Annotated in this window: 51 protein-coding genes and 1 tRNA gene (2 of these 52 only partly in view); 29 read left to right on the plus strand and 23 right to left on the minus strand. The window is 68.3% G+C overall.

From position 1 onward, the window contains the following. Positions 1-1,765, minus strand: the 5' portion of a protein-coding gene (locus tag CSW62_RS19175; RefSeq protein ID WP_199170642.1) for a TonB-dependent receptor. Its footprint begins 1,352 nt before the window's first position; only the first 1,765 of its 3,117 coding nucleotides appear in the window; its start codon is at positions 1,763-1,765; its stop codon lies beyond the left edge, outside the window. Between the two features lie 649 nt (positions 1,766-2,414). Here CSW62_RS19175 and CSW62_RS19180 point away from each other — a divergent pair. Then, complete coding sequence (locus CSW62_RS19180; RefSeq protein ID WP_099580571.1) at positions 2,415-3,458, plus strand: LacI family DNA-binding transcriptional regulator; 1,044 nt, start codon at positions 2,415-2,417, stop codon at positions 3,456-3,458. A gap of 62 nt (positions 3,459-3,520) precedes the next feature. Further along, on the plus strand, positions 3,521-5,806 hold the full coding sequence (locus CSW62_RS19185; protein WP_099580573.1) for a beta-glucosidase: 2,286 nt from the start codon (positions 3,521-3,523) through the stop codon (positions 5,804-5,806). Positions 5,807-5,889: 83 nt separating this feature from the next. Here CSW62_RS19185 and CSW62_RS19190 read toward each other — a convergent pair whose 3' ends face one another. The 3 genes from CSW62_RS19190 to CSW62_RS19200 form a co-directional block, all read right to left on the minus strand. Then, complete coding sequence (locus CSW62_RS19190; protein WP_099580575.1) at positions 5,890-7,482, minus strand: fatty acid--CoA ligase; 1,593 nt, start codon at positions 7,480-7,482, stop codon at positions 5,890-5,892. Positions 7,483-7,577: 95 nt separating this feature from the next. Continuing rightward, the gene (locus CSW62_RS19195; RefSeq protein WP_099580577.1) at positions 7,578-8,354 is read right to left on the minus strand and encodes a copper resistance protein B; all 777 of its coding nucleotides are present in this window, start codon (positions 8,352-8,354) and stop codon (positions 7,578-7,580) included. Next, positions 8,351-10,015 carry a copper resistance system multicopper oxidase gene (locus tag CSW62_RS19200; RefSeq protein WP_099580579.1) on the minus strand — a complete coding sequence of 555 codons (1,665 nt, stop codon included), beginning with the start codon at positions 10,013-10,015 and terminating at the stop codon, positions 8,351-8,353. The genes CSW62_RS19195 and CSW62_RS19200 overlap by 4 nt, the downstream gene beginning before the upstream one ends. 48 nt (positions 10,016-10,063) lie before the next feature. Between CSW62_RS19200 and ybaK the strand changes: the two genes are divergently transcribed. Both ybaK and CSW62_RS19210 read left to right on the plus strand, forming a co-directional pair. After that, positions 10,064-10,540, plus strand: a complete 477-nt coding sequence (gene ybaK / locus CSW62_RS19205) for a Cys-tRNA(Pro) deacylase (RefSeq protein WP_099580581.1) — start codon at positions 10,064-10,066, stop codon at positions 10,538-10,540. 50 nt (positions 10,541-10,590) lie between these two features. After that, a tRNA-Met gene (locus CSW62_RS19210) sits at positions 10,591-10,667 on the plus strand. A gap of 191 nt (positions 10,668-10,858) precedes the next feature. Here CSW62_RS19210 and CSW62_RS19215 read toward each other — a convergent pair. Both CSW62_RS19215 and CSW62_RS19220 read right to left on the minus strand, forming a co-directional pair. Further along, positions 10,859-11,734 carry an alpha/beta fold hydrolase gene (locus tag CSW62_RS19215; protein ID WP_099580583.1) on the minus strand — a complete coding sequence of 292 codons (876 nt, stop codon included), beginning with the start codon at positions 11,732-11,734 and terminating at the stop codon, positions 10,859-10,861. 67 nt (positions 11,735-11,801) lie between these two features. Beyond that, complete coding sequence (locus CSW62_RS19220) at positions 11,802-12,482, minus strand: isochorismatase family protein (protein ID WP_099580585.1); 681 nt, start codon at positions 12,480-12,482, stop codon at positions 11,802-11,804. Positions 12,483-12,792: 310 nt separating this feature from the next. Between CSW62_RS19220 and CSW62_RS19225 the strand changes: the two genes are divergently transcribed. Together CSW62_RS19225 and CSW62_RS19230 are read left to right on the plus strand one after the other, a co-directional pair. Beyond that, positions 12,793-13,551, plus strand: coding sequence for an alpha/beta fold hydrolase (locus CSW62_RS19225; RefSeq protein WP_099580587.1), 759 nt, complete (start codon positions 12,793-12,795; stop codon positions 13,549-13,551). A gap of 77 nt (positions 13,552-13,628) precedes the next feature. Then, positions 13,629-14,603 (plus strand): alpha/beta fold hydrolase, encoded by a 975-nt coding sequence (locus tag CSW62_RS19230; protein ID WP_099580589.1) that lies wholly within the window; start codon positions 13,629-13,631, stop codon positions 14,601-14,603. A gap of 35 nt (positions 14,604-14,638) precedes the next feature. On the opposite strand, the gene CSW62_RS19235 is transcribed toward CSW62_RS19230, so the two are convergent. Continuing rightward, positions 14,639-15,247 carry a transcriptional regulator gene (locus tag CSW62_RS19235; protein WP_099580591.1) on the minus strand — a complete coding sequence of 203 codons (609 nt, stop codon included), beginning with the start codon at positions 15,245-15,247 and terminating at the stop codon, positions 14,639-14,641. Positions 15,248-15,653: 406 nt separating this feature from the next. Here CSW62_RS19235 and CSW62_RS19245 point away from each other — a divergent pair, with 406 nt between their 5' ends. Both CSW62_RS19245 and CSW62_RS19250 read left to right on the plus strand, forming a co-directional pair. Then, a complete protein-coding gene (locus CSW62_RS19245) occupies positions 15,654-18,479 on the plus strand; it encodes a PAS domain S-box protein (RefSeq protein WP_199170643.1) in 2,826 nt (941 codons plus the stop codon). Continuing rightward, positions 18,463-19,113: a response regulator transcription factor gene (locus tag CSW62_RS19250; RefSeq protein ID WP_099580593.1), complete on the plus strand. Its 651-nt coding sequence runs from the start codon at positions 18,463-18,465 to the stop codon at positions 19,111-19,113. The genes CSW62_RS19245 and CSW62_RS19250 overlap by 17 nt, the downstream gene beginning before the upstream one ends. Before the next feature lie 45 nt (positions 19,114-19,158). On the opposite strand, the gene CSW62_RS19255 is transcribed toward CSW62_RS19250, so the two are convergent. After that, a complete protein-coding gene (locus CSW62_RS19255; RefSeq protein ID WP_099580595.1) occupies positions 19,159-20,118 on the minus strand; it encodes a proline iminopeptidase-family hydrolase in 960 nt (319 codons plus the stop codon). A gap of 348 nt (positions 20,119-20,466) precedes the next feature. Between CSW62_RS19255 and CSW62_RS19260 the strand changes: the two genes are divergently transcribed. The 7 genes from CSW62_RS19260 to CSW62_RS19290 all read left to right on the plus strand — a co-directional run bounded on the left by CSW62_RS19260 (position 20,467) and on the right by CSW62_RS19290 (position 26,078). Continuing rightward, entirely contained in the window at positions 20,467-20,904 is a 438-nt protein-coding gene (locus tag CSW62_RS19260; protein WP_099580597.1) for an AraC family transcriptional regulator, read from the plus strand. A 247-nt stretch (positions 20,905-21,151) separates the two neighbouring features. After that, entirely contained in the window at positions 21,152-21,805 is a 654-nt protein-coding gene (locus CSW62_RS19265; RefSeq protein ID WP_099580599.1) for a TerD family protein, read from the plus strand. Between the two features lie 6 nt (positions 21,806-21,811). Continuing rightward, positions 21,812-22,780 carry a hypothetical protein gene (locus CSW62_RS19270; RefSeq protein WP_099580601.1) on the plus strand — a complete coding sequence of 323 codons (969 nt, stop codon included), beginning with the start codon at positions 21,812-21,814 and terminating at the stop codon, positions 22,778-22,780. A gap of 11 nt (positions 22,781-22,791) precedes the next feature. Further along, positions 22,792-23,541 (plus strand): VWA domain-containing protein, encoded by a 750-nt coding sequence (locus CSW62_RS19275; RefSeq protein WP_099580603.1) that lies wholly within the window; start codon positions 22,792-22,794, stop codon positions 23,539-23,541. Between the two features lie 122 nt (positions 23,542-23,663). Next, a complete protein-coding gene (locus tag CSW62_RS19280; RefSeq protein ID WP_099580605.1) occupies positions 23,664-23,972 on the plus strand; it encodes a PadR family transcriptional regulator in 309 nt (102 codons plus the stop codon). Further along, a complete protein-coding gene (locus CSW62_RS19285) occupies positions 23,969-25,135 on the plus strand; it encodes a hypothetical protein (RefSeq protein WP_099580607.1) in 1,167 nt (388 codons plus the stop codon). Before CSW62_RS19280 ends, CSW62_RS19285 begins: the two co-directional genes overlap by 4 nt. Positions 25,136-25,187: 52 nt before the next feature. Then, positions 25,188-26,078 (plus strand): alpha/beta hydrolase-fold protein, encoded by an 891-nt coding sequence (locus CSW62_RS19290; RefSeq protein ID WP_233206731.1) that lies wholly within the window; start codon positions 25,188-25,190, stop codon positions 26,076-26,078. Between the two features lie 29 nt (positions 26,079-26,107). Here CSW62_RS19290 and CSW62_RS19295 read toward each other — a convergent pair whose 3' ends face one another. Continuing rightward, positions 26,108-27,079, minus strand: coding sequence for an alpha/beta hydrolase (locus CSW62_RS19295; protein ID WP_099580611.1), 972 nt, complete (start codon positions 27,077-27,079; stop codon positions 26,108-26,110). Further along, the gene (locus CSW62_RS19300; protein WP_099580613.1) at positions 27,076-27,939 is read right to left on the minus strand and encodes an SGNH/GDSL hydrolase family protein; all 864 of its coding nucleotides are present in this window, start codon (positions 27,937-27,939) and stop codon (positions 27,076-27,078) included. The genes CSW62_RS19295 and CSW62_RS19300 overlap by 4 nt, the downstream gene beginning before the upstream one ends. 213 nt (positions 27,940-28,152) lie before the next feature. Between CSW62_RS19300 and CSW62_RS19305 the strand changes: the two genes are divergently transcribed. The 4 genes from CSW62_RS19305 to CSW62_RS19320 all read left to right on the plus strand — a co-directional run bounded on the left by CSW62_RS19305 (position 28,153) and on the right by CSW62_RS19320 (position 36,307). Beyond that, on the plus strand, positions 28,153-29,346 hold the full coding sequence (locus tag CSW62_RS19305; RefSeq protein WP_099580615.1) for a TetR family transcriptional regulator: 1,194 nt from the start codon (positions 28,153-28,155) through the stop codon (positions 29,344-29,346). 140 nt (positions 29,347-29,486) lie between these two features. Continuing rightward, positions 29,487-31,769, plus strand: coding sequence for a TonB-dependent receptor (locus CSW62_RS19310; RefSeq protein ID WP_099580617.1), 2,283 nt, complete (start codon positions 29,487-29,489; stop codon positions 31,767-31,769). Between the two features lie 89 nt (positions 31,770-31,858). Next, positions 31,859-33,052, plus strand: a complete 1,194-nt coding sequence (locus CSW62_RS19315; RefSeq protein WP_099580619.1) for a Ca2+-dependent phosphoinositide-specific phospholipase C — start codon at positions 31,859-31,861, stop codon at positions 33,050-33,052. A 111-nt stretch (positions 33,053-33,163) separates the two neighbouring features. Next, on the plus strand, positions 33,164-36,307 hold the full coding sequence (locus tag CSW62_RS19320; protein ID WP_099580620.1) for a TonB-dependent receptor: 3,144 nt from the start codon (positions 33,164-33,166) through the stop codon (positions 36,305-36,307). Positions 36,308-36,313: 6 nt separating this feature from the next. Here CSW62_RS19320 and CSW62_RS19325 read toward each other — a convergent pair whose 3' ends face one another. Then, complete coding sequence (locus CSW62_RS19325; protein ID WP_099580622.1) at positions 36,314-37,339, minus strand: FecR domain-containing protein; 1,026 nt, start codon at positions 37,337-37,339, stop codon at positions 36,314-36,316. Further along, positions 37,336-37,863 carry an RNA polymerase sigma factor gene (locus CSW62_RS19330; protein ID WP_158235470.1) on the minus strand — a complete coding sequence of 176 codons (528 nt, stop codon included), beginning with the start codon at positions 37,861-37,863 and terminating at the stop codon, positions 37,336-37,338. The genes CSW62_RS19325 and CSW62_RS19330 overlap by 4 nt, the downstream gene beginning before the upstream one ends. A gap of 299 nt (positions 37,864-38,162) precedes the next feature. Here CSW62_RS19330 and CSW62_RS19335 point away from each other — a divergent pair, with 299 nt between their 5' ends. Further along, complete coding sequence (locus tag CSW62_RS19335; protein ID WP_158235471.1) at positions 38,163-38,702, plus strand: helix-turn-helix domain-containing protein; 540 nt, start codon at positions 38,163-38,165, stop codon at positions 38,700-38,702. A 74-nt stretch (positions 38,703-38,776) separates the two neighbouring features. Then, complete coding sequence (locus tag CSW62_RS19340; protein WP_099580628.1) at positions 38,777-39,190, plus strand: GFA family protein; 414 nt, start codon at positions 38,777-38,779, stop codon at positions 39,188-39,190. A gap of 9 nt (positions 39,191-39,199) precedes the next feature. Here the strand turns inward: CSW62_RS19340 and CSW62_RS19345 are convergent, their stop codons facing one another. From CSW62_RS19345 to CSW62_RS19360, 4 genes are all read right to left on the minus strand, one after another. Then, entirely contained in the window at positions 39,200-40,309 is a 1,110-nt protein-coding gene (locus CSW62_RS19345) for a hypothetical protein (protein ID WP_099580630.1), read from the minus strand. 117 nt (positions 40,310-40,426) lie between these two features. Next, positions 40,427-40,966 (minus strand): DUF1993 family protein, encoded by a 540-nt coding sequence (locus CSW62_RS19350; protein ID WP_099580632.1) that lies wholly within the window; start codon positions 40,964-40,966, stop codon positions 40,427-40,429. Positions 40,967-41,032: 66 nt separating this feature from the next. Continuing rightward, positions 41,033-41,740 (minus strand): histidine utilization repressor, encoded by a 708-nt coding sequence (hutC, locus tag CSW62_RS19355; protein ID WP_099580634.1) that lies wholly within the window; start codon positions 41,738-41,740, stop codon positions 41,033-41,035. Further along, positions 41,737-43,125, minus strand: a complete 1,389-nt coding sequence (locus tag CSW62_RS19360) for a formimidoylglutamate deiminase (protein ID WP_099580636.1) — start codon at positions 43,123-43,125, stop codon at positions 41,737-41,739. The genes hutC and CSW62_RS19360 overlap by 4 nt, the downstream gene beginning before the upstream one ends. 84 nt (positions 43,126-43,209) lie before the next feature. On the opposite strand from CSW62_RS19360, the gene hutI reads away from it, so the two are divergent. From hutI to hutU, 4 genes are read left to right on the plus strand one after another with little or no spacing between them, the layout of a single operon-like run. Continuing rightward, positions 43,210-44,415, plus strand: coding sequence for an imidazolonepropionase (hutI, locus tag CSW62_RS19365; RefSeq protein WP_099580638.1), 1,206 nt, complete (start codon positions 43,210-43,212; stop codon positions 44,413-44,415). Continuing rightward, the gene (hutH, locus tag CSW62_RS19370; protein ID WP_099580640.1) at positions 44,400-45,938 is read left to right on the plus strand and encodes a histidine ammonia-lyase; all 1,539 of its coding nucleotides are present in this window, start codon (positions 44,400-44,402) and stop codon (positions 45,936-45,938) included. The genes hutI and hutH overlap by 16 nt, the downstream gene beginning before the upstream one ends. Then, entirely contained in the window at positions 45,938-46,777 is an 840-nt protein-coding gene (gene hutG, locus CSW62_RS19375; RefSeq protein WP_099580642.1) for an N-formylglutamate deformylase, read from the plus strand. The genes hutH and hutG overlap by 1 nt, the downstream gene beginning before the upstream one ends. Then, positions 46,774-48,438: a urocanate hydratase gene (gene hutU / locus CSW62_RS19380; protein ID WP_099580644.1), complete on the plus strand. Its 1,665-nt coding sequence runs from the start codon at positions 46,774-46,776 to the stop codon at positions 48,436-48,438. The genes hutG and hutU overlap by 4 nt, the downstream gene beginning before the upstream one ends. On the opposite strand, the gene CSW62_RS19385 is transcribed toward hutU, so the two are convergent. Next, complete coding sequence (locus CSW62_RS19385) at positions 48,435-49,982, minus strand: glycine betaine ABC transporter substrate-binding protein (protein WP_099580646.1); 1,548 nt, start codon at positions 49,980-49,982, stop codon at positions 48,435-48,437. The two genes, hutU and CSW62_RS19385, sit on opposite strands and share 4 nt — an antisense overlap. After that, positions 49,975-50,736: an ABC transporter ATP-binding protein gene (locus tag CSW62_RS19390; RefSeq protein ID WP_099580648.1), complete on the minus strand. Its 762-nt coding sequence runs from the start codon at positions 50,734-50,736 to the stop codon at positions 49,975-49,977. Before CSW62_RS19390 ends, CSW62_RS19385 begins: the two co-directional genes overlap by 8 nt. A 151-nt stretch (positions 50,737-50,887) precedes the next feature. On the opposite strand from CSW62_RS19390, the gene CSW62_RS26635 reads away from it, so the two are divergent. Then, positions 50,888-51,046, plus strand: coding sequence for a hypothetical protein (locus tag CSW62_RS26635; protein WP_199170645.1), 159 nt, complete (start codon positions 50,888-50,890; stop codon positions 51,044-51,046). 262 nt (positions 51,047-51,308) lie between these two features. Here CSW62_RS26635 and fliE read toward each other — a convergent pair whose 3' ends face one another. From fliE to flgB, 3 genes are read right to left on the minus strand one after another with little or no spacing between them, the layout of a single operon-like run. Continuing rightward, a complete protein-coding gene (fliE, locus tag CSW62_RS19405; RefSeq protein WP_099580655.1) occupies positions 51,309-51,620 on the minus strand; it encodes a flagellar hook-basal body complex protein FliE in 312 nt (103 codons plus the stop codon). A gap of 11 nt (positions 51,621-51,631) precedes the next feature. Then, entirely contained in the window at positions 51,632-52,051 is a 420-nt protein-coding gene (flgC, locus tag CSW62_RS19410; RefSeq protein WP_099580657.1) for a flagellar basal body rod protein FlgC, read from the minus strand. 11 nt (positions 52,052-52,062) lie between these two features. After that, complete coding sequence (flgB, locus tag CSW62_RS19415; protein WP_099582370.1) at positions 52,063-52,506, minus strand: flagellar basal body rod protein FlgB; 444 nt, start codon at positions 52,504-52,506, stop codon at positions 52,063-52,065. 111 nt (positions 52,507-52,617) lie between these two features. Between flgB and CSW62_RS19420 the strand changes: the two genes are divergently transcribed. From CSW62_RS19420 to CSW62_RS19430, 3 genes are read left to right on the plus strand one after another with little or no spacing between them, the layout of a single operon-like run. Beyond that, positions 52,618-52,926 carry a flagellar biosynthetic protein FliO gene (locus CSW62_RS19420; RefSeq protein WP_099582371.1) on the plus strand — a complete coding sequence of 103 codons (309 nt, stop codon included), beginning with the start codon at positions 52,618-52,620 and terminating at the stop codon, positions 52,924-52,926. Beyond that, positions 52,926-53,726 (plus strand): flagellar type III secretion system pore protein FliP, encoded by an 801-nt coding sequence (gene fliP / locus CSW62_RS19425; RefSeq protein WP_099580659.1) that lies wholly within the window; start codon positions 52,926-52,928, stop codon positions 53,724-53,726. Before CSW62_RS19420 ends, fliP begins: the two co-directional genes overlap by 1 nt. Positions 53,727-53,752: 26 nt before the next feature. Then, positions 53,753-54,664: a ribokinase gene (locus tag CSW62_RS19430; protein WP_099580661.1), complete on the plus strand. Its 912-nt coding sequence runs from the start codon at positions 53,753-53,755 to the stop codon at positions 54,662-54,664. A 197-nt stretch (positions 54,665-54,861) separates the two neighbouring features. On the opposite strand, the gene CSW62_RS19440 is transcribed toward CSW62_RS19430, so the two are convergent. Both CSW62_RS19440 and CSW62_RS19445 read right to left on the minus strand, forming a co-directional pair. Then, positions 54,862-55,356 (minus strand): PAS domain-containing protein, encoded by a 495-nt coding sequence (locus CSW62_RS19440; RefSeq protein WP_099582372.1) that lies wholly within the window; start codon positions 55,354-55,356, stop codon positions 54,862-54,864. Between the two features lie 197 nt (positions 55,357-55,553). After that, positions 55,554-55,965: the 3' portion of a MucR family transcriptional regulator gene (locus CSW62_RS19445; RefSeq protein ID WP_099582373.1), read on the minus strand. The gene runs 8 nt beyond the window's last position; 412 of the gene's 420 nt are visible here — the last part of the coding sequence; the start codon falls outside the window, past its right edge — the gene reads right to left on this strand; the stop codon is at positions 55,554-55,556.

The raw sequence follows: 55,965 nt of genomic DNA on the forward strand, positions 1-55,965 counted from the left end.
TCCACTGGGCTTCGCAGCCGCCCGCCGGCACGGGCGTGCCGTTGGCCTGCACCGCGCCCGGCGTGCCGCCGTAGAAGCTGGAGAACAGGTGGAACTGCTCGACGCTGACCGACCGGTCGCTGAAGCGGACGCCGGCGTCGACCTTGGTGATGAAGCCCAGCAGCTTGTCGTCGAACTTATAGTGCCCATCGGCCCGGAACACGTTCATGTCCGAGTCGACTTCGTTGTTGCCCTCGGACGAGAACGCGCCGATCGCGTAGCTGTCCTTGTTGGCCATGTAGTCCTTGAGGGACTTGCCCGCGCCCAGACCGCCCGAGATCGGGGTGTCGAAGCCGCTCCACACCGGGTGGTCGCCACTGATGTTGTAGTGCAACTGCGGGTTCTGGCCGTAGCCCTGCGGGTTCGGGTTCAGGTAGCAGCCGCCGGCGCTGCCAGAGATGGCGTTGCTGCGCTGGGTGGCCGGATACTGGTCGCAGATCGCCTTCGGATAGAACGGGCCGCGGGTGCGGTCATTGGCGTCGCGGAACAGGTTGAAGCGGCCGTCGGCATAGCGCCAGTTCGACAGATCGCCCTGAGCCTGACCGTTCATGCTGAGACGGTTGCCGTCAGCGCGGATGGCGCGGGTCTCGAAGGTGAACGGACCGCCGTTGTCGTAGTTCAGTTCGAGATTGTAGTTCTTGGTCTTGGACTTGGTGACCCGGTTGACGGTGAACGAGTTCACCCACCAGGCGTCGATGTCGTACTCGTCGACGGCCACCCAAGGACGGCCGTTGCCGCCCGTCGGGCTGTTGACGCCGGTCGTCTCGAACGCGGTCGGCTTGGTCCAGACGCCGAAGGCGCCGCCGTCCCAGCGGTTCGAGATGTTGATGCCGGCGCCGCGGTTGTATTCGTCGAGCTTGGCGTAGAAGCCCTCGGCGATCAGGGTGAAGCCCTCGCCCAGATGCGCTTCGAACGAGGCGTTGACGCCCAGGCGCTTGCGCTCGACGACGCGGTTGAAGCTCTCAAAGCCGTGCGGCGAGACGAAGTTGTTGGCGGCGCCGCCACCCCAGTCGTTGTTGCCCGACAGGCCCACGACGCCCGAGGAGTTGTTGCCCAGGTTCGACTTGCTGTTGGCGGCCGAGATCATCAGGCCGACATTGTCGTTGCGCCAGTTGACGACGCCGTTGACCAGATAGTCGTCCTTCTTGGTGCGGTCGCCGCGCTGGGCTTCGGCCGCGCCGGTCATGGTCAGGCCGTTGCTGAACTGGAACGGACGGCGGGTGCGCAGGTCGATGGTGCCCGACACGCCCGACAGGGCGTTCTTCGGGTTGGTCGACTTGTAGACCAGCACCTGGTTCATCAGCTGCGAGGGCACGTCCAGCAGGTTCGGCTGGGCCGAGCCCATGTTGCCGGCGCTGAGATACTGTTCGCCGTTCAGCAGGGTGATGACCTGGGCCAGGCCGCGGATGTTGACGGTGGCGCCTTCACCGGCGTTGCGCTGGATCTGCACGCCCGAGATGCGCTGCAGGGAGTCGGCGATGGTGACGTCAGGCAACTTGCCGATGTCTTCCGCCGAGATGGCGTCGACGATCGAGGTTTCCTTGCGCTTGAGGTCGACCGATTTCAGTTGCGAGCCGCGGACGCCGGTGACGACGATTTCCTCGACCTGGGTCTGAGCCGCATCCTGGGCGAAGGCCCCGGTGGCCAGAGCCAATTGCGACGCGCCGGCGACGAGCGCCAGCGTCAGGCCGCGCTTGAGCACGGCTTTCCTTGCTTCCTGTGACAATTCCTCGCTCCCCAAAATAGTTCGTTCTTGTTGGACGCCCGCCCGCCGCTCGCGCCGCCGCTCTTGTCGGCGGCTTTCGAGAAACGTTTGAGGCTTTTGCGGACCCGGCCGTCGCATGTCTCGCGATCGGACAAGGTCTTCGGCGGCCCCGGCGCCCGGACTTTCGAGTCCGGCCCCGCGCCTTCCTCGAACGCCGTCACATTCTCCAAATGTCCCGAGCAAGTCAACAAGAATGTCAACGTTGTCATTCCTGCGAGACAAGGGTTTTAGCTAGGCGCGGTCACGGCCTGGAGCCCATGCGGCCAGGCCGGTGGGCGCGCGATGACTAGCGATACACCTCGATTTAACATTGTTTTAAATGAGCTTTTCCAAAACAAGACACCGGTGTCGCAAGAGGGGTTTGTACCGCTACCATAACCCCGTCCTCGAACCGGAAGCGGCGCGCGCAAACGGCCTGCACCGCGACACGACCTCCTGAAAATGTCCTGTAAATGTCCTCTATCTTCGATTTTCTGACCCATTTTTGTCCTGACGTCATGACATCCAGGACAGCATGGACTATGGCTTTGGACGTTAGCCGCCTTGTGGACGCCGCCTTTCGCTGGTGGGGTAGCGCCGACAAGCTTGGCGGTTGGGGATACGGGAACCCATGACGACGATCACCGACGTGGCCGAACGGGCGGGCGTTTCACCCAAGACCGTCTCCCGCGTTCTCAACGATCACAACAGTGTCAGCGCCAAGACGCGCGACCGTGTCCGTGCGGCCATGACCGAGCTGGACTATCAGCCCAGCGCCGTGGCCCGCAGCCTGCGCTCGCAGGGGTCCGGTTCTGTGGGCGTGCTGATGGGCGACCCGTCCGGCGGCTACCACACCCGCGTCCACCACGCCCTGCTGGTGGCCTGCGTCGAGACCGGCCGCCACCTGTCGGTCGACCTGTCCGAGGGCCCGATTCCCGGCTGGGCCGACCGCGTCCGCGCCTTCGTCCGCGACGGCGGCATCCGCGAGATGATCCTGCTGCCGCCGGAATGCGACTTCGGCCCGATGAAGGAGCTGATGCGCGAGCTGGACGTGCGCTGCGTGCTGATCACGCCAACCACGCCCGACCCGCAGTTCCCCGCCATCGGCATGGACGACCGCGCCGCCGCGCGCGAGGTCGTCGAGCACCTGTTCTCGCTGGGCCACACCCGCATCGGCCACATCGCCGGCCACCCGGACCACGCCGCCAGCACGCACCGCCGCAATGGCTTCTTCGAGGCCTATGCCGCCCGGGGCCTGCCGCGCCCGGCGCCCGAGCTGATCGTCGGCGGCGAGTTCACCTTCAAGACCGGTCTCGACGCGGCCCGCCAGCTGCTGGACATCGACAATCCGCCGACCGCGATCTTCGCCGCCAATGACGACATGGCCGCCGCCACCTGCATGGAAGTGCAGCGCCGGGGCCTGCGGATTCCGGACGACGTCTCGGTGGTCGGCTTCGACGACGCCCCGATCGCGGGCGTCATCTGGCCGACCCTGACCACGATCCGCCAGCCCTTCGACCAGATGGCCCTGCGCGCGATGCACACGTTCGCCGCCTGGAGCGCCAACGAAGGCGCCGGCAAGACCAACACCCCTTTCCTCGCGCAGCACAGCCTGGTGGTGCGTGAGTCCACCGGTCCAGCCCGGAGCGGCCCGCCGCCCCGGCGAAAGACTTGACCCCCTCCCCGACCCGGTCCGAGAGCCGTGCGGGGCGCCAAGAAGAACACGACGGAGGAAACATGACTCGGACGACCTGGCGGGGCCTGCGGCTCGCTCTGCTGATCGGCGCTTCTGCCTCAGTGCTGACCGCTGCTCCGGCCTTGGCCGACGCCGCCAAGAAGCCCGTCGCCGCCAAGCCGGCCCATGCGTGGCTGAACGCCAAGCTCTCCGCCGACGCCCGCGCCGACCTGGCGCTGAAGGCGATGACCAACGACGAGAAGTTCACGGTTATCTTTGGCTACTTCGGCTCGGACATGAAGCCGAAGTACACGCGCCACAAGGACTCGCATGACGCCTCGGCCGGCTATGTCGCGGGCGTGCCGCGCCTGGGTATCCCCGGCCAGTGGCAGACCGACGCCGGCGTCGGCGTCGCCACCCAGGGCAGCCACCAGGACCTGCGTCCGCGCACCGCCCTGCCCTCGGGCCTGGCCACCGCGGCCACCTGGAACCCCGAGCTCGCCTTCAAGGGCGGCGCGATGATCGGCAAGGAAGCCCGCGACTCCGGCTTCAACGTCCAGCTGGCCGGCGGCGTGAACTTGATGCGCGAGCCGCGCAACGGTCGGAACTTCGAATATGGCGGCGAGGATCCCTGGCTGGCCGGCGCGATGGTCGCCGCCCAGATCAAGGGCATCCAGTCCAACCACATCATCTCGACGATCAAGCACTACGCCCTGAACGGCCAGGAGACCGGCCGCTTCGTGGTCAGCAGCAACATCGACGACGCCGCCGCCCGCACCTCGGACCTGCTGGCCTTCCAGTTCGCCATCGAGCAGTCGGACCCGCACTCGGTGATGTGCGCCTACAACCGCGTCAACGGCGACTATGCCTGCGAGAACGACTGGCTGCTGAACACCGTCCTGAAGAAGGACTGGGGTTACAAGGGCTATGTCATGTCGGACTGGGGCGCCGACCACTCGTCGGCCAAGGCGGCCAATGCCGGCCTCGACCAGGAATCGGCCGGCGACGCCTTCGACAAGCAGCCCTTCTTCGCCGCGCCGCTGAAGGCCGACCTGGCCGCCGGCAAGGTGAGCCAGGCCCGCATCGACGACATGGCCCGCCGCGTGCTGCGCGCCATGTTCGCCAGCGGCCTCGTCGACCATCCGGTGGTCAACCCGGCGCCGGTCGACCTGCCGGCCGCCACCCTGGCCGCCCACGCCAAGATCACCCAGGCCGACGCCGAGGAAGGCATCGTCCTGCTGAAGAACGACGGCGATCTCCTGCCCCTGGCCAAGACCGCCAAGACCATCGCCGTGATCGGCGCCCACGCGGACGTCGGCGTGCTGTCGGGCGGCGGCTCCTCGCAGGTCTATCCGGTCGGCGGCCGCGCGGTGAAAGGCCTTGAGCCGGCGACCTGGCCGGGCCCGGTGATCTACTATCCGTCCTCGCCGCTGAAGGCCCTGCAGGCCCGCTATCCCGGCGCCAAGGTCGTCTACGACGACGGTACGGACGCCGCCCGCGCCGCCAAGCTGGCCGCCGCCAGCGATCTGGCCGTGGTCTTCGCCGACCAGTGGACCACCGAGTCGCAGGACGTGCTCGACCTGAACCTGCCGCGCAACCAGGAGGCCACGATCGACGCCGTGGCCTCAGCCAACAAGAAGACGGTGGTCGTGCTGATCACCGGCGGTCCGGTGGTCATGCCCTGGCTCGACAAGGTCGGCGCCGTGGTCGAGGCCTGGTTCCCGGGCACGTCAGGCGGCGAGGCCATCGCCCGCGTCCTGACCGGCGAGGTCGACGCCACCGGCCGCCTGCCCATCAGCTTCCCCAGGAGCGTGGCCGACCTGCCGCGTCCGAAGCTGGACGGCGTCGGCAAGCCCGAAGGCGAGATGTTCGATGTCGACTACAACCTCGAAGGCGCCGCCGTCGGCTACAAGTGGTACGACCTCAAGAAGATCGAGCCGCTGTTCCCGTTCGGCCACGGCCTGTCCTACACCAAGTTCGCCTACGCCAACCTCACGGCCAGCGCCGCCGGCGACAAGGTCACGGTCAGCTTCGACGTCAAGAACGTCGGGGCCCGCGCCGGCAAGGACGTGCCGCAGGTCTACGTCTCCCCGAAGGCTGGTGGCTGGGAAGCGCCCAAGCGGCTGGCCGGCTTCAAGAAGGTCTCCCTCGCCCCCGGCGCCACGCAGCGCGTGACCCTGAGCGTCGACCCGCGCCTGCTGGCGGTCTGGGACAGCAAGGCCCACGGCTGGTCGATCGCGGCCGGCCAGTACGACATCGCCCTGGGCTCTTCGTCCCGGGCTCTCTCCTCCACCGCCCAGGTCACCCTGGCGGCCCGGAGCCTGCCGGTTTCCCCGACAGGTAAGTGAGGGGGGCGGGGCTTTTCCACCCCTTGCCCCGCACCCGTCAGTCTCTTCCCCTCTCGGGGCGTCGTTCGCGACGCCCCTCTTTTTTAGTTCACCTGCCGCTCGCGCCCTTCCCAGTACGGCGCCCGCAGTTCCCGGCGCAGGATCTTGCCCGAGGCGTTGCGCGGCAGGGCCGCCACGAAGTCCACGCTCTTGGGCGCCTTGAAGCCTGCTATCCGCGTACGGGCGAAGGCGATGATGTCGTCGGCGTCCGGGGTCACGCCGGGCTTGGCCGCGACCACCGCCTTGACCGCCTCGCCCCACTTGTCGTCGGGCACGCCGATCACCGCCACCTCGGCCACGTGCGGATGACCATAGACGGCGCTCTCCACCTCGGCCGGATAGATGTTCTCCCCGCCCGAGATGATCATGTCCTTCACCCGGTCGTGGATGAACAGATAGCCGTCCTCGTCGAGGTAGCCCGCGTCTCCGGTGCGCAGCCAGCCGTCGGTGTCGATGGTCTTGGCGGTCGCGTCGGCCAGCTTCCAGTAGCCGGCCATGTTGGCCGGTGAGCGCACGGCGACCTCGCCCACCACGCCGGTCAGAACGCTGTTTCCCGCCTCGTCGATCACCTTGATCTCGACGCCCGGCATCGGCAGGCCCGCCGCGCGCATGCGCTGGTTGCCGGCCGGGTCATGGTCCTCGGGCGGCAGATAGACGACCGTGCCGGTCGTCTCGGTCATGCCGTACTGCTGGACGAAGCCGCAGCCGAACACCTCCATGCACTCGCGCAGCAGGTCCAGCGGGATGGGCGCGGCGCCGTATAGGATGTGGGTCAGGCGCGAATAGTCGACCTCGCGCGCCCGGGGCTGGCGCACGACGATCTGCAGCGCCGCCGGCACCATGAACATCTTCGAGACGTGGTCCTTCTCGAGATAGTCCAGCACCTTGAACGGATCGAACTCGCGCGCCACCACGCCCTTGGCGCCGTTCAGCAGGCCGACGAGCCCCCAGCCGGTGCCGCCGATATGGGCGACCGGCATGGCGACGAGGCTGACGTCGTCCGGTCCCCAGCGGTTCCAGTCCAGCGGATCCTTGGCCGCCGCGCGGCGCATGGCCAGCAGGTTGTCGTGGGTCAGCATCGCGCCCTTGGGCCGCCCCGTGGTGCCCGAGGTGTAGAGCTGGATGGCGATGTCAGAGGTCGCGATCGGCTTGTGGGCGTCGGCGTCGGACTGGGCGACGCGCCAGGCTTGGAAGCTCGGATGCTGGCCCGCGCCGTCCGCCTCCATGGCCACGACCACAGGCCGGTCGGTCAGCTCGGCGGCGACCGCCTCGATGTGGCCGATCAGCTCGGGACCCACGAAGACCATCCTGGCCTCGCTGTCGCCGACGATGTAGGCAATCTCGGCCGCCGCCAGGCGCCAGCCGATCGGCGTAGTCACCACCCCGGCCTTGGCGGCCCCGATCAGCAGCTCGAAATAGTGGTCGCTGTTCTTGCCGACATAGGCGATGCGGTCGCCGGTCGACAGCCCTGCGGCCATCAGGGCGGCGGCCACCTGGCTGGTATGCCGGTCGAAGTCGGCGAAGGTCGTGTCGCGCCCCTCGAAGCTGAAGGCGACCTCTTCCGGCCGCGCCTCCGCGTGATAGCGGGCGACGTCGCCCAGGGTCCGCATGCGGTCGAAATCGATCGCTTCCGCCATCGCGCCTGACTCCCTCGTTGTCCGGATCTATGTCCAGTCAAACGGATGTTGGGCCAGGCTTACGTTCGCGACAAGCTCTTCATCTCGGCGACGGGTCAGCGCCAGGCGCGAACGCCGATCACCACCGCCGTGCTGCCGGCCCGTTCGCCGGCGACCACGGCCGGACCGAACGCCCGCTCGCGCACAATCCCGACATAGGGCGCGAACTCACGCGTGATCTCGTAACGCAGGCGAAGCCCACCCTCGAGCTTGCCGGCGCCGGCTTCGGCGAGGTCCGCCTCCACGCGCGGCTGGAGGATCAGCTTCTGGGTCAGGCGCAGGTCGTAGGACGCCTCGCCCCGCGCCGACACCTTGCCCTGGTCGGACAGGTAGACGGTCCCCTGCAGTTCGAACCAGTACGGGGCCAGGCCCTCGAAGCCGACGGCCGCGTAGCTCCGGCCCTTGGGCGCCAGGTCGTAGCGAAGCCCGGCCTGGAGATCGAAATAGGGTCCGACCGGCCAGGCCTTCAGCACCTCGGTCTCGCCCTTTTCCCAGCCTTCGCCGTCGGTGCGCTCACCGCGCGCCTTCACGACCCACTTGGAGGCGTCGTTTCCCCACCAGGCCTCGCCCTCGAAGGCCTGGGCGTCGGCGCCGTCGCGCGCGCGGTATTCCAGGGTGTCGGCGCGGACGGTCCACACCGCCATGCCGCCGTGCTCCTTCATCAGTTGGGCGCGGGCGGCAGCCATCGACTCGGGACTGTAGAAGCGCTCGGCGGCGTGGTCGGTCTGGATCGCCGGCGGCTTGGCCTCGGCGGCTGGCTTCATCGCCGACATATCGTGGCCGGCGTGCGGGTCCGGCGCCTGCTGATGATGTTCGTGCTGGAGGACGATCATGCGAGCGGCCGCACGGTGACGACGTTGAACATCCCCGCATGCATGTGCAGCAGCAGGTGGCAGTGGAAAGCCCAATCGCCGGGCTCGCTAGCCGTCAGGTCGAAGGCGACCTTGCCGCCCGGCACCACATTGACCGTGTGCTTCAGCGGCTGGCGGTCCTGGCCGTTGACCAGTTCGAAGAAGTGGCCGTGCAGGTGGATCGGGTGGGCCATCATGGTGTCGTTGATCAGCACCACGCGGACCCGCTCGTCGCGCTGGAAGGCGATCGGCTTCTTGATGGGCCCGAACGCCTCGCCGTCGAACGCCCACATGAACCGCTCCATGTTGCCGGTCAGATGGATCTCCATCGTGCGGCCCGGTGGTCGCGGATCGGTCGGCGGATGCAGGTTGGCGAGGTCGGCGTAGCGCAGCACCGTGTGGCCGACATCCTCCAGCCCTTGCGGCGGTTGGTCCATGCGGTCCATCGGCATTGGCGAGATCGTCTGGACGCCCGGCGTCAGCGGCACGTTGGGCGCGTTGGCCTGGGACCGGATCGACATGTCCATGCCCGGCATGTCCATCCCGTGGTGCATGTTCCCCATGCCCATGTCTGTCATCGTCGCCAGGGGACGCTTGCGCAGTGGCGGCACGGCGGCGGACATCCCCAGGCGCGGCGCCAGGGTGGCGCGGGCCATCCCTGAACGATCCGAGGCCTCCGCGACCAGGGTGAAGGCCTTGTCCTCGATGGGACGGACAATGACGTCGAAGGTCTCGGCCGGGGCGATCTGGAACTCGTCGACGGCGACCGGAACGACCGGCTGGCCGTCGGTCGCCACGACCTCCAGGGAGAGGCCCGGGATCCGGACATTGAAGATCGTCATGGCTGCGGAATTGATGAACCGCAGCCGCACCCGCTCGCCCGGCGAGAACAGGCCCGTCCAGTTGTCGCCCGGACCGTGGCCGTTGACGAGGTAGGTGTAGACCGAGCCGGTGACGTCGGCGATGTCGGTCGGGTCCATCCGCATCCGGCCCCAGTCGACGCGATCCTTTAGCGCCTGATCCTGGCCCGCGAGGAGACCGGCCACGGTCTGCTTCTGCATGTTGAAGTGGCCGGCATTGACCTTGAGCTTACGGTACAGCTCGTGCGGATGCAGGAAGCTCCAGTCCGACAGCACCACCACGTGCTCGCGGTCATAGGGAATAGGGTCCTCGCCCGCCGGGTCGATGATCATCGGGCCGTAGTGGCCGATCTGCTCCTGCAGGCCTGAATGGCTGTGCCACCAGTAGGTCCCGGCCTGGCGGACGGGGAAGTCGTAGGTGAAGGTCTCGCCCGGCTTGATGCCCGGGAAGCTGACGCCCGGCACGCCGTCCATCTGGAACGGGACGAGCAGGCCATGCCAGTGGATCGAGGTGTCTTCGTCCAGCGTGTTGGTCACCGCGATGCGGACGCGCTGGCCTTCCTTCAGCCGGATCAGCGGGCCGGGGATGGTGCCGTTGACGAGCGCGGCGTGGCCGCTGCGGCCGTCGATCTTCGCCATGGCGTGGCCGACGGTGAGCTTGATCGCCTCGCCCGACAGAGCCACCGGAGACCGCGCGCCCTCGCTGGCCAGCGCCCAATCGGGCAGCAGGCCGACCGCACCGAGGCCCAGGGCGCCGCGCATCAAGGTCCTTCGATCGATCATCCGCTATCCGTATTCCAACCTTGAGCGCACTTGGGTATCACCCGAACCATGTCCAAGAGCACCCCCGCCACGATCGCACTGAGCAAGGCCGGCGTCGCGTTCGACCTGCATACGTACGACTACGACCCCGGCTCGGAGCGGGTGGGCCTGCAGGCCGCCGAAGCCCTGGGCGAAGACCCCCGCCGGGTGCTCAAGACCCTGATCGTCATGCTGGACGGCAAGCCCGCCTGCGCCATCCTGCCCTCGGACAAGGAGGTCAGCATGAAGAAGCTGGCCGCCGCCCTCAAGGGCAAGTCGGCGGCCATGGCCCCGGTCCCCGAGGCCGAGCGGATCACCGGCTACAAGGTCGGCGGCGTCAGCCCCTTCGGCCAGAAGAAGCGCCTGCCGACCGTGATGGAAGAGGCCGCCCTGAGCGAGCCCTACGTCTTCATCAACGGCGGCCAGCGCGGCCTGCAGGTGAAGCTGGCGCCGGCCGACGCGGTGAAGGCCCTGGGCGCTGTTACGGCGGCGATCGTTTCGGAGTAGGCGCCGCTTGAAATGGCGCGCGGTTCTCGCCTATAAGCCCCGCCTCCTGGGGCTGGGTAGCTCAGATGGTTAGAGCGGTGGATTCATAACCCACAGGTCGGCGGTTCGATCCCGCCCCCAGCCACCAAGCGGAACCCATAGGGCGGGGGTTTTGTAGCGGGGTCCAGGAATTGCGCCCCCTCGCACGCGGCCTTCGAGCAGCGGATCGCCGTGCTGAAGGCCCAGTACGGCGCCTGCGAGGTCGAGCCGACGGACCGGCTCTACCTGGCGCGTCCGGATCTGGTGAGGGCGACCCCGGTACGTCACACACCTTCTCGCCTATCGCACCCGCCGGTCCAAGAAGTCGCGAATGGAGGCGGCGATTTCAGCGCCGTGGGTCTCGAGGGCGAAATGGCCCGTGTCGAGGAACTGGACCTCGGCCTGCGGCAGATCCCGCTGGAAGGCTTCCGCGCCGGCCGGCAGGAAGAACGGATCCTTCGCGCCCCAGACAGCCAGGAGCGGCGGCTGCCGCTCGCGGAAGTACTGATGGAAGCGCGGATAGAGCGCGACGTTGCTCTGGTAGTCGGCGATCAGGTCGAGCTGGATGTTGGCGTTTCCGGGCCGCGACATCAGCGCGTAGTCGAGCCAGTAGCCTTCCGGCTCCACCTGGGTCTCGTCCGGCGCCCCGTGCGTGTATTGCCAGCGCGTCGTCTCCAGGGTGAACATGCCGCGCATGCCCTCGCGATTGACTGGCGAGGGATCGGCCCAGAAGGCCCGGGTCGGCGCCCAACCGTCGCTCAGCCCCTCCGCGTAGGCGTTGCCGTTCTGCGAGATGATCGCCGCGATGGCGTCCGGCCGGGCCAGCGCCAGACGCAGCCCCACCGGCGCGCCATAGTCGAAGATGTAGATCGCGTAGCGGTCGATCCCGATCGCGTCGGTGAAGGCCTCCATGGCCTTGGCCAGGCTCGCGAAGCTGTAGTCGAAGTCCTCCGGCGCGGTCGTGAAGCCAAACCCTGGCAGGTCAGGCGCGACCACGTGATAGCGATCGGCCAGGCGCGGGATCAGATGGCGAAACTGGTGCGAAGAGGTTGGAAAGCCGTGCAGCAGCAGGATCGTCGGGCGATCGGGATCGCCGGCTTCACGGTAGAAGATCGAGACGTCGCCGATTTCGGCGCGCCTCAGGCTGGCCTGGGACGGGATGGATTGTTGGGACATGGGAGATCCTCGGCGGAGCGCCCCCGACGACGGCGGATCGACGTCGCCGGGGACGATCCTTCGGCGGCTAGGCGTTGGCCCGGGCGACGGCCTGGGCCTTCTGGAAGCTCTCCATGACCGCGGCGTAGTTCGGCGCGGCCAGGCCATAGAGCTTGGCGAGCTCGGCCGCTTCCGGGCGCGCCCAGGTGCGGTGCAGCTCGCTCAGCAGCGCGTTGGCGGAGATCGGCTTGACCCCGCCCTGAACGAAGCGGGCGAGACTGGTGCGCGAAGCCATTTCGCTGGGGTCGCCCGAGGCGTCGACCACGGCATAGACGTCGTAGCCGGCGACCACCGCGTCCAAGGCCGGGAACATGACGCAGACACTGGTCCAGACGCCGGCCATGATCAGGGTCTTGCGGCCGGTGGCCTGGACCTGACCGACGAAGTCGCCGTTGTCCCAGGCGTTCACCTCGCCCTTTCGCGGCACGTAGACGGCGTGCGGCGCCAATTCGTGGATCTCGGGCATCAGCGGACCGTTGGAGCCGGCGGGCTCGGACGCCGTCGTGATCACCGGGATGTTCAGCAGCGTGGCGAGGCGCGCGACCATCTCGACGTTGCGTCGAAGGTCCGCCACGGAGATATCCTTGACCGTCTGGAAGAGACCCGACTGGTGATCCAGCAACAGGATCACCGCATCGGCGGGATCCAGGAGCGCCGCGCCACCGCCGGTGGGCAGGACGCTGGCTTTTTGTTTCGGCGACGTCGTCATGGGATTTCCCTGAAGGATTCACGCCCGGGTCGACATCCTCAGGGACGTCCCGCGCCAATCGACAATTCCCCGACGCGACCGGCCTCGCCAGTAAATCCCTGTAAAGCGCCGTATTAAATCAATAAACTCAGGACACCCCCATATATTCACAGACCAAGACGTCGCGATCGGCGGCGAAACTTCATCGTATCAATCCAAGCGATCCAACCTTGACCACGCTTTACAACACATAACCCCACAATTTTCTCCACGGGACTAGTCCTGTCGACCAACGCCCAGCCTGGGCCTGGTTGCCCCACGGAGAGACACGATGAAGCGCGCCCTCGTTGGAATGATCGCGGCCCTCGCCGCCGCCGCGCCCGCCGGCGCGGCCCTCGCCGCCGAAAAGCCGGTGTCCATCGTGCTGGTTCACGGCGCCTTCGTGGACGCCTCGGGCTGGCGTCCCGTCTACGAGCTACTGCGGAACAAGGGCTTTGAGGTCCTCGTCGTCCAGAACCCCACCATCACCCTGGAGGGAGACGCCGAGGCGACCCGCCAAGTCATCGCCCAGGCCAGACACCCCGTTATCCTCGTGGGCCACTCCTACGGCGGCGCGGTGATCACCGAGGCCGGGGCTGACCCCAAGGTGAGGAGCCTGGTCTACCTGGCCGCCTTCGCCCCCGACGCTGGCGAGTCGGTCCTGCAGCTGGCCAGCACGCCGACGCCGGGCGCGCCGCCCGCCCCGCTGCTGCCGCCCAAGGACGGCTTCATCCAGGTCGATCCGGCCAAGTTCGCCTCAGCCTTCGCCGCCGACGTCGACCCCGCCGTCACGCGCTTCATGGCCGTCTCCCAGGTTCCGTGGGGCCTGGGCGCGGTCGGCGCCAAGATCGCCGCCCCGGCCTGGAAGGCCAAGCCCAGCTACTACCTCCTGACGACGCAGGACCTGATGATCCCGCCCGCGGCTCAGCGCGCGATGGCGGTGCGGGCCAAGGCCACGCTGGTCGAAACGCCCAGCAGCCACGCCGTGATGCTCTCCAAGCCCGCCTACGTCGCCGACTTCGTCGCGATGGCGGCCGACGCGACCAAGTAGCCGCGCCTCCCGACGATCTCGCCGCGCCCCTAGGCCGCAGCGCCGCCTTTCAACCCTGAAAACCCGAGGAGACTTCGATGACCCGACTGCTCACAACCCTGGCGCTCGCCGCCGCGACCCTGGCCGCCGCGCCCCACGCCCTCGCCGCCCCGGCCGCGAAGGCCGCCGTCACGCGCCCCGCGCCGCCGGTGATCCACTATCGGACCGCCACCGTCGACGGCGTGAAGGTGTTCTATCGCGAGGCTGGTCCGGCCGACGGTCCGGTGGTGCTGCTGCTGCACGGCTTCCCGACATCGTCGCACATGTTCCGCAACCTGATCCCGCTGCTGGCCGACAAGTACCGCGTGATCGCGCCGGACTATCCGGGCTACGGCCAGAGCGATGCGCCGGACCACGCCAAGTTCGCCTACACCTTCGCCAACCAGGCCGACATCGTCGACAAGCTGGTGACCCAGATCGGCGCCAAGCGCTACACGATGTACGTCATGGATTACGGCGCCCCGATCGGCTACCGCCTGGCCCTGAAGCACCCCGAGCGCGTGAGCGGCCTGATCGTCCAGAACGGCAACGCCTACAATGAAGGCCTGCAGTCGCCCTTCTGGGATCCGATCAAGGTCTACTGGAAGGACCGCACACAGAAGAACCGCGACGCGCTGAACAGCCTGGTCACGCTGGACATCACCAAGTTCCAGTACACCGACGGCATGGGCGACGTTGCGCGCATCAGCCCCGACAACTGGGTCCACGACCAGGCGCTGCTGGACCGTCCGGGCAACCGCGACGTCCAGCTGGACATGCTCGGCGACTACGGCTCCAACGTACCGTTCTATCCGGACTTCCAGAAGTTCTTCCGCGACAACCATCCGCCTACGCTGATCGTCTGGGGCAAGAACGACAAGATCTTCCCCGAGGAGGGCGCCCACCCCTATCTGCGCGACCTGCCCAAGGCCCAGATCCACATCCTCGACTCCGGCCACTTCGCCCTGGAAGACCGGCTCGACGTCATGGCGCCGCTGATCCGCGACTTCCTGGATCGTAACCTGAAGGAGTAGCGCCGCGCCTCTGGGACCCGTGGAATCCGCGACGCTTAGCGCGTCGCGGATAGGGCGCGCAGGCGCTGGACGAAGACGTCCTCGATCCAGCTCTCGTCACAGGCCTCGTCGCGGCGTGTCAGCTCGATGAACAGAAACCGGCGCGACGGTCCGGCGACCGCCGCCCTGCCAGGGTCGCCGGCGGTCTCGATGACCTGGGAGCGCATGGCGCGCGCCAGCAGCGCCAACGCCTCCTCGAAACTCCCATGCTCGGGATAGACGCCCGCACGTTCAAGCGCTCCGCCGAGCGGACGCGGCGCGATGGCTCCCGCCATCGGCGCCTGACCGGTCTCGACCGGCGCGACGAAGCGATAGCCTCGACCGTTGACGGTGGCGATAAACCGGGCCTCGAACACGTCGTCGTCGAGCGCCCGCCGCAGGGCCGCGATATGGACCTTCAGATTGCCCTCGACCACGGTCGTACTGGGCCAGGCCTCTTCCAGAAGCTCTCGCTTCGTCAGGAGCTCGCCGGGCCGTTGGACGAAGGCCTTCAACAGATCCAGAGCCCGGCATCCGACGCGAACGACCACGCCGTCCCTTAGGAGCAGCTGGCGTCCCGGAATGAAGAGATAAGCGCCGAAGGCGAAGGTCAGGGCGAGCGTCATGAGCGCATCGCCCGGACCAAGGGCCGCGTGCCGAGGGTCTCGTTGTCTCGGTGGGCGGAATTCGATCGGTTCGACACACCACCCTCCTTTGAGTTTCGTGGTCGAGGATACCGCTCCCGATGATCGAGCTTCAATTGGTCCATGGTCGCGCCCAGCTCGCCATAAGGGGAGCCGGACTCGACTTTGGTCTAGTCGGCCTTGGATCCGTCCGATGAGCGTGCGCCGCCCCCCGGCCGAGGCGACAGACGGCCGAGGCGCACCCCCAACATGGCCGGCGAATTTTCGACCAGACCTCGGTCGCCCCTAGCCTTTCGTCGAGCGCGGCTAGACCTTGGTCGAGGTGGAAGCGGCGCCGCGCTCAGGTTAGGCTCGGGGCAACGTCGGAGCGACAGACGAAGGATTCCGGGTGCCCCCTCCGCTCGTCATGCCTCAGGCCGCGGAATGGCCGATTCCGGACAAGCCCCAGAACGGCTATGAGCGCCTTAGCCGCCTCCCGGAAACCTGGAAGGGCCTTGATCCCACCGCCATCGCTGAAAGCGTCGTCGAGACCTTGCTCGATATGCTTGAACTGGATTTCGCGGGGCTGCGCTTCAACGACACCACCCACGTCTTCCTGCGCGTGGCGCCGGACTTCGCCGACATCTGTTCGCCCGCGGAAATCCGCGCGGCCCTGACCAGGCGGTCCGACCAGGACGCTTCGCCTCAGCAGCTGGTTTTGGGCGGCCAGCCCCTGTCGCTGGTGCAATGCGGTCTGGGAGAAAGTGTCAGCCTTGGCGAAATCCTCGCGGGCTCGCGATCCGCGACCTTCCCGAGCGCGGAGGCGCTGGCGAAGCTCAGGATCGCCGCGTCGCTGGCGAGCCTCGCCTGCCGGGAGATGCGCGAGCTCAGCGATCGGCCGCCCCCGCCCGACCCGCGCGATAGCGCCGCCACCGCCCAGGCGCTGGCCGAAAGCGAGCGGCGCCTGAACCTGACCATCAACACCATACCGGCAATGGCCTGGTCGACGACCCCGGATGGCCTGATCGACTTCTGCAATCAGAACTTCGTCGACTATGTCGGGTGGACCGCCGAGGCGATCAGCGGCCAGGGGTTCTGGCCGATCTTCCACCCCGACGACACGGACTATCTGGTGGCGGCCTGGCAGGAGATCATGGCCACCAAGCGTCCGCGCCCGGTCGAGTGCCGCATGCGCCGCGCCGATGGCCAATACCGCTGGTTCGTCCTGCGCCAGAACCCGCTGTTCGACGCCGACGGCAACGTCGTCAAGTGGTACGGCGTCGGCACGGACATCGAGGATCGCAAACGCGCCGAGACCGCTCTGGAAGAAGCCCAGGCCGCGCTGCTGGCGAGCGAGCGGACGCTGAGCCTGATGCTCGACACCATCCCCTGCATGGTCTGGTCGACCACGGCCGAAGGTCATGTCGACACGGTCAACAAGCAGTTCTGCGACTTTGTCGGCCTGTCCGCCGAGGACTTGATAGAGGCGGGTTTCCACACCCAGTTTCACCCCGACGACGTCGAGAGAATGTTCGCCGAGTGGCAAGCCATGATGGCCTCCAGGACCGGCGGGGATATCGAGGGCCGAGCGCGTCGGGCCGATGGCGAGTATCGCTGGGTGATCTGCCGCTGCGGTCCGTTGCTGACCGCCGACGGGGAGGTCGTCCGCTGGTATGGCGTCAACCTCGACATCGAGGACCGCAAGCGCGCCGAGGCTGCGGTGACCGCCAGCGAGCGAAACCTCAGCCTGATCCTGGATTCCCTTCCCGTCCTTGTCTGGTCGGCTCGCCCCGATGGCAGCGCTGATTTCGTCAACCAGCGCTTCCTGGACTACACGGGGTCTCTCGAGGAGACCCTCCTCGAGTTCGGGTTCACGGACCGCTTCCATCCCGATGACGTCGAGCGGATGCTGGCCGACTGGAGCCGGAATCTGGACGGCGAAGCGTCTCTCATGCAGGGCAGGATTCGCCGCTTCGACGGCGCCTATCGGTGGTTCCTGTTTTCGGGCCAGAAACTGACGGATGCGAGCGGCGCCGTCCGTTGGTTTGGCGTCAATGTCGACATCGAGGATCTCAAGCGCACGGAGGCCGCCCTCACCGCCAGTGAAGCCGCATTGCGCGACAGCGAGCGGCGCCTGCAGCAGATCGTCTCGTCCATTCCGGGCCTGACCTGGTCGTCCGACGCCAACGGCGCCACGACCTTCTGGAGCCCGCAATATCTGGACTACGCGGGTGTGGCGCTTGAAGACGTGCTGGGCTTCGGTTTCACCAACTTCATCCACCCCGATGACCGGGACACGACACTGGAGCAGTGGGGCGAGATGATCGCGACGGGAACGTCCGGAGAGTCCGAACTTCGCCTGCGCAGGGCCGACGGCCAGTATCGCTGGTTCCTCATCCGGGCCAGCCCGTTCTTCGACGAGGACGGCAATCTCACCCAGTGGTTCGGCGTCAATGTCGACATCGAAAACCGCAAGCGCGCGGTGGAGGATCTGCGCCAGAGCCAGAGCCATCTGGCCCACATGACGCGCATGACCACCATGGGGGAACTGGCGGTGTCGATCGCTCATGAGGTCAATCAGCCGCTCATGGCGATCGTCACCAACGCCGGGGCCTGCCTGCGTTGGCTGGACGGCGCCCAGACAGACATCGCCATGGCGCGCCAGGCGGCCGAGCGCATCGTTCGGGACGGCCACCGAGCAGGTGACATCATCACCAGCCTGCGCAATCTGGCGCGCAAGACCGCTCCGCGGCTCGAGCGAGTGGGTGTCGAACAGGTCATCCAGGTCGTTCTGGACTTGCTGCAAGGAGAGCTTCAGCGCCAGGGCGTCACCGCCAAAGCGCAGCTGGAGCACAGCCCGATCATCATCCTGGGCGACGTCACCCAACTGCAGCAGGTGGTGCTCAACCTGATCATGAACGCGATCGAAGCGATGGCGGGCGGCCACGAGGGTCCAAAGCGCCTGACGGTCCAGGCTCGGATCCGCGAGGGCGAGGCGATCGTGAGTGTGAGCGACACCGGACCGGGTCTCGGATCGGATGACCCCGATCGCCTATTCGAAGCCTTTTTCAGCACCAAGGCCGAAGGGATTGGCATGGGCCTCTCCATCTGCCGCTCGATCATCGAAGCCCACGGCGGCAAGATCTGGGCGCGCACCAATCGGACGCAAGGCAGCGTCTTCAGTTTCACCTTGCCCCTGGCAGAAGGACACGGCGTTGATGTTTCCTACGGCTAAGGAGGGTGAAGGCGAGCGTTTCGTCGCCGTCATCGACGACGATGAAAGCGTCCGCGAAGCGCTTCGGGGTCTTTTTCAATCCGTGGGCTTGGCGACGGAGATCTTTGGCTCGGTCCAGGATTTCATCCAGGCCGGCGGCTTGAAGCGCGCGGCCTGCATTGTTCTGGACATTCGCCTGCCCGGCCGTAGCGGCCTTGAGTTCCAGGAGGCGCTGGCCAGGAGCGGCGCGGCCCTGTCGGTCGTGCTGATCAGCGGCCATGTCGACGTCCAGATGGCCGTTCGCGCGATGAAGGCCGGCGCCGTCGATGTGCTGACCAAGCCCGTGCGCGAGCAGGATCTTCTGGAAGCGGTGAACAGAGCGTTGGCCGCGGACAGGCTGCGCCGCGAGGAGGCCAAGGGCGACGAGGCGCTCCGCGCGCGGCACCAGACCCTGTCGGACCGCGAGCGGCAGGTCTTCGCCATGGTGGCGGCCGGCTTGCTGAACAAGCAGATCGCCGAACGCGCCGCCATCACCGAAGCGACTGTGAAGCTCCACCGCAGCCAGGTCATGAAGAAGATGGAAGCGGTGTCGCTGCCGGATCTGGTGCGCATGGCCGACCGGCTGGCAAAGGCCGAGGCGCGAGAAGCGCTGTGAGACGCCGTCGGCGACGGGTTGTCCGCCGCCGACGGGTGACCTCCCCTAGGCCTCGTTCATGAAGCCGCGCAGCAGGGCGTTATACTGGGCGGGCTTTTCGTTCATCGTCAGGTGCGAACAGCCGGTCATCACGGCGAGCCGCGCCTTGCCGGCGATGCCGTCGCGCAGCGTCTCGTGGCAGTCGAGCGTGACCTCGTCGAACTCGCCGGTGGTGATCAGGGTCTTCTGGGTGATGGCCTTGAGGTCCTTGCGGCGATCCCAGTCCTTTATCTTCCCCACGATGGTGAACTCGTTGGGGCCGTTGAGCACGCGGTAGGCGGGCGACTTGCCCAGCGACTCCAGGGTCGCCAGCACCTCGGGGCTCGGCGGGACGCGCAGCACGAACGTGTCGTAGAACTTCTGCACCAGCGCCGCGTATTCAGGCGTGCCCGTCTTGCCGGCGTTCTCGAGCGCGTGGATCTTGTCGCACCAACCGTCCGGCATGGTGGCGAACAGGCGCTCGAACCCGGCGATGGCCTGCGGGATGCTGGCCATGGCGCCGCTCAGGATCAGGCGATCCACGCCCCTGCCCCGGCCTTGGCACAGATACTCCACGGCCAGCAGCGCGCCCCACGAATGGCCGAGCAAGACAACACGGTCCAGGCCCAGGGCGGCGCGGACGGCGTCCAGTTCATCGACCGACCGTTGGATCATATAGACACTGTCGTCTTCCGGCGCGTCCGCCCGGCCACAGCCGAGCTGGTCGTAGAAGATGACCGGCCGCTCGTCGGCCAGGGCCTGCAGCGGCAGCAGGTAATTGTGCGATGAGCCGGGCCCGCCGTGCAGCGTGAGCAGAGGCGTCTTGCCGCCCGAGCCGAACTTTCGCCAGTAGACCTTGCCGCCCGGGACGGCGACATAGCCTTCCGACCGGGGCGCGGCGGCGAAGGCCGCGCCGGCCGGGACCGCGACAACCGCGCCGATGGCTGACTGCAAGGCGCGGCGGCGGGTCCAGCTGCTGATGGTCATTGTCGATACTCCTGAGGATGACTGAAAGGCTGCCCGCGCCAGGGCGGGGGTCTATCGCGCGCCGACGGCGGCCACGAGCAAGCGCCCGGAAACTCAAGGTTTCCAGACACGCGCCCTCAACTTGGGCCACCGAGACCAGGGTTGCTTGAATGGATCGGCCGATCGCGGGCGCGATCGACGAACATCGCCCCAAGGGGAGAGCCACCTCGCCGGACGTCCCGGCCGTCGAGACAGACGCGACGGCGCGGAAAACACCTCGGTTGACGAGCCTTTACTGAGCTTTACGCGCCCCGGCGTCCGCCCGCGTCTAGTCTCATGAACGAACACCTTAGCCCGTGGAGACAGCGCATGACGCGGATTGAAATCACCCCAAGCCTCGGCGCGGGCGTCACCGGCCTTCCGTCGACCGCCCCTTCGGAATGGGCAGGTCTGCTGCCCTGGCAGGCCCGACGGGTTCGCGACTATGTCGACGGGGACTTCGCCGGCCGTCCTTCGGTCCGGGCCGCCGCCGAGCGCGCGAGGCTCAGCCCCAGCTACTTTTCTCGGCGGTTCCGCCAGACCTTCGGCCTGACCTTCTCGCGGTTCGTGGCGCACCGCCGCATCGAGCATGCCCAGGCGATGATGATGCGGACCTCCTCGAGCCTTTGCCAGATCGCCCTGTCCTGCGGCTTTACCGACCAGGCGCACTTCACGCGCACCTTCGCGGACCTCACGGGCTCGACACCCTCGCGGTGGCGGCGAACGGCGGGACTCCATCCTCGAACCGAGGCGATGGGCTGCTGTTAGCGGCCGCCATCGGCGTGGCTCCGGGAGCAGAACGACGGCGGCGCCTGGATCCGCCGCGCCCTTCCAGAGCTGTTCCATGTCGTTAGTCCGGGCGGCTATGGCGCGGGAACCTGTTCTTTTCGCGCTCGCCGCGCTGACGACCGGCTTTCGCGGCCTCGCCCCGTTGGCATTCAACCGAAGCTTGTCTAGGGTCGTGCTCGCCTCCTGAAAATCCGGGGCAGCCGCGACGCCAGGGACCCGCCCAAGCATGCTCACCTTGCCGCTCGAGAAGCCCGGCGCAGCACGACCCAAACTCCAACTCTCGCTGAACAAGGGCGCGCGCTTCACCGTCCAGGTGAGGTGGGAATGCGACGCCGACCATGCCGACGATGTCGACGTGCATGCGCTCGAGGCGGTGAACGACGGCGCCGGGGCGAAGGTGACCGAGCTCAGCGCCGTGCTGTCCACCTACAACACGACGCGGATGAACCCGCGCGGCGGCGTGTTGCAGACCCAGGCCGACGGGTCGTTTCAGACCCCCAGCGGAGGTCTGGCCCATAGCGGCGACATGCGCGTGCAGAACAATTCAGAGTCCATCGTGATCGACGGCGCGAAGATCCCTCTGGGCGTCAACGAGATCCCGATCCTGGTCACCGTTCACGAGGCCGACCATGGCGACGGCCACGATGGCGGCGAGGAGGATGAGGACGAACCGGCGTTCGGCGACATCGATCTGTGCGTCATCACGCTGACCGACGACGCGGGGCGCGAATTGGGCGCCTATCAGCTCTCGTCCGAATTCAAGGACTTCAACGTGGTCCAGCTGGGCAGCATCCTGCTGGGTCCCGATGGCTGGGAATATGCGGCGGTGGGCCGTGGCTTCAACGGCGACTTCAACGACGTGCTCGCGCATTTCTCCTGACCAGACGTGCCTGACGATCCCAAAGCCAACGCGAACGCCAAGCCGGGCGCGGCGCCGGACCGGCTACGCCCGACGATCATCGAGCCGCCCGCCAAGCGCGAGAAACGCCAGAACGACGCCACGCCCATTCGCCACGCCGGGACGCCGACTGTAACCACGCCGACCGCGATTCCGGGCGTCGCGCGCAAACGGATCGCGGTCAGCCCGGCGGATATGACCCGGCTATCGCCGGGCGTCTCGTCGCGAACCGCGGCCCGCGCGGTGTGGCTCGTCGAGAGCTTCGTCGCCGAGGGCGCCGGCGACCGACATGTCACGCCGTGGGGACGCGGCGCCCAACAGCGCCACGCCGCGCTCATCTCGGAGGGGCTCGCTCCATCCGACGACGGCGTCCTGATCCGCACGCGCGGCCATGTCGGGCGGATCGTCGAGATCCTGGAAACGATCGATGTCGAGGCGACCTGCGACGGCCGCCGCGCGCCTCTCCTGGCCCTCTTCGAAGCGCCGAGCGGACGCATCGACTCGCCGCGCAAGCTGACGGTCGCGCGCGCCGAATTGGCGGGACTGATCGATCTGACCCGGGCGGCGCTCGATCCCCTACGAACGCTTGAGGCCGCGCTGTGCGATCATTCGCGGCGCATCGACGAGACCCGCGTCGAGATCGAGGCGGCCGCCCTTGGCGCGTTGTTCCTCTCCGAACATCTCGCGACGTCGCGACCCGAGCTGTCCCGTCGCTTCCTGCAGAGGGAAATGAGCCTGACCCAGAGCGCTGTGGAGATCCGCGGCGGCCAGTTCGAGCGGGACAGCCAGGTCGAGGACGCCCGCGCCCTCATCGCCACCATCCAGGACGTGGTGCTCGCGACCCTGGTCAGCTGGCTGGGGGACATGGCCATCCGCGCCTCGCGCCGCCCAGCCACAACGGAGGTCGCGGAGCTCCGCAGCCGCCTCCGCGCCATTCTTCGAAAACTCGCCCCATAGGATCGCCCACGATGACCTTGCAACTCAGTCTGCAGAAATCGGCGCGCGCGCTGCGCGTGTCCCTCGACAAGGCGGGCGTCGCGCCTGACGTGAAGGCCGAGCTGATCTTCGACATCGACGTGTCGGGCTCCTTTGAGCACGAGCACAAGGAGGGCACGACGAGCAAGCTGATCGCGCGCCTCGTGCCCTACGGCATGGAACTGGATCCCGACGGCAAGATGGACGTGTTCACCTTCGCCGACGGACGGCACACCGTCACTCACGTCGGGACGGTCACGCCTGACGATTGCGAGGACTACATCGTTCGCAAGGTCGTCAATCGCGTGATCGGATGGAACGGCGGCACCGAGTACAGCTATGTGCTGGAGCGCAACCTGCAGCATTTCGGCTGGTTACCGACGCCCGAGGGCGCTGGCGGCTTTCTGAGCCGGTTCTTCGGACGCCCCAAGACGCCGGAGGTCCTGTCAAAGAAGCGTTCGATCGTCATCTTCGTCACGGACGGCGAGAACCACACCAATGATCACGTCCGTACGACCAGGATCCTGGAGGAGTCCGAAGAGCGCGGCGACCAAGTCTATTTCCTGTTCGTGGGCGCGTGCGAGCACGACGTCGACTTCCAGTTTCTGCGGACGATCGCCGAGCGGTTCAAGAACACCGGCGTGGTGATCATTCGCGACCTCGACGCCTTCGTCGATCTTTCGGACGAGCAGTTGAACGCTCAGCTGCTCGGACCCGAATTGCTCGCATGGCTGAAGGCCTGAAGGCGCCGGCGACGGAACAGGGGCGGCTCGGCGAGCGGGCCGTCCAGAGGCAAAGGCCTTGTCGGCGGGACAGGCGGCGTTCAGGTCTTGACTATAAGTCTACATAGGTAGATTTATTTCTCATGGCTCGCGCACGCTCTCTCTCCGCTCACGCCCGAACGGTTCTGGCCGTCCTTCTTGGGGCGGGCGGCGCGTGGTCTCACGGCTACGAAATCGCCCAGCGCGCCGGGATCAAGTCCGGCACGCTCTACCCGCTGCTGATCCGCCTTGAGGCTCAGGGCTATCTCGAAGCCCAGTGGCAACAGCCGGCAGAGGGCGGAAGGCCGCCTCGACATGCCTACCGCCTGACGGAGACGGGCGTGCAGCTGGCGCGAGACAATCCTCCGCAGGCGGCGACGCTCCCAACAGTCGGCCAGGCGGCCAATCCATGAGGGCGCAGCGCCGCCTGGCGGGCCTGGTTTGCGGCATGCTGAACGCCAGCCTGCCCGCCGCCAATCGCGACTGGGCGCTTGCGACGCGCGCGGAGGTCGCCGCGATCGACAATGACGCCGAAGCGTTGGCGTTCGCCCTGGAGACCTTCTGGGGCCTTGGCGTCCCCGGCCTCGGCTGTCGGCTCTTGCGGATCGCCGTTAAGCTCGGGGGCGATGACGGACTCGGCCAGGGCCTTCCGCGCCTGGGCTGGCGTGATCGTCTAAGATACTGGCCTCGCGCCCTTGGCGTGGCCAGCGCGTTCGGCGCTTGCCTGATGGGATTTGCGTACCTGGCCGCCGCGGGCGCGCCGGGCCTCTACATCGTCGGCAATATCGCCGCGCTGGGCCTGGGCCTGGTGATGCTCGCCCTCGTCGGACGCAGCCTGTCGTCGACGGCCGCCGGACTGGGCTCGGTCTTGCTGGGCCTGAGCCTGGTGCTGCTGGGCACGGCGGCGTTTGGCGAAGGGGCCAGCGGGGCGACGCGTTGGCTGCGTCTGGGCGGCCTGGCCGTGCAGCCCAGCCTCATCATCTTGCCGGCGATGGTCGTCGGTTTCGCCCGTTCGCGGACAGTCCCGAGCGTCCTGGCGATGATCCTCGCGGCCGGCGCGCTGGCGCTGCAGCCCGACCGCGCCACGGCGGGCGCACTCTGCGCTGGACTGGCGGCGCAATGGCTGTTGCGCCCCGACCGCCGCGGCCTGATCGCCTTCGCGGCCAGCGCCGTCGGGTGGAGCATCGCGCTGATGCGGGCGGACGCCCTGCCCCCGACGCCCTTCGTCGACGGCGTCCTGGCTTCCGCCCTGGACGTTCATGCGCTGCTGGGATTGGCGGTGCTCGGCGCGATGGGTCTGCTGCTGGCGCCCGGCCTGTTGGGCAGCCTTCACGGCGCCGACGCGCAGGAGGCGTATTTCGCGTTCGCGGCCGTCTGGGCCGCCTTGTTTCTCGCAGGCGCGGCGGGCCCCTACCCCACGCCGATCGTCGGCTACGGCGGCAGCGCCATCGTCGGTTACCTCTTGAGCCTGGCCCTGTTGCCGTCGCGCGTTCCAGAGGTCTCAGACGGGCGCTCTGCCGTTCATGGCGACAGCCGGGCGCCGCCCGATCCAAGCCTGCGTCTCGCTCAGCCCTGAGCTTCAGCCCCCCGCGCGGGCCGCTTCATCAAGAAGGAAATCAGCCGTGAAAATGCCTCGCCTTGCAAAGCGGGATCGCTACCTGCTGTCTGCTTTGTTGCTCTTGGGCTTGCTGTGGTTCGGCTGGACCGAACTGACCAAGACGCGGGGAGACCAGAAGGTCGACTTCCAACCGGCCACGCGAGACTGCGGCGCGGAAGGCGCGCTGCGCTACTGCGTCTATCGCGCGGTCGGCGGCGTCAATGGCGACATCGTCTATCATCTGCACGGTCGCGGCCTGGACGAGCGCATCTGGAACGACGACACCTATCTGACGGCGATGCTGCAGGCGCGCTGGCAGGTCGCCGGAGCGCCGCCGCCCACTGTCGTGACCCTGTCCTATGGGCCGAGCTGGCTGCTGACGCCCAAGGGGCGGATGGCCGATAGCGGCCTGCTCGACGACATGATGCGGCGCTTGCCGGCCATCGAGGCCAAGGTCGGCAGCCCCCGGCGGCGCATGTTGCTGGGGGAATCGATGGGCGGCCTGAACGTGTTGATCGCCGGCCTGTCCTATCCCGACAAGTTCGCCAAGGTCGCCGCGTTGTGCCCGGGCGTCTATGTCGACTCGCCGTTCGCCAAGCTCTCCACGCTCGTCGCCGCGGCGCAACGGACGGGGGCCAACCCGAAGATCGCGTTCGGCATCCGCGCCATGGCCCAGACCTATGCGGCGGATGACGCGGAGTGGCGCCGCGTTTCGCCGATCGCGCTGATCAAGCGCGCCACGCCGGCCTATCCGGCGCTCTATCTCTCGTGCGGGCTGTACGACAACTACGGCAATTTCGAAGGCTCGGAGCGGCTCGTCAGCATGGCGCGCGAGCGCGGCGTCCAGACCGAGTGGCGTCCGCTCTATGGCGGCCATTGCGTCACGGATGCGAACTCGGTCGGGGACTTCCTGCTGAAATGACCGCGCACACGCCGCTACGGGTGGACGGCTTAGGCGGTCTTTCCGTCCATCCAGCGGCGGAACAGCTGTGGCCAGAGGGCGCTGGGCGCGCCGGGGCGGCCGACGCCGAAGGCGTGCTCGCCTGTCTCGAACAGGTGAGCCTCGCAGCGGATCCCGGCGGCGCGCAGGGCGGCGAGCATCCCCAGGCTATTGTCGATGGAGACGTTGGTGTCGTCCGCCGCGTGCGCGACGAAGCACGGCGGCGTGGCGGCGGAAACCCGCAGATCCGGCGAGCGGCGGGCGGCCGCCGCCGGCGACGGCTGGGCGCCGAGAAGCTGGTCGCGTGACCGCGCATGGGCCTGGGGCCCGATCATCGTGATCACCGGGTACAGCAGGCCGGCGAACGCCGGGCGGGCGCTTAGTCGGTCTATGGCGTCGATAGGCGCATAGACCGACTGGGCGTGGTCGGTCGCCAGGGTCGCCGCCAGATGACCGCCGGCCGAGAAGCCCAGCACGCCGACGGTCTCTGGCCGGACGCCGAGCGTTGCGGCATTGGCCCGGATAAGCCGCATGGCGCGCTGGGCGTCCTGCAACGGCGCGTCGGCGCGATTGTCCCAGCCCTCGCCGGGCAGCCGGTAGGCCAGCACGAAGACGGTCACGTCCAGGGCGTTGAACGTCCGGGCGACCTCGCCCCCCTCATTGGCCGCCGAAATGGCCAGATAGGCGCCGCCCGGACAGACCAGCAGGGCCTGGCCGTTCGGTCGCGCGGGCCGGAACACGTTCAGGGTGGGCCGGGCCACCTCGCGCAGGAAGTTCGGCGGCCAGTCGGCCGGCAGTCCGGGCGTCACGCCGCCGCGCCAGCCGGGCGGGTCGCCAGGCCATAGCGGAAGAACCTCCTTCGGCGGCCATGCCTGCGCCCAGCCGGCCACGGCGGGCGGCGCGGTCTGCGCCAGCGTCGCGCCGGACAGCAGCGACAGGGCCACGCCCGCGCCGAAAGCGCGACGGCTGGGGCCAGCGCTCATCGACGACGCTCCGCCTGGGCCCAGGCGGACAGGAACAGCGGGTCCATCAGCGCGTAGCCGGCCGCCGACGGGTGCACGCCATCGGCGCCGAGGTCCGGCTTCAGCCCGCCGTCGGCGTCGGCCAGGGCCGCGTGATAGTCGACGAAGACCGCGCCCCTTTCGCCGGCATAGGCGCGCAGCCAGGCGTTCCAGGCCTTGATCCGACCGGCGGGTCGCGCCTCTGGCTGCCAGTAAAAGGCCTTGGCCGGCGGGATGCTGGCCAGCACGACCTTGATCCCATGGGCTTGGGCCAGCTCGACCATCGCCCGGATATTGTTCTGGAACCGCGCGTCGGTCATCGGGCCGGTGTTGCCGGCGATGTCGTTGGTTCCGGCCATGATGTGGACCACGCGCGGCCGCAGGGCGATCACGTCCTGGTAGAAGCGCAGCAGGATCTGCGGGGTGGTCTGGCCGCTGACGCCGCGATCGACGACCCCGTCGGCGAACACGGCAGGGTCGCGCGACTTCCAGTACTCGGTGATCGAGTCGCCGATCAGCACGATGCGTGGCCGGGCTCCGCCCGCCAGGCTCTGGTTGTCGGCCGCATAGCGGCAAAGACCGGGCCAGTCATTGGCCCGCTGGACCTCGACATAGCGGCGATAGGCCTGGAGATCCTCGGCGCTGGGCGGCGGCGGCTCGCCGACCAGACTCCGGCGCTTGACCAGGGCTTCGGGCGGGGCTGGACAGGGCGCTTCGGCCGTCAACGGGGTGGTGCCGGCGGGCTTGTACTGGGCCTTGACCGCGCCGAGCGGCGCGACGGCCATCGCGAGCGTCATCAGGAGGGCGCCGGCCCGATGGCGGCTTTTCGGCTTGGTGCGCATGGCCGTCCCATCTCCGTGGCGATGACGGCGCGCTTAACAGCCCCTCATGACCAATCCGTGACATACGTACGATTGAAATCGTCAGAAAGTTATGCCGATTTTTCGCGTCAGCGTACAATCATACGATGCTTGAAGACACTTTCCGCGATCGACTTGCGCACTAATGCGGCGACATCCTAAAGGCCATACGATCAATCTGTCGACGGACACCCGATGACCGCCCGCCCCGACGCCGACATCCAGCCCGTTCTGCGCGCGGCCCTGACCCTGGTCGCCGCCGACGGCCTGAAGGGCCTCAGCCTGCGCCCCCTGGCCGACCAGTTGGGAAGCACCGTTTCGGCCCTGTCGCACCGGTACGGCCTCAAGGACGAGTTGGTCGCCGCGGTGATCGACGCCGCGCGCGAGGCGGACACGGCTTTTCTGAATGGATGGCTGTCACGCGTCCGGGCGCTGCAACCCCTGACTGGCTCGTTGTTGGCGGATCTCGCCGACGCGATCCTGGACGACATGACGTCCCCTCGTCACGCCGCCCGCACCCTGTTCTTCTTCGAACTGGTGCAGGGCGCGCCGACCCGGCCGGAGATCGTCGCCTCCCTTTCCGCCTGGCGCGACCGGCGGCTGGCCTTCTGGCGCGCGGCGGCCGAGACGATAGGCCCGCCGGAACTGGGCGACGCCCTGAACGGCTACAGCGCCGACGAGGCCGCGCACGGACTGGCGATCGGGGACGTGGCGGCCTATCGCTGGCTGCGTCGGCTGACCTTGCGCCGCCTGTGCGACGGTCTGGTCGCCGCGCCTGGCGCCACCGACCTGCGCGCGTTCGTCATGCTGCACGCCGCGCTCGGCGAGATGATGACCGGCCCCGACGGCTACGAGCCCCAGCCTCTGACGGACTGGCAGGCCAGGATCGCCCGCGACATCTCGGCCCTGATCATCACTCAGAGCGCCGACGCGGTGACCCATCGCGCCATCGCCGCCCGCGCTGGCGTAGCCAGCTCCACCCTCGCCTATCACTTCCCCCGGCAGGAGGATCTGCTGATGGCGGGGCTGGAGGACATCATCGCCCGCCTGCATGGGCGTGTGTACCGCGATCCGGACAAGATCGACCTGATCGAAGAAGATCTCAGCAGCGTCGAGATCGCCCGCGCCACCTTCGCCGTCGCCCTGGCGGCGACCCGAACGCCGCGCCTGAGGGCCTGCGCGGCCGACATGCGCCGCCGGCGCGGCGAGAACTACCTGTTCATCCTGAACCGCCAGATCCCGGGCGAGTCGCCGCTCGACCTGCTGTCGTCCCAGGCCCTGTCGATCGCCGGCATCGGCCAGATCGTCCTTGATGGCGTGACGGCTGGCGGCGACATCGACCGGTCGGCGATCGAGGCCCTACTGGCCGCCGCCCTGGCGGCTCGCTGAGACCCACAATTCGCACAAGCGTACGTAACACGCACAGGATCCAACAAAACGGCAGGGGCCATATCGCACATCTGTCACGCTAACGTCATGGCGCGCTGGTAGTCGCCCTTCAGCCAGCTCGTGGCAGGGGGTTTTCGCCAATGATTTCGACACGCCAACTTCACTCCGGGCTCGCCCTGGTCGCCAGCGCCAGCGCCTTGCCATTCGCACAAGCGTACGCTCAAGCAGCCTCTCCGACGCCCGCCGCGGCCGAGAGCGCCGAGCTCGAGCCGATCGTCGTCACCGCTCAGCGCCGTAGCGAGAACCTGCAGGACGTGCCGGTCGCGATCACCTCGATCACCGGCAAGGCGCTTGAGAACTCCAACTTCCAGTCGGTGACCGATCTGCAGTACGTCGTTCCCGGCGTGCAGTTCGACATGACCAATGGCGCGGCTTTCCAGATCCGCGGCGTAGGCAGCACCTCGTTCGACTATTCCAACGAGAAGTCGGTGAGCCTGGTGGTCGACGACGTGGTCATGGACGCCCAGCGCGACAACGGCCTGACCGGCCTGACCGACATCCAGCAGGTCGATGTGCTGATGGGCCCGCAGGGCACGCTGTTCGGCAAGAACGCCACGTCGGGCGTCATTTCGATCGCCACCGTCAAGCCGGTGCTGGGCGAAGTCTCTGCCAAGGTCGCCGGCAGCTACGGCCAGCGCGAGGACCACAACGCGACCCTGACCGTCAACGCGCCGCTCGGCGACAAGGCCGCCCTGCGGGTCTCGGCCTTCACGCAAGGCCAGGAAGGCTACGGCGACTACACGACGCTGCACCAGCCGTTGAATTCGTTCAAGGAATACGGCTATCGCGCCAAGCTGCTGTTGCAGCCGATCGACGGCCTGGAGGTGCTTTACACCAACGACTACGAGCACCACTGGGACAACTTCATCCGCACCTCGGTGTCGGGCGGCTCGGCCGCGCTCACCGCCCTGCAGATCGCCCACGGCGTGACGCCCGGCCTGCGGAACGACGACAACGCCGACTCCAGCATGGGCGTGACGCGCTCCAAGACCCAGGGCCATGCGCTGCGGGTCCAGTACCAGGTCGGCAAGGACACCCTGACCTCGATCACCGCCTATCGCGAGACCGACTATCACGGCGAGGCCAACGCCAACCTGGTTCCCGCCACCGAGTTCGCCTTCCTGCCCTACAACACCGGCCAGCTGCACACCGAGAAGGTCAGCCAGGAACTGCGCTGGGCCTCGCCGACGGGCGGCTTCGTGGAGTATCTGGGCGGGCTGTTCTATGACCGGCTGATCGCGCGTTCGACCCAGTTGCAGTGGGCCACCCTGGGTGCGCCTCTGGTGTCGTCGACCGGCGTCAAGCTGACCAACTTCTACACCCTGACCAGCCCGATCGGCGTCAGCAACGCCAACGCGACCCTGTTCAAGACCCAGAACACCACCACCGCCGCCTTCGGCCAGCTGAAGTTCAACCTCACGCCCAAGGCCAGCCTGGCGATCAGCGGGCGCTACACCCACGATAATAACGCCCAGTCGATCAACTACATCTGGATCGACCCGCGGCCGATCACCGGCGTCAACGCCACCTTCACCCCCACCTCGGCCAAGCCGTACAAGCAGGGCGGCCGCGTCAAGGGTGACAATTTCTCGTACCGCGTGGCCGCCCAGTACAAGCTGACCGACGACGTCATGGCCTATGCGACCTATTCCACCGGCTACAAGCCCGGCGGGGTGGCCGTGGTCGGCAACCAGTACGCGCCCTATGCCGACGAGACCGTCAAAAGCCTGGAAGCCGGCGTCAAGTCCGAGCTGTTCGGCCGCCGCGTGCGCCTGAACGCCGACGTCTTCAGCTCGACGTTCAGCGACTTCCAGGCCTCGGTCCTGACCGTCATCCCGGGCAATCCCATCACCCAGGTCGCCATCGGCAACGCCGGCGAGCTGAAGAGCCAGGGCGCCGAAGCCAACTTCGCCTGGCGGATCGACGACGCCTTCACCCTGACCGGCGCGGCCACCTACGCCGACGCCCATTTCGTCGACTACCAGTACAACGCCACCACCAACTATGGCGGCGCCAGCCTGACCCAGGCGCCGAAATGGCAGACCTCGCTCAGCCTGGTCTATGACCACGACGTCGGTGGAAACCTGCGGCTGCGGGCCAATCTCGACTATGCCTGGCGCAGCAAGAGCTGGGCTCAGTTGGGCGAGCCGGTCAACATGGAGCTGCCGGCGTTCGGCCTGCTCAATGGCCGCGTCAGCCTCTCGCCGCAGAACAGCGCCCTGGAGCTTGGCCTCTACGGCCGCAACCTGTTCGACAAGTACTACTCGGCCAGCCTGCAGCAGTATTCGACGCTGAGCCTCATCCACTACACGGTCCGCGACGCGCACCGGACCGTGGGCGTCTTCGCCCGCTACGCCTTCTGATCCGTCCCCGAAGCGCCGGCGTCCTAGCCGGCGCGAACTCTCCCGCCCGCGCGTCAAGCCGGGCGGGACCTTTCTCCCAGGACCCCTCCATGCCGCGCGCCTGCCTGATCACCCTGGCGGCCCTGATGACCGCACCCGCCGTCGTCGCCCAGGAAGCCCCGAACCTGAGCCCCGACCTGAAGCTCAACCAGCTACAGGTTCTGGGCACCCACAACAGCTACGCTCTGCCCGCCGATCCGCGCCTCCTGGCCTTGGCCGAGCCCCTCGTCGGCCGCGTCACCAGCCAGCTGTCGACCAAGCTGCCGCCGAGCGAGATGGCGCTGTTCAAGGAAGAGCACCCCAACGACGTCACCCTGAGCGAGGGGCTGAGCTATCGGCATCCCGACCTGACCGCTCAGCTGAACGCGGGCGTGCGCAGCCTCGAAATCGACGTCAATCCAGATCCCAAGGGCGGCAACTTCGCCGATCCGGCCGGCTATCGCCTGCTGCGCGCCCAGGGCGTGACCGACCTGGCGCCGTTCGACGCCGAGGGCCTGAAGGCGTCGGGCTACAAGGTGCTGCACATCGCCGATATCGACTTCCGCAGCCGTTGCCCGGCGCTGACGTCATGCCTTCGCGAGATCCGCGCCTGGTCCGAGGCCCACCCCGGCCACGTGCCGCTGTTTCTCGTCGTCGAGGCCAAGGTCCAGGACCTGCCCCTGCTGCCCGCCCCCACCCATACCGTGCCGTTCACGCCCGCCCTGTTCGATGACCTCGACCAGGAGCTCGTGGAGGGACTGGGCCGCGAGCGCCTGATCACGCCTGACGACGTGCGCGGGGCCTATCCGGCGCTGAACGCGGCGATCCGCGCCGGCGCCTGGCCGACCCTGAAGGCCGCGCGCGGCAAGATCATCCTCCTGATGATCACCGCCACCGGCGAGGCGGGCACGCGGGGCTACCTGGAAGGCCACCCGTCGCTGAAGGGCCGCGCGGCCTTTCTGCGCGCCGAGCCCGGCCAGGACCACGCCGCCTTCCTGATGTTCGACAACGCCTTGGCGCGCCAGGACCAGATCCGGGACTATGTGCGCCAGGGCTATATCGTCCGCACACGAACGGACATCGAGACCTATGAGGCCAAGACCAACGACATGACGCGCGCCAACGCCGCGCTCGCCAGCGGCGCCCAGGTGGTCACGACCGACTTCGAGCAGCCGGGCAACGCCTATGGCACGCCCTATGTCGTGCGCCTCCCCGGCGGCGGCGTGGCCCGCGCGAACCCGGTGACCGGACCTCGACCACGCTGACGACCACGGATGGAGCGCGCCCTGCTGGCCTCCGATCGGCGGGTCCGCGCCTCAAACGATTGATCGCCGTTATGCGAACTGCTAACGCCCGTCTCGAGCGAGGGGGTCCCGATGCGCGGCGAGGCGGCTTGCGTGATGCTGATGGCCCTCGGGCTTGCGGTCGCCCACGCCACGCCGACGCGCGCGCAAGCTCCCCGGTCGGTGACGGTCGACACGACAGGGAAATCCCTGGCCAGCGCCCTGACTGAACTGGCTCGACGCTCCGGGCGGGAACTGCTGGTGGCCGCGCCGGCCCTCGGCGCCCGCCCCGCGCCCCGGCTCAAGGGCCGCTACGCCATCGACCAGGCCCTGCCGCTGCTGCTCGAAGGCTCCGGCCTCGCCTACCGGCGCACCGCCGATGGGACCTACATCGTCCATGTCGCGCCGTCGCTTCCCGCGCCGGAGCCCGACGTCCCCGTGGCCCTGCCCGAACTGCTGGTGACCGCGCGCTCTCAGAACAGCGACATCCGGCGCACCGAGAACGACATCCAAGCCTACAAGGTCTGGAGCAGCCGGGATATCGAGCAGGCCCACTCGGCTGACGTCAACGCGTTCCTACGCCTGATGGCCACCGGCGACGCCCAGATCGCCTCGGCGCTGCAGGACCCGTCCAACACCAACGCCAGCACGCGCTCGGAGGTCAATCTACGGGGCCTGGGCTCGAACCAGACCCTGGTGCTGGTGGATGGTCGCCGGATGCCCGGACTGCCGCCGGCCGGCGGCTCCGGCGTCCTGGTCAGCCAGACCGACGTCAATGCCCTGCCCCTGGCCGCGATCGATCGGATCGAGCTCCTCAACGCCACGGCCGGTGGCGTTTATGGGGCCGGCGCCAGCGGCGGCGCGGTCAATATCGTGCTCAAGCGCGACTATCGCGGCGCCGATCTGGGCGTGACCTACGGGATCACCGGGCGCGGCGACGCCCCGGCGCGGCGCCTGGACGGCCGGATCGGCTTCTCCCCGGACAGCGGCCGAACGAACATCATGGTCGCGTTCGGTCTGTTGCGCGGCGATGGCCTGGATGTCGGCGATCGCGACTATGAGACCAGGGCGCGGGCGCGGCGCTATCGCAACGATCCCGCTCAGCTGGCGCTCGAGCGACCAGTCAGCGGCGCGATCAACATATTCAGTACGAGCGGCGGCGATCTGACGCTCGACCCCGCCTATGGCGGCGCCAGCCTGGGCGCGGCCACGACCTTCGCGCCGGCCGCTTATGGCGGCGTGGCCACCGACCGCGGCGCGGCGCTGCTGGCCAATGCCGGACGCACGGACACGAGCCTCTCGCCCGATTCCGCCGGGGCGCGCCGCGCCCTTCTCAGCCGACGGGAAACGGCGTCGGTGATCGGCAGCGTCCGTCATCGTTTCGGCTCCGCGATCGAGGCCTATGCCGACGTGTTGGCGATGCGAAACAAGGGCCAGTCGGTCGTTCCGCAAGACAACCTGCACGCCATCGGCCTGCCCGCCGACGCACCCAGCAACCCGTTCCAACAGGCCATCATACTCACCGTCCCCTTGCCGGGCCTGGATCCGACCGGGACCAACCTCATCAAGACGACGCGCGCCTCGGCCGGCGTGATCGCTGACCTGCCCCACGGCTGGAAATTCAACGCCGACTATGTCCTGGGCGGCGCGCGCATCGATGTTGTCCTGGCGGCGAAGAGCGCGACGCCGGGCTACTTCGGCAAGCTGGCGACCGGTCAGATCAATCCGTTGGGCGGGAAGCAGGCGTTCCTCGCCGCCGTCGCCGAGTCCATGGTCGACACGCGCACGAGCCTGGCCCAGTCCAATCACTTCAGGAACCGGTCGCTGCGACTGGCGGGTCCCCTTCTCGACCTTGGCGGCGGCCCCTTGAGCCTCGCGATGACCCTAGAGGACCGCCGCGAACGCGTGCCGCCCACCGTGATCCATCTGCCCGACACCGGCTTTGGCGCTTTCGACGCGCCCCTGCAGGGCCTGGTCCAGTCGGCGCGCCAGTACTACGGCGAGCTGCGCGCGCCGCTCACCGACCGCTACACCGGCCCAGCGGGCCTGAAAGGCCTGGAATTCCAACTCGCTCTGCGACGCGAGGAGACGCGCCAGGGGCCGCCGACCGACGCGCCGGTCGGCGGCACGGTCACCGAGGTCACGGAACGCTCGCGCCAGACCTCAACGCTCTACACCGCCGGCTTCAAGGTCTTTCCGGTCGACGGGCTGATGGTGCGGGCTAGCGTCTCATCGGGCTTCGTGCCGCCGGTCGCCGAGCAGCTCAGCGCCGCCACGATTCACTATACATCCGACCCCGCCGCCTATGCGGCGGCGACCGGCCGCAAGGTCCTGCTGCCGGCCACCAGCCAACCGGCCGACCCGCGACGCGGCGGCGAGGCGCTGGGCCTGACCGGCGTCTACGACCTGCTGTCGGGCGGCTCTCTGACCCTGCGACCGGAGCACGCGCGCAGTCTGTCGGCCGGGGTGGTGTTGACCCCGACGAGCCCACTGCGCGTGTCCGTCGATTACACGCGGATCGAAAAGCGCCAGGAGATCTTCGCCTTCCATACCGGCGACATGCTGTACTTCCTGCAGCACGAAGACCTTTTCCCCGACCGCGTGAAGCGCGCCCCGCTGACCGAAGCCGATCGCGCCAAGGGCTATTCGGGCGGCGTCGTGACGGCCGTCGACACCACCAGCTTCAACATCGGCCGGACCTCCGTCGAGGCGCTCGACATCCAGGGCGACTACCTGATCCGCGCGGGGCGGCTGGGTGATTTCCGCCTGCGCGCGGCGACGACCTGGCAGCCTCACCTGCGGCGGCGGACCGACCCGACCAGCCCGTCGATCGACTATGTCGGCTATGCCGACGGCCCGTTGGCCTGGCGCGCCAACGGCGGGGCGGACTGGTCGAAAGGCGCGACCACCGTGGGCTTCAACGTCTCGTTCCATGGTGGCTATCATGTCTATGGTCGCTCGGACTCCGCCGCGCAGGTCGCGCAGTTGACGCGTTGGCAAGGCGCCGACCGCGTCCCGTCCCAGGCCTATGTCGACATCTTCGCGACCCATCGCGTCAGCTTCGGAAATGGCGGGCCGCGGAAGGCCGAAATCCGCTTCGGCGTGCAGAACGTGCTGGACCACAGTCCGCCGGTGATCGCCCAACGCGTCGGCTTCGGCCTGAGCACGTTCAACTATAGCACCTATGCCGACCCGCGCCGCAGACGGTTCGAACTCGGCCTGGTCGGTCATTTCTAAGGCGGGTCAGCGCTTCGAGACCAGCTCGTAGGTGTCGGCGTCGCGGGCGACCAGCTTGACCGGCAGGACCTGCGACACCGAGCGGCCGAACCGCTCGATGTCGCCTGTCTTGAAGACGCCGGTGATGCGCAGGGCGGCGACCTTGGGGTCCTTGATGACGATCTGGGCGCGCGTGTAGCGGTTCAACAGGCCGATCGCCTCGGACAGGGTCTGGTCCTGAAACTCCACGACACCCTGCTTCCAGGCCAGGTCCTCGTTAAGGTCGGCGGACGAGACCTTGCCGGCCTTGCCGTCCTGGGCCGCGAAGGCCTGGCCAGGCGTCAGCTTGACCAGCGGCGCGCTCGGGCCCGAGGCGACCGAGACGCTGCCCCGGGCTAGCACCACCCGCACCGCGCCCGGCGTCAGCCGCACGTCGAACTGGGTGCCCAGCGCGGTGACCACCCGTCCCGCCGCCTCGACGGCGAAGGGATGGGCCTTGTCGTGGGCGACGTCGAAGAACGCGCGCCCGTTCAGCAGGCGCACGTCGCGGCGGCCGCCGGTGAAGGCGACATCCACCGCGCTGTCGGCGTCCAGCGTGACGCGCGTGCCGTCGGGCAGGTCGACGATCGACTTCTGGCCCTTGCCGGTGACGTAGTCGGCCCGACCCGCGGCGGTCAGCGAGGCGGTCTGGTTGGCGGCCACCTGGGTCGCCTTGCCCGATCGCTCGAACCAGCCCTGCTGGGCGCCCAGCAGCAATGTCGCCGAGACGGCCGCCACGGCGATCGACGCCGCGATCAGTCGCGGCCAGAACGGCCTGGCGACAGGCTCCGGCCCGGCTTGCCGGGCGGCGCGCGCCATGGCGGCGATCAGGTCGCTGTCGTCGGCGTCGTCGAAGACGTCCCACATGGCGTGAACCTGGGTCCAGGCCTGTCGGTTCTCCTCGCTCTCGTCCAGCCAGTCTGCGAACTGCTCGCGCTGAGGCGACTGGTCGAGGTCGTCGCGGGCCAGCCAGCGCGCGGCCGCCTGGGCGGAGGTCAGGATCTCGCGGGTCATCGGGCGTCTCCCGCGTGGGCCATCAGATGTTCGATGGCGCGAACCATGTGCTTTTCCACCGCGCTGACCGACAGACCCAGCTGCGTGGCGATGGCCTGATGCCGCAAACCGTCGATCCGGCGAAGCAGGAAGATCGCCCGCGTCCGTTCCGGCATGGTCATGAGGGCGGCGGCGGCGGCGTTGAGGGCCTGCTTGCCGGCATAGATGCGGGCCGGGTCGAAGTCCTGGTCGCCGCGCAGATCCGGATCCAGAGCGACATGCTCGTCGGCGTGCCGGACGGTGCGGCGGCGATAGCGGTCAGCCAGCACGCTGGCGGCGGTCTGGAAGATATAGGCGCTAGCGCGATCGGTATCGTCCGGCGTGCCGCGCACGGTCAGGCGCAGGAACACCTCCTGCACCAGATCCTCGACCTCGCCGGCGTTGCGGACCCGGCGTCGGAAATAGGCCGTCAGCGGTCCGCGCATCGCCGCCGCCTGCTTGGCGAAGGCGTCCGCGCGCGCGGCGGCGTCGGAGGCATTGGTCATCAGCTCCCCTCTCGCCATTCCCATCAGAGACTCCGCTGGCTGTCCAACGACATGTGGATGTCGTCTTCGAGAGGGCAGAACGCAGCCTTGGAAAAAGTCCTCACCGCGAAATTTTATTTCAGGCGTTTGAGACAGGCGCGGACGGGCGGTTTCTCGATATCACGCTGAAAGACAACGACTTTTCCTAGAGAATTATTTTCTGCCGCCGGCCTTCACGAAACAAAGGTCGGTGAGGACTTTTCCTCGGCCTGCGTGATCCCCAACAGGCGGCGAATGACCGTCCGATGGAGATCACGATCATGAGCACTCTTGGCCTTTCTCTGAACAGCGCGGGCGCCGCCCCCTTCTCGGCCGGCCCGATGGCGCAGGCGCTTCTGGACATGCTGGGCCGCGCCGAGCGCGCGCTCGAGATCGACCCGCGCCAGGCCAGGGTGTTCCTCGGCCAGGCGTCACGCCTTCTGGAGCCGGCGGCAGACAGCGCTCAGGCGCGGGATGCCGGCCTGGCGCCCTGGCAGGAGCGTAAGGTGCTGCGCCACATCGGCGATCATCTGGACCGCTCGATCAGCAATCACGAACTGGCGGAGGTGGTCGGTCTGAGCATCAGCCACTTCTCCCGACGCTTCAAAGCCAGCTTCGGCATTCCCCCGCGCGACTACCTGATCCGCAGCCGGGTTGAACGCGCCAAGACGCTGATGCTGGATCCCGACGCCTCGCTCTGCCAGATCGCCCTGGACTGCGGCTTCTGCGACCAGGCCCACCTGTCGCGGCTGTTCCAGGCCGTCGCCGGCGTCACGCCGAGCCGTTGGCGGCGGCAACACATCAACGCGGCGGCGGCCTAGAATTGCTCAAAGCGCCCAAGCCGCCCAACGAACCGGTATTTGACCGGCTTGCACGTCGGCGTTCTACTTCCGACATGACCGAAACGACCTACAAGGGCGGCTGCCTGTGCGGCGCGCTGCGCTGGGAAGCCGACCGGGCGCCGGACTATATGGGCCTGTGCTGCTGCGCCGACTGCCGCAAGGCGTCGGGCGGGGGCTTCATTCCGTTCATGGGCTTCGCCGCCGAGGCCCTGACCATCAGCGGCCCAGCGCGGCCGTTCCGCAGCCGGGCGTTCCGAGGGGGCGAGGCCACCCGCAATTCCTGCCCTACCTGCGGGGGCCTCGTCTTCGGCGGCGAGCATGGGCTCAGCGACAGCCACACGATCTACGCCGGAAGCCTGGACGACCCGACCCTGTTCAAGCCGTCCATGGCTCTGTTCGACCGCGACCGTCCTGACTGGGTGATCCTGCCGGACGGCCTGACGGTGTTCGAGACGATGCCGGACTAGAGGAAGCCCCTAGACGAAGGCGCCGGTGTCGTGGTGGTCGGCCGGCTGGGCGACCAGGGCCACCCCGTCGACAGAGGCCGGGATGCTGGCCTTGGCCGCCACGAGGGCGCCGCCATAGCTGGCCTTGCCGTCATAGGCGTCGGTCAGGAAGGTTTTGGTCGCCTCGGCATAGGACCCGACGCCCGCGTTCATGCCGGCGTACATCACGAACCCGGCCATGGCCGCCTTGGCCCCCAAGGCGTCGTGGCCATAGGCGGTGAGGTAGTTCTGCTGCGAGACGATGTAGTCGATGGCCGCGTTGACATTGATCCCAGCCGCCGTCGCCTTGGCGTTGCCGATGATGGTGTCATAGGCCTTCACCACGGCGTCGCGGAACGACAGGCTGTCATAGGCGGTCTTGAACGACGCCCCGCCCGCGCCGCTCATGGCCTGGTTGACCGCGAACTCGATGTATTTGTTGCCGGTGTTGTAGATTGCATAGGCGTAGTCGGTCAGGTCGGTGGTGTTGGCGGCGCTGTCGATCAGGTCGTTCAGGGCCGTTTGGCTGGGCGTCTTGCCGGTAAAGAAGTTCATCGCCTGCAGCGCCAGGGCCGAGGTGTCGACGGAGTAGCCGACCAGCTTGTCGATGAAGACCGCCTTGGTGATCTTGTTGGCGATGACGTCGGCCTGAAGCTGCGCCAGCTCCTTCATCTCGGCATAGAAGGCGTTGACCACCTTCTCGCCGTTCGGCCCGCTCAGATATTCCGACAGCGCCTTGGACGAGCTGGCCGAGATGCCCGCCAGGGCCTTGTAGGCGTCCTTGATCTGGGCGTCGGTGAGTACGATCGGATTGGCGACCGCGCCCGTGTCACCTGTCCCGCCCGTCCCAGAGCCGAAGGCCACGCTGAGCGGCGTATCCAGCGGGAACTTGGTCAGGGCGTCCTTCAGCGTCTGGACGCCGATATTGATCAGGGCCGGATTGGCCTCGACCAGGGCCAGGGCGGCGTCGACCTCGGGCGTCAGCACGCCAACGCTTTTCAGAAGCGGCCGCAGGTCGACGAACTTGAAGGTCGCCTGGATGAAGCCGGCGTCGACCAGCTGGATCAGGAATTGGAAGTCGCGAAGCGTCGGTTCGGCCATGACGGGATCCCTCCAGGACCCTCGCCGCACCACGCGTCACACTCGGTCCTCGAACGCCGTTCTACGGTTACGACGCCCGGGACTGACATCCCCTGGACTGGGGGTAGCCAGGCGGACTCAACCTCCAGGCAAGGTCCCGGGGCGGATATAGGCGAACATGTGCGGGACCCAGTCGGGCTTGCCCAGCGGGACGCCCTGGTTGCGCAGGATCGCGTAGGCGGTGGTGAGATGGAAATAGACCTGGGCCAGGGCCCAGTCGCGCAGGAACTGCTCGCCGGTCAGGTCGAAGACAATGCCGTTGGGCATCTTCAGCTCGATCGGCTTTTCGGCCGCGCCGTCGAAGGCTGAGGCTGGCGTGGCCTCGATCCGCGCCAGGGCGTCCGCCAGCTGGGCCTTCAGGCCGGCGAAGTCGGTCGCGTCCTCGGTCGGGGCGAAGCCTTCGGCGCCGGTCAGGTAGCGCAGCAGGTCGCTGGTCTGGACGCAGACGAACCGCACCTGCGTCGACAGCGGGAACATGTCCGCCGCCAGCCGAGCCTCGATCAGGCTCTCCGGCGCCAGCCCGTGCTCGGCGGCATGGGCCTCGCCCTTGGACAGCTGGGCAGACAGGCCTTTCAGCATGTGGGCGTAGGTCGGGATGGCGATCGCGTGCAGGTCCATGGGCGTCCTCCGGTTTGGCGAGGAGGTAAGCCGACACAGCGGCGGAACGCCAGAGGCGAAGCGCCCTTAAGCCCCAGGCCCGAACCGCGCCACCAGGTCGTAGGCTTCGCCGGGGAACACCTGGCGGACCCTCGTGACGTGCTGGCCCTCGCGCCAGGTGCGGCGGTCGACGACGAGGCAGGCCGCGCCCTCGTCCAGGGCCAGCAGGCGGGCGACGTGGGCGTCGGCGTTGACGGCGCTGATCCGGCTCTCGGCCTCGGTCCAGGCGACATGTTCCAGCAGCCAGGCGCCGGGCGGGACCTGCGTGAAGTCGGCGGCTTCCATCTCCGGCGCGGCCTTCAGCGAGACCAGGCGCCGCTCCAGGGCGAACGGCCGCCCGCCGGCGTCGTGGACCCCGTCCAGCGCCAGCAGCTTGCCGCCGGCCGCCAGTTCGACTTCCTCGGGACTGTCGCGATCGGCGGCGCGGACCGTCCGGATCAGCAGGCGGAAGGCGTAGGTCTCGCCGCGCGCGACGATCTCGGACTGGATGTCGGGGATGTTCAGCACCGGTGCGTGGACCCTCGGCCGCGCCACGAACGAGCCGGCGCGCTTGCGGCGCACGATCAGTCCGGCCTCGACCAGCGCGGCCATCGCCTTGCTGACGGTCATGCGCGCACAGCCGTACCGGTCCATCAGCTCGGTCTCGAACGGCACGCGATGGCCGGGCGCCCATTCGCCGGAGCGGATGCGGGCCTCGATCTCCGAGCGGATGCGCTGGTGCAGCGGCCCGGTCACGCCAGCAGGGCCTTCAGGGTCTGGACGTAGCGCGCGGTGATCGCCTCGCGGGCATGGTGGCGGCCGCCGGAGACCAGCTGCCGGCCGTGCCGCCAGACGGTGTCGATCCCGCCGCCGGCGAAGACCAGGCTGTCGATCAGCGTGTCGCCCGACCTCCCGACGACGTTCGGATGGTTTGTGTCGAGGGTGATGAAGTCAGCCGCCGCGCCGCGCCGCAGGCCGCCCCTTGTCGTCCCATTGGCGACGCCAAGGGCTTGAGCCCCGCCGAGTGTCGCCGCCCGCCAGAGGTCGCCGCCGGTAGAACGGCGCGGACCGCCCGCGAGCACGTTGCGGGCCCGGCGGGTCAGGCGCTGGGCGTATTCCAGGGTCCGCAACTCCTGGGCGGCGTCGATCACGATGTTGGAGTCGGTCCCGATTCCGAAACTTCCGCCAGCCGCCAGGTAGTCCGGTGTCGGAAAGATCCCGTCGCCCAGATTGGCCTCGGTCATCGGGCACAGGCCGGCGGTCGCGCCGCTCTTGGCCAGGCGCTCGGTCTCGGTGGCGTTGATGTGGGTGGCGTGGATCAGGCACCACCGCTTGTCGACCTCGGTGTGGTTCATCAGCCAGCGGACCGGGCGCGCGCCGGTGGCGGCCAGGCAGTCGTCGACCTCTTTCGTCTGCTCGGCGACGTGCATGTGGATCGGCCCGCCAGCGGCCAGAGGGACGATGGCGTCCAACTCCTCGGGCGTGACCGCGCGCAGGCTGTGCGGCGCGATCCCGACCACCGCCTCGGGCAGCGGCGAGACGATCTCGCGACAGGCCTCGACCAGCCGGGCGAAGCCGTCGACATCGTGGATGAAGCGCTTCTGGCCATCGGTGGGCGGCAGGCCGCCAAAGTTGCTGTGGGCATAGAACACCGGCAGCAGGGTCAGCCCGATCCCGGTCTCTTCCGCCGCCGCCGCCATTCGCGCGGCCATTTCGGCCGGGTTGTCGTACCCACCGCCGTCGGGGGCGTGGTGCAGGTAGTGGAACTCGCCCACCCGCGTGAAGCCGCCCTCCAGCATCTCGACCTGGCCCATGGCGGCGATGGCCTGGGCCATGTCGGGGTCCAGCCGCTCCAGGAAGCGGTACATGACCTCGCGCCAGGTCCAGAAGTTGTCTCCGGTCTCGCCGCGCGTCTCCGCCAAGCCAGCCATGGCGCGCTGGAAGGCGTGGCTGTGGACGTTGCCCAGACCCGGCAGGGCGGGACCCAGACGTTGGGCGTCGCCCGCGCTGGTGTCGGTGTCGATGCGGGTGATGCGGCCATCGGTGATGGTGAACTTCACGCCCGGCGCCCAACCGTCCGCCAGCAAAGCGCTCTCGCACCAAACCACCGTGGAAGACTCGGAAATGTGCGCGTCGGTCACTGGACAAGCCTCATCGTTCGCAAATATGTCTATACATATTGAAGCGGCCCGCAAGAGACGGTCCGCGTTGGCGGAGGCAGGCTCATGCGCTGTGATCGGGTGTGGATCAACGCCCGTCTCGCGACCCTCGCCCCGGATCGCGAAGGCCTGGGGATCGTCGAGGACGGGGTCATCGCCAGCCGGGACGGCCGCATCGCCTATGCCGGTCCGGCGGAGGCCGCGCCGACCTTCGAGACGACCGAAACCGTCGATGTCGAGGAGCGCTGGATCACCCCCGGCCTGATCGATCCGCACACCCACCTGGTCTTCGCAGGCGACCGCGCCCACGAGTTCGAGCTGCGCCTGGCAGGGGCCTCCTACGAGGAAATCGCCCGAGCCAGCGGCGGCATCATCTCGACCATGCGCGCCACCCGCGCGGCCTCGGAAGCCGAACTGGTTGCCACCGCCCTGCCCCGGCTCGACGCTCTGATCGCCGAGGGCGTCACCACGGTCGAGATCAAGTCCGGCTACGGCCTGTCCCTCGACGACGAGATCAAGAGCCTGCGCGCCGCACGCACCCTGGCCGACATCCGCCGCGTCGGGGTCAGCACGACCTTCCTGGGCGCCCACGCCCTGCCGCCGGAATATCGCGACGACCCCGACGGCTACATCGCACTGGTCTGCGAGAAGATGATCCCCGCCATCGCCGCGCGGGGCCTGGCCGACGCGGTCGACGGCTTCTGCGAGGGCATCGGCTTTTCGCCCGACCAGATCCGCCGCGTGTTCGAGACCGCGCGGGACCACGGCCTGCCGGTCAAGCTGCACGCCGAGCAGCTGTCGGACCTCAACGGCGCGGCGCTGGCCGCCGAATTCGGGGCGCTGTCGGCCGACCATCTGGAGCACCTGGACGCGGCGGGCATCGCCGCCATGGCCACCTCGGGCACGGTCGCCACCCTGCTCCCCGGCGCCTACTACTTCACCCGTGAGCACAAGCCCCCGCCGATCGCGGCCCTGCGCCAAGCCGGCGTGCCGATGGCCCTGGCCACCGACTGCAACCCCGGCACCTCGCCCCTGACCTCGCCGCTGCTGGTCATGAACATGGCCGCCACCATCTTCCGGATGACCGTGGAGGAATGCCTGGCCGGCGTGACGCGAGAGGCCGCGCGGGCGCTGGGGCTGCTGCACGATCGCGGGACGCTGGAGGCCGGCAAGGCCTGCGACCTCGCCATCTGGGACATCGAGCGTCCCGCCGAACTTGTCTATCGCATGGGCTTCAACCCGCTCCATGCGCGCGTGTGGAGAGGCCAGTGACCGAGCTTGTTCTGAACCCCGGCGACGTGCCGCTGGCCGAGTGGAAGGCGATCTACCGTGGCGCGACGGCGCGCCTGGCCGATACGGCGTGGCCCGCGATCGCCGAGAGCGCCGCCGCCGTGCAGCGCATCCTGGCCAAGGGCGAGCCGGTCTATGGGATCAACACCGGCTTCGGGAAACTGGCCAGCGTCCGCATCGGCGACGCCGACCTGGAGACCCTGCAGCGCAACATCGTCCTGTCCCACGCCGCCGGTGTCGGCGAGCCTTCGCCGGTCCCGGTCATCCGCCTGATGATGGCCCTGAAGCTGGCCAGCCTGGCGCAGGGCGCCTCGGGCGTACGGGTCGAGACCGTGAGGATGCTGGAGGAAATGCTGGCCCAGGGCCTGACGCCGGTGATCCCATGCCAGGGCTCGGTCGGCGCCTCGGGCGACCTGGCCCCGCTGTCGCACATGGCCGCGACCATGATCGGGGTCGGCGAGATCTTCGTCGACGGCGAGCGCAAGCCGGCCGCCAAGGCGCTGAAGAAGGCGGGCCTCAAGCCCCTGACGCTCGGCCCCAAGGAAGGCCTGGCCCTGCTGAACGGCACCCAGTTCTCGACCGCCAACGCCCTGGCGGGCCTGTTCGAGGCCGAGCTGTTGTTCCAGTCGGCCCTGGTCACCGGCGCCCTGTCGACCGAAGCCGCCAAGGGCTCCGACACTCCCTTCGACCCGCGCATCCACACGCTGCGCCGCCACGCCGGCCAGATCGAGACCGCCGCCGCCCTGCGCGACCTGATGGCGACCTCGGAAATCCGCGCCTCGCACCTGAAGGAAGACGAGCGCGTCCAGGACCCCTACTGCCTGCGCTGCCAGCCGCAGGTGATGGGCGCGGCGCTGGACATCCTGCGCCAGGCCGCCGTGACGCTGGAGACCGAGGCCAATGGCGTCTCGGACAATCCCCTGATCTTCCCGGAAGCGGATGAGGCGCTGTCGGGCGGCAACTTCCACGCCGAGCCGGTCGCCTTCGCCGCCGACATCATCGCCCTGGCGGTCTGCGAGATCGGCTCGATCGCCGAGCGCCGCATCGCCATGCTGGTCGACCCGGCGCTGTCGGGCCTGCCGGCGTTCCTGACGCCCAAGCCGGGCCTGAACTCCGGCTTCATGATCCCCCAGGTCACGGCCGCCGCTCTGGTCTCGGAGAACAAGCAGAAGGCCTATCCGGCCAGCGTCGACTCGATCCCGACCTCGGCCAACCAGGAGGACCACGTCTCGATGGCCGCCCACGGCGCGCGCCGCCTGATGGGCATGGTCGAGAACGCCACGGCCGTGCTGGGCATCGAACTGCTGGCGGCGGCGCAGGGCTGCGACTTCCACGCCCCGCTGCGGTCGAGCAAGGCCCTGGAGGCGGTGCGGACGCTGACGCGGAGCAAGGTGCCGCACCTGGAGGATGATCGGCACTTCCACCCGGACATGGAGGCGGCGAACGTCTTGGTGTGGTCGGGCGCGGTGATCGCGGCAGCGGGCAAGCTGCCGGGGGTTAGCTGATGACGGACAGGGTGGGATTCGCCCCCCCTTGGCTTCAGATGACGCCCGGCGACGCGCCCCTGATCGTCAGCCTCCCCCACACCGGGACCGATATCCCGGCCGACATCGAAGCCGGCCTCGTCTCTCCCTGGCTGGCCCGCAAGGACGCCGATTGGTGGGTGGATCGGCTCTACGCCTTCGCCGAGGGGATGGGCGCGACCATCGTGCGGACGGCGATCTCGCGGACGGTCATCGACGTCAATCGGGACCCGTCGGGCGCCTCGCTCTATCCGGGCCAGGCGACGACGGAGCTCTGCCCGACCACCACCTTCGACGGCGAGCCGCTGTATAGCGACGGCGGGCCGGACGCGGCCGAGATCGACCGTCGCCGCACGATCTACCTCGAGCCCTACCACACCACCCTGCGCGAAGAGATCGATCGCCTGCGTACGCTCCATCCGACCGTGGTGCTGTACGAGGCTCATTCGATCCGCTCGCACGTGCCGCGCCTGTTCGACGGCGAGCTGCCGCAGTTCAATCTCGGGACCAACAGCGGCGCCAGTTGCGCCCCCGCCCTGACCGCCGCCGTCGAGGCCGCCTGCGATGCGTCGGGCCTCAGCCGCGTCACCAACGGCCGCTTCAAGGGCGGCTGGACCACGCGCCACTACGGACAGCCGCCCGCCGGCGTCCACGCCCTCCAGATGGAGCTGGCCTGCCGGGGCTACATGGACGACCCGGCCGAGCCCCCGACGCCCGAAACCTGGCCCACGCCCTTCCACGCCGATCGCGCCGAGCCGCTGCGCGCGGTGCTGGAAGACGTCCTCAACGCCTGCCTGACCTTCGCCCGGAGCAACGCATGACCCGCCGCGACAACACCCGCGTCATCCGCCCCGCCACCGGGACGCAGCTCACCGCCAAGTCCTGGCTGACCGAAGCGCCCTTGCGGATGCTGATGAACAACCTGCACCCCGACGTCGCCGAGCGGCCCGAGGAGCTGGTCGTCTATGGCGGCATCGGCCGCGCCGCCCGCGACTGGGAGAGCTTCGACAAGATCGTCGAGACCCTGCGGCGGCTGGAGGACGACGAGACCCTGCTGGTGCAGTCCGGCAAGCCGGTCGGCGTCTTCCGCACCCATGCCGACGCGCCGCGCGTGCTGATCGCCAATTCCAACCTGGTGCCGCGCTGGGCGACCTGGGAGCACTTCAACGAACTCGATCGCAAGGGCCTGGCCATGTACGGCCAGATGACGGCTGGCTCATGGATCTATATCGGCGCCCAGGGCATCGTGCAGGGCACCTATGAGACCTTCGTCGAGATGGGCCGCCAGCACCATGGCGGCGACCTGTCGGGCAAGTGGCTGCTGACAGCGGGCCTGGGCGGCATGGGCGGGGCCCAGCCCTTGGCGGCGGTGATGGCCGGGGCTTCATGCCTGGCCATCGAGTGCCAGCCCTCGCGGATCGAGATGCGGCTGCGCACCGGCTATCTCGACAAGTCGACCGACAGCGTCGACCAGGCCCTGGCGTGGATCGAAGAGTCGAGCGCCGCCAGGACCCCGATCTCGGTCGGCCTGCTGGGCAACGCCGCCGAGCTGTTGCCGGCGCTCTATGAGCGCGGCGTCCGTCCCGATCTGCTGACCGACCAGACCAGCGCCCATGACCCGATCAACGGCTATCTGCCGGCCGGCTGGACCCTGGACCAGTGGGCCGACGCCAAGGCGCGCGACCCCGCTTCGGTCGACAAGGCCGCCCGCGCCTCGATGGCCGTCCACGTCAAGGCCATGCTCGACTTCCAGGCCGCCGGCGTGCCGACCGTCGACTACGGCAACAACATCCGCCAGATGGCGCTGGAGGAAGGCGTGACGAGCGCCTTCGATTTCCCCGGCTTCGTGCCGGCCTATATCCGCCCGCTGTTCTGCCGGGGAATCGGTCCGTTCCGCTGGGCGGCGCTGTCGGGGGATCCGGAAGACATCGCCAGGACCGACGCCAAGGTCAAGGAACTGATCCCGGACAATCCCCACCTGCACAACTGGCTCGACATGGCCGCCGAGAAGATCAAGTTCCAGGGCCTGCCGGCCCGCATCTGCTGGGTCGGCCTGGGCGACCGCCATCGCCTGGGCCTGGCCTTCAACGAAATGGTCGCCAGCGGCGAGCTGAAGGCCCCGATCGTGATTGGCCGCGACCACCTCGACTCCGGCTCGGTCGCCTCGCCCAACCGCGAGACCGAGGCCATGAAGGACGGCTCCGACGCGGTGTCGGACTGGCCGCTGCTGAACGCCCTGCTCAACACCGCCTCGGGCGCGACCTGGGTGTCGCTGCACCATGGCGGCGGGGTCGGCATGGGCTTCTCGCAGCACGCGGGGATGGTGATCGTCTGTGACGGGACCGAAGCCGCCGCCAAGCGCATCGCGCGGGTGCTGTGGAATGATCCGGCCAGCGGCGTCATGCGCCACGCCGACGCCGGCTACGACATCGCCATCGACTGCGCGCGGGAGAAGGGGCTGGACCTGCCGGGGATTCTTTAGCGCGCCAGCATCCCCGCCGCCTCGGCGGGGCTCTTCTTGCCCGTATCGCGATCCACGGCGTAGTTGGCTGCCTGCATCGCCTTGACGTCGATGCTGCCGCCCAGCGGCGTCAGAGCGTCCAGCAGCCGCCGATCCCCAGCCCGCTTCGGCGAGACCAGGATCACTGCGTCATAGGGTGGCAGCGCGCCCTTGGGGTCGCCCAGCAGGACGAGATCGTCGGCGGCGATCCGCCCGTCGGACGAGAAAGCCGAGATGACGTCAGCCTCGCGGCTTTCCAGCGCCCGGTACATGAAGGTCGGCTGGAACTGGCGCTTGGACTTGAAGCCGAGGCCATAGGCCTTGACCACCGCCGCCCATTCCGGCCGCGAGAAGAACTCTAGGTCGCCGCCCATGGTCAGCTGCGGGGCCTTCACCGCCAGATCGGCCAGGGTCTTGACGCCCAGCGCCTCGGCGCGGTCGCGGCGCATGGCCAGCGCGTAGGCGTTCTCGAAGCCCAGCGGCGCCAGCAGCACCACGCCGTCGCGGGTCTTGAGCTCGGAGCGCAGCCCGTCTAGCACCGCCTGGCGGCCGGGATTGTCCGCGCGGTTCAGGACGTTGGCCCACAGGGTGCCGGAATAGTCGACATAGGCGTCGATCTCGCCGCTGGCCAGCGCGCGATAGGCGACCGCCGAGCCGAGGTTGACGCGGCGCTGCACGCTCGCACCCTGGGCCTCCAGCCTGCCGGCCATCAGCTCGGCCAGGATGTACTGCTCGGAGAAGTTCTTGGCGCCGACGACATAGGCGGGACGGCCTTGCGACAGCGCCGCGCCGGCCAGGGGCGCGATCGCCGCCAGCAGGCCGAAGCCCAAGCCTACGCCGCCCGCCCACAGGCGCTTGCTGTCGCGCCGCGCCACGCCAACCTCGATCAGGCCCAGCAGGCCATCGACGATCAGCGCCAGGCCCGCCGAGGCCGCGCAGCCGACCAGCACCGCGACCCAGTCCTCGGTCTGCAGGCCTGAGAAGATGTAGTCGCCCAACGAGGTCTGACCGACCGGCGTCGACAGGGTCGCCGCCCCGATCGTCCACACGGCGGCGGTGCGCACGCCGGCCATGATCACCGGCGCGGCCAGGGGCAGCTCGACACGCCACAGCCGCTGGCGGTCGGTCATGCCGACGCCGCGCGCCGCCTCGACCACGGCCGGGTCGACGCCCGACACGCCCGCCGCCGCGTTCCGCAGGATCGGCAGCATCGAATAAAGGGTCAGGGCCAGCAGCGACGGCAGGAAGCCCAGGGCGGGAAAGCCGTGGCCCAGCACCTTCACCGCCAGCCCGGAGAGCAGCAGCAGTACCGGATAGAACAGCGCCAGCAGGGCTAGGCTGGGGATGGTCTGCACCAGTCCGGCGGTGGCCAGGGCGATCCATTTCAGGCGCGGACTACGGGCGGCGGCGATGCCCAGCGGCAGAGCGATGGCCAGACCCAGCGCCAGGGCCGAGGCCGAGAGGGCCACGTGCCAGCCCAGGCGCTCGGGCAGGACGGCCAGGGCGGAGGAAAGACGATCAGCCACGGGCCAGCTCCGCGAGACGTTCGGCCTGCCGCTTCGGCGCGGCGATCAGGTCGGCGACAACCGGATCGGGATGGCCCGCCAGCAGCGCCCGAGGCGGCGCCTGGGCCAGCACCCTGCCGCCGGCCATCACCACCACCTCGTCGGCCAGCAGCAAGGCCTCGCCGACGTCGTGGGTGACCATCACCGTGGTCAGCCCCAGACGCTCGTGCAGCGCCCGCACATCATCGGCCAGGGCCGCACGGGTCACAGGGTCCAACGCACCGAACGGCTCGTCCATCAGCAGGATCGAGGGACGCGCGGCCAGCGCCCGCGCCACACCCACCCGCTGGCGCTGACCACCCGACAGCTGCGATGGCGCGCGGCCGGCGACCTCGCGCGGCAGGGCCACGAGGTCGAGCAGTTCGTCGGTGCGCTGAGCGATCTGATCCCCCGGCCAGCCCAGCAACTCGGGCGTGACGCCGATGTTCTGCCCGACGGTCATGTGCGGGAAGAGGCCGATCTCCTGGAAGACATAGCCGATGCCGCGCCGCAGCTCGGGCCCTGGTCGGCCGACGATGTCTACACCGTCCAGCAGCACCCGGCCGCTGGTCGGGGTCGACAGGCCGTTCATCAGCTTCAGCAGCGTGGTCTTGCCCGCGCCCGAGCCGCCGACCAAAGCCACGAAACGGCCCTTGGCGATGCTCAGCGACGTCGGCGCCAGCACCGTCTGGCCGCCGTACGTCTTGCTGACCTGGTCGAGGACGATGGCGCTCATGCGGGCTCCGGCGGCGAAAACAGAATCAACGCTCCCGCGCCCCCAAGCGTTGACTCGAAGCTCGGGTGCGACAAGGCGGCGCGCGACAGGTCGCCCGGTTCGCAAGGGCCGAGTCAATCCCGACCATGGGGTCATGGTTAAGGAGCGTCTGATGACAGTCGCGTCGCAAGCCCGTCCGTTCGATCCGCGTCCCCTCCGCCGGCCTATTCGCCAGTGGCCCCTGGGTTTCGCGGTTCTGCTCGCAACGGTGCTGAACGCAATCGTCTGGGGCGGCCTGCTCACGGTCGCCAAGGCGTTCCTGCACCTCTGAGTTTGTTCAGTAGGCGTAGCGTTTGCAACTTCCCCCCGAAGCAAACTGGGCCGCGTCCGTGAGGATCGCGGCCCTTCTTTTTGACTTCAGGAAAGCGCGTCAGCCTAACAAACCACGTCATCCCGCGACTTGTTCGCGGGACCCATGTTCAGCTTTCACGTGAGAGAGCGAGTTCTTTCCGCACCTGCGGCGGGCAGATGGGTCCCGCGAACAAGTCGCGGGATGACGAATGTAGGAGCCACCGAAAACCCGAAAACAGCCCTTAGATCGGCATCCGCATGATTTCCTGATACGCCGAGATCACCTGGTCGCGCACGGCCATCACCGTTTCCAGGCTGGCTTCGGCCGAGCTGATGGCGGTGACGACGTCGACCAGTTCGGCCTTGCCGGCCACCTGATCGGCGATCTTGTGTTCGGCGATCTTGGAGGTCTTGGTCGCGCCTTCCATGGCCGACTTCAGCATGTCGCCAAAGTCCATGCCCTTCTTGTCGGAGCCGCCGATCGAGCCGATCGAGCCGACGCCCATCGCGCTTTGCGAAGCATAGGCCTTGGCGGCGGCGAGCGCGGTGATCATGGCCTAGCCCCTTACTTCTTGAGGATGTCGAGGGTGCGCGATTCCATCGACCGCGCGGTCTCGATCACGTTGAGGTTGGCTTCGTAGGCGCGCTGCGCCTCCTTCATGTCCAGCGCCTCGACCAGCGTGTTGACGTTGGGCAGCTTGACGTAGCCCTTGGCGTCGGCGGCCGGATTGCCGGGTTCGTACTCGGTCTTGAACTCGCTCTGGTCCGGGTCGACGCGCAGCATCTGCACGCCCTCGGCGCCCTGGACCTTGGTCGGCTTGAACACCGGGACCTGGCGGCGGTAGGGGTCGCCGCCAGCGGTGCGCGCGGTCGAATTGGCGTTGGCGATGTTCTCGGCGATGACCCGCATGCGGCCCTGCTGGGCGCGAAGGGCCGAGGAGGCCACGGCCATGGTCGCCAGCGAATTGGATTTGATCTCGGGCATCGCCTAGTCCCCTAGCCGTTCGGCTTGCGCGCGGCTTGGCGCAGCATGTTCATGGACTTCTGGTAGAAGCTGATCGCCGCGTCGTAGTTCATCCGCGCGTCGGTCATCTTGAGCATCTGGTCCTCGAGCGACACCGCGTTGCCGTCGAGGGAGACTTCCGAATCGACGCCCGCCGACGCCCGCCAGGCGCTGGGCGCGTTGGACGGGGCCATATGGGCGGCCGAGGTCTCCATCATCTGGACGCCCGAGGTCGGGGCGGCGCGACCGCCGCGATAGACCGAGCCCGAACCCTGGTTCATCAGCGAGGCCTGGAAGCTGTAGGCCTTGAGATCGCGCGGGCGGTAGCCGGGCGTATCGGCGTTGGCGACGTTCTGGGCGACGAGCTTCTGGCGCTCGGTCAGATAACCGAGGCGGCTCTTGAGCATGCCGAAGAGAGGAATGTCGTCCGGACCCATGACGATCATGGTGAAGAAACAGGGTTAATTCGGCATTAAGAACCCTCAGGCACACCAGGGGCGGCGAGGCTTTCCGCCTGCGCCACGTTGTCTCGCTTTTGGGCGGTCATGATCGACATCATCGAGTTCATCCGCGCCCTCGCCGCCCTGGCCGTGACCCTGGGCCTGATCGGCCTGGCCGCCTGGGCGATGCGCAAGTACGGCCCCGACGCCATCGGCCGCGTGATCGCCGCCCGGCAAGACCGCCGCCTGAGGATCGTCGAGAGCCTGGCCCTCGACCCGACCCGCCGCCTCGTCGTGGTCAGCCTGGACGGCGAGGAGCGCATGGTGCTGCTGGGCGACGGCAAGCTGCTGGATTGGGTCCCGCGACCGCGTCCCGTCGTCGAACTCCCCGCCCCCGCCTCGGAGCCCGTGGCCTGATGATCCGCGACCTGATCAAGACCGTGACGGGCGCCCGGCCGGAGGATCTCCGCCGCGCCGCGATCATCTCGGTGCTGGCCGCCATCGCCTTCGGGGTGATGCCCGCCGCGGCCATGGCCCAGTCGGCCGTGAACATCAACCTGGGGACCGGCGCGGGCCTGACCGACCGGGTCGTCCAGCTGGTCGGCCTGATGACGGTGCTGTCGCTGGCGCCGTCGATCGTGATCATGACCACCTCGTTCGTCCGGATCGTGGTGGTTCTGGGCCTGTTGCGCACCGCCATCGGCATCCAGCAGAGCCCGCCCAACCCGGTGATCATCAGCCTGGCCCTGTTCCTGACCGCGATCGTCATGGGCCCGACCTTCGAGAAGTCCTATGACGCCGGCATCAAGCCGCTGCTGGACCACCAGATCGAGCTGCCGGAGGCCTTCGACCAGGCCAGCGCGCCGGTGAAGCAGTTCATGCTGAAACAGGTCGGCCGCGAGGACCTTGCCCTGTTCGTCCGCCTGTCCAAGGTCCCCCAGACCAAGAACGTCCAGGACCTGCCGATGAAGGTTGTGACGCCGGCCTTCATGATCTCGGAACTGAAGCGCGCTTTCGAGATCGGCTTCCTGCTGTTCATCCCGTTCCTGGTCATCGATCTGGTCGTGGCCAGCGTGTTGATGAGCATGGGCATGATGATGTTGCCGCCCGCGACCATCAGCCTGCCCTTCAAACTGATCTTCTTCGTGCTAGTGGACGGCTGGCGACTCGTCGCGGGCAGCCTGGTGGAAAGCTTCCAGCGCGGCGGCGGCGGTTAGGCGCGTTTAACTAGAAGACGTACGACATGACTGTTTTTGTCCTGGGCTCGATCAATCTGGACGCCGTGGCGCGGGTCGACGACCTGCCCAGACCCGGCGAGACCGTGGCGGGCACCTCTCTTCAACTGTTCCTGGGCGGCAAGGGCGCCAACCAGGCGGTCGCCGCCGCGCGCATGGGCGTGGCCACCCGGCTGATGGGCGCCGTGGGCGGCGACGACAGTGGCGTCGGCCTGAAGGCCAAGCTGGCCGGCTACGGCGTGCAGGTCGCCGACGTCATGGAGCTGGAGGGCGTGCCGACCGGCCAGGCCCACGTCTGGGTCGCCAACAACGCCGAGAACATGATCGTCGTCACGGCCGGGGCCAACGCCATGGTCACGGCCCAGCACGTCGCCGCCACCGCGATCGAGGGCCAGCGGGTGCTGCTCTGCCAGCTGGAGACCCCGCCCACGGCCATCGAGGCCCTGTTCCGCCTCGGCGCGGCCAAGGGCGCGCTGCGGGTGCTGAACGCCGCCCCGGCCCTGCCGCAGGGCGCGGCCCTGTTCCCGCTGACCGACATCCTGATCGTCAACCAGACCGAACTGGCCAGCTACGCCAAGCTGGATCGCGAGCCGTCGCGCCTGGAAGAGGTCTCGGTCGCCGCCCGCAAGCTGATGAGCCGCCCGGACCAGACGATCATCGTCACCCTGGGCGTGGCCGGCGTCGCCGCGGTCCGTCGCGACGAGGCCTTCCTGGTCGAGGGCAAGAAGGTCCAGGCGATCGACACCGTCGGGGCCGGCGACTGCTTCTGCGGCAGCCTGTGCGCGGCCCTGGCCCAGGGCATGGACCTGCGCGAGGCCGTCGAACTGGCCAACGCCGCCGCGGCCCTCTCGGTGCAGAAGGCCGGCGCCGCGCCGTCGATGCCGAGCCGGCGAGAGGTCGAGGCGTTTCTGGAGGGGTGAGGGTTCTTCGAAATAGCTCTCCCTGCCCCGATCTCCCCGGCGAATGCCGGGGCCCAGATCGAACCCACGAGCGCACGTTGTTCCGGAGCGGGCGCATGGCGCGTCATCCCCAGAGTCTCCAGATGAATTTGGGCCCCGGCATTCGCCGGGGAAGTCGGGTTTGGGGTTGTTCGAAGGTTTAGACGCCTTTGCGCCTACTAAGCCGCGCGAATACCCGAGAAGCCTTCCGACGCGGAGCCGACCACGGCGTCGTAGCCGAGGATCATGTCGACGTCCTTGCCGTTGCTGGCCAGCGGCAGGCGCAGCCACAGGATCGACATGTGCGGGGCGCCGCGCCAGGCCAGGCTGTGGACGCCGACGCCCGGGCGACGCTCGTCGACCACCTTGTCCAGCTCCCGGCGCCAATAGTCGAAGGCGTCCTTGTTGTAGACGTCGCCGATCATCCGGCCGGTGATCTCGCGGCCATAGACCCCGTAGAGGCCGGTGCCGGCCAGGCGTAGGCGGTAGTCGCGCGGCTGGTTGACGACGTCGATCAAGCTGACCGTCGGCAACAGCCGCTTCATGCTCGTAGGATGCAGGTCGACGCGCGCCGGGAGCCTCGCCCCCCGGCGGAGGGACGCCCAGTAGGCGAACATCTCCTGGTGAGCGCGGGCCGCCGTGGCCGATGCGCTCAGTTGCGCGGACATCTTCAGAGTCCTTAACAAGTCGTTGGAATCACTTCGATTCACTATCGCTTAAGGAACGAATCGGCGGCAAGCGAAAAACATGTCGCGCGACAAGATTCCCGGGGAGAGTCAATCACCAACGAACACGCCCGCCGTCCGGGTTCGGACGACGGGCGCGATGATCTTCGGAATGGCCCCAAGGCCAAGCTTTTGTTCCGACTCGGCTATTTCGTCTTGCGGGCGGGTTTGCGACCGCCTTGGCCCAGGCCCATCTGCTTGGCGAGGTTCGAACGCGCCTCTGCGTAGTTCGGCGCCACCATCGGGTAATCCTTGGGCAGGTTCCACTTCGCCCGGTACTCTTCCGGGGTCATGTCGTACTTGGTGCGCAGGTGGCGCTTCAGCGATTTGAACTTCCGGCCGTCTTCCAGGCAGATCAGGAAGTCGGGGGTGATCGACTTCTTGACGGCGACCGCGGGCTCTTTCGGAGCCGGGGCGGGCTCGGCCGCCGGCGAACCGACGGTGGCGAGGGCGGCGTGGACCTGCTGGATCAGCGCGGGAAGGTCAGCCGTGCCGACAACATTATTGCCGACATAGGCTGAAACAATACCCGCGGTCATCTCGATCAGGTTCGATTGA

Source organism: Caulobacter sp. FWC2 (assembly GCF_002742625.1).
Lineage (GTDB): Bacteria > Pseudomonadota > Alphaproteobacteria > Caulobacterales > Caulobacteraceae > Caulobacter.

What these genes read in the sequence shown, in the direction of transcription:
- CSW62_RS19180 (WP_099580571.1), top strand. Translation starts at nt 2,415, where the DNA reads ATGACGACGATCACCGACGTGGCCGAACGGGCGGGCGTTTCACCCAAG.
- CSW62_RS19185 (WP_099580573.1), top strand. Translation starts at nt 3,521, where the DNA reads ATGACTCGGACGACCTGGCGGGGCCTGCGGCTCGCTCTGCTGATCGGC.
- CSW62_RS19190 (WP_099580575.1), bottom strand. Translation starts at nt 7,482, where the DNA reads ATGGCGGAAGCGATCGATTTCGACCGCATGCGGACCCTGGGCGACGTC.
- CSW62_RS19195 (WP_099580577.1), bottom strand. Translation starts at nt 8,354, where the DNA reads ATGATCGTCCTCCAGCACGAACATCATCAGCAGGCGCCGGACCCGCAC.
- CSW62_RS19200 (WP_099580579.1), bottom strand. Translation starts at nt 10,015, where the DNA reads ATGATCGATCGAAGGACCTTGATGCGCGGCGCCCTGGGCCTCGGTGCG.
- ybaK (WP_099580581.1), top strand. Translation starts at nt 10,064, where the DNA reads ATGTCCAAGAGCACCCCCGCCACGATCGCACTGAGCAAGGCCGGCGTC.
- CSW62_RS19215 (WP_099580583.1), bottom strand. Translation starts at nt 11,734, where the DNA reads ATGTCCCAACAATCCATCCCGTCCCAGGCCAGCCTGAGGCGCGCCGAA.
- CSW62_RS19220 (WP_099580585.1), bottom strand. Translation starts at nt 12,482, where the DNA reads ATGACGACGTCGCCGAAACAAAAAGCCAGCGTCCTGCCCACCGGCGGT.
- CSW62_RS19225 (WP_099580587.1), top strand. Translation starts at nt 12,793, where the DNA reads ATGAAGCGCGCCCTCGTTGGAATGATCGCGGCCCTCGCCGCCGCCGCG.
- CSW62_RS19230 (WP_099580589.1), top strand. Translation starts at nt 13,629, where the DNA reads ATGACCCGACTGCTCACAACCCTGGCGCTCGCCGCCGCGACCCTGGCC.
- CSW62_RS19235 (WP_099580591.1), bottom strand. Translation starts at nt 15,247, where the DNA reads ATGACGCTCGCCCTGACCTTCGCCTTCGGCGCTTATCTCTTCATTCCG.
- CSW62_RS19250 (WP_099580593.1), top strand. Translation starts at nt 18,463, where the DNA reads ATGTTTCCTACGGCTAAGGAGGGTGAAGGCGAGCGTTTCGTCGCCGTC.
- CSW62_RS19255 (WP_099580595.1), bottom strand. Translation starts at nt 20,118, where the DNA reads ATGACCATCAGCAGCTGGACCCGCCGCCGCGCCTTGCAGTCAGCCATC.
- CSW62_RS19260 (WP_099580597.1), top strand. Translation starts at nt 20,467, where the DNA reads ATGACGCGGATTGAAATCACCCCAAGCCTCGGCGCGGGCGTCACCGGC.
- CSW62_RS19265 (WP_099580599.1), top strand. Translation starts at nt 21,152, where the DNA reads ATGCTCACCTTGCCGCTCGAGAAGCCCGGCGCAGCACGACCCAAACTC.
- CSW62_RS19275 (WP_099580603.1), top strand. Translation starts at nt 22,792, where the DNA reads ATGACCTTGCAACTCAGTCTGCAGAAATCGGCGCGCGCGCTGCGCGTG.
- CSW62_RS19280 (WP_099580605.1), top strand. Translation starts at nt 23,664, where the DNA reads ATGGCTCGCGCACGCTCTCTCTCCGCTCACGCCCGAACGGTTCTGGCC.
- CSW62_RS19285 (WP_099580607.1), top strand. Translation starts at nt 23,969, where the DNA reads ATGAGGGCGCAGCGCCGCCTGGCGGGCCTGGTTTGCGGCATGCTGAAC.
- CSW62_RS19290 (WP_233206731.1), top strand. Translation starts at nt 25,188, where the DNA reads ATGCCTCGCCTTGCAAAGCGGGATCGCTACCTGCTGTCTGCTTTGTTG.
- CSW62_RS19295 (WP_099580611.1), bottom strand. Translation starts at nt 27,079, where the DNA reads ATGAGCGCTGGCCCCAGCCGTCGCGCTTTCGGCGCGGGCGTGGCCCTG.
- CSW62_RS19300 (WP_099580613.1), bottom strand. Translation starts at nt 27,939, where the DNA reads ATGCGCACCAAGCCGAAAAGCCGCCATCGGGCCGGCGCCCTCCTGATG.
- CSW62_RS19305 (WP_099580615.1), top strand. Translation starts at nt 28,153, where the DNA reads ATGACCGCCCGCCCCGACGCCGACATCCAGCCCGTTCTGCGCGCGGCC.
- CSW62_RS19310 (WP_099580617.1), top strand. Translation starts at nt 29,487, where the DNA reads ATGATTTCGACACGCCAACTTCACTCCGGGCTCGCCCTGGTCGCCAGC.
- CSW62_RS19315 (WP_099580619.1), top strand. Translation starts at nt 31,859, where the DNA reads ATGCCGCGCGCCTGCCTGATCACCCTGGCGGCCCTGATGACCGCACCC.
- CSW62_RS19320 (WP_099580620.1), top strand. Translation starts at nt 33,164, where the DNA reads ATGCGCGGCGAGGCGGCTTGCGTGATGCTGATGGCCCTCGGGCTTGCG.
- CSW62_RS19325 (WP_099580622.1), bottom strand. Translation starts at nt 37,339, where the DNA reads ATGACCCGCGAGATCCTGACCTCCGCCCAGGCGGCCGCGCGCTGGCTG.
- CSW62_RS19330 (WP_158235470.1), bottom strand. Translation starts at nt 37,863, where the DNA reads ATGACCAATGCCTCCGACGCCGCCGCGCGCGCGGACGCCTTCGCCAAG.
- CSW62_RS19335 (WP_158235471.1), top strand. Translation starts at nt 38,163, where the DNA reads ATGAGCACTCTTGGCCTTTCTCTGAACAGCGCGGGCGCCGCCCCCTTC.
- CSW62_RS19340 (WP_099580628.1), top strand. Translation starts at nt 38,777, where the DNA reads ATGACCGAAACGACCTACAAGGGCGGCTGCCTGTGCGGCGCGCTGCGC.
- CSW62_RS19345 (WP_099580630.1), bottom strand. Translation starts at nt 40,309, where the DNA reads ATGGCCGAACCGACGCTTCGCGACTTCCAATTCCTGATCCAGCTGGTC.
- CSW62_RS19350 (WP_099580632.1), bottom strand. Translation starts at nt 40,966, where the DNA reads ATGGACCTGCACGCGATCGCCATCCCGACCTACGCCCACATGCTGAAA.
- hutI (WP_099580638.1), top strand. Translation starts at nt 43,210, where the DNA reads ATGCGCTGTGATCGGGTGTGGATCAACGCCCGTCTCGCGACCCTCGCC.
- hutG (WP_099580642.1), top strand. Translation starts at nt 45,938, where the DNA reads ATGACGGACAGGGTGGGATTCGCCCCCCCTTGGCTTCAGATGACGCCC.
- hutU (WP_099580644.1), top strand. Translation starts at nt 46,774, where the DNA reads ATGACCCGCCGCGACAACACCCGCGTCATCCGCCCCGCCACCGGGACG.
- CSW62_RS19390 (WP_099580648.1), bottom strand. Translation starts at nt 50,736, where the DNA reads ATGAGCGCCATCGTCCTCGACCAGGTCAGCAAGACGTACGGCGGCCAG.
- CSW62_RS26635 (WP_199170645.1), top strand. Translation starts at nt 50,888, where the DNA reads ATGACAGTCGCGTCGCAAGCCCGTCCGTTCGATCCGCGTCCCCTCCGC.
- fliE (WP_099580655.1), bottom strand. Translation starts at nt 51,620, where the DNA reads ATGATCACCGCGCTCGCCGCCGCCAAGGCCTATGCTTCGCAAAGCGCG.
- flgC (WP_099580657.1), bottom strand. Translation starts at nt 52,051, where the DNA reads ATGCCCGAGATCAAATCCAATTCGCTGGCGACCATGGCCGTGGCCTCC.
- flgB (WP_099582370.1), bottom strand. Translation starts at nt 52,506, where the DNA reads ATGGGTCCGGACGACATTCCTCTCTTCGGCATGCTCAAGAGCCGCCTC.
- fliP (WP_099580659.1), top strand. Translation starts at nt 52,926, where the DNA reads ATGATCCGCGACCTGATCAAGACCGTGACGGGCGCCCGGCCGGAGGAT.
- CSW62_RS19430 (WP_099580661.1), top strand. Translation starts at nt 53,753, where the DNA reads ATGACTGTTTTTGTCCTGGGCTCGATCAATCTGGACGCCGTGGCGCGG.